The organism is Streptomyces sp. NPDC005017, assembly GCF_042873115.1.
Taxonomy (GTDB): domain Bacteria; phylum Actinomycetota; class Actinomycetes; order Streptomycetales; family Streptomycetaceae; genus Streptomyces.
Genome location: NZ_JBIALD010000028.1, coordinates 60,776 through 110,261, shown reverse-complemented (window position 1 = coordinate 110,261; position 49,486 = coordinate 60,776). Strand labels below are relative to the sequence as shown.

The 49,486-nt window shown below is 70.3% G+C and carries 50 protein-coding genes and 5 pseudogenes (1 of these 55 only partly in view); 19 read left to right on the top strand and 36 right to left on the bottom strand.

What is annotated here, in order from left to right:
• Positions 1-684 precede the first annotated feature (684 nt).
• Positions 685-2,094 carry an FAD-dependent oxidoreductase gene (locus tag ACFYR0_RS31855; protein WP_389335833.1) on the bottom strand — a complete coding sequence of 470 codons (1,410 nt, stop codon included), beginning with the start codon at positions 2,092-2,094 and terminating at the stop codon, positions 685-687.
• Complete coding sequence (locus ACFYR0_RS31850) at positions 2,091-3,287, bottom strand: polysaccharide pyruvyl transferase family protein (protein ID WP_389335830.1); 1,197 nt, start codon at positions 3,285-3,287, stop codon at positions 2,091-2,093. Before ACFYR0_RS31850 ends, ACFYR0_RS31855 begins: the two co-directional genes overlap by 4 nt.
• A gap of 469 nt (positions 3,288-3,756) precedes the next feature.
• On the opposite strand from ACFYR0_RS31850, the gene ACFYR0_RS31845 reads away from it, so the two are divergent.
• The 3 genes and pseudogenes from ACFYR0_RS31845 to ACFYR0_RS31835 form a co-directional block, all read left to right on the top strand.
• Positions 3,757-4,176, top strand: a complete 420-nt coding sequence (locus tag ACFYR0_RS31845; protein ID WP_389335854.1) for a phage holin family protein — start codon at positions 3,757-3,759, stop codon at positions 4,174-4,176.
• On the top strand, positions 4,173-4,622 hold the full coding sequence (locus ACFYR0_RS31840; RefSeq protein ID WP_389335827.1) for a DUF3618 domain-containing protein: 450 nt from the start codon (positions 4,173-4,175) through the stop codon (positions 4,620-4,622). Before ACFYR0_RS31845 ends, ACFYR0_RS31840 begins: the two co-directional genes overlap by 4 nt.
• Positions 4,623-4,626: 4 nt before the next feature.
• A pseudogene (locus ACFYR0_RS31835) lies at positions 4,627-4,885 on the top strand (DUF4235 domain-containing protein); the annotation flags it as partial.
• 192 nt (positions 4,886-5,077) lie between these two features.
• Here ACFYR0_RS31835 and ACFYR0_RS31830 read toward each other — a convergent pair.
• The 3 genes from ACFYR0_RS31830 to ACFYR0_RS31820 form a co-directional block, all read right to left on the bottom strand.
• On the bottom strand, positions 5,078-5,287 hold the full coding sequence (locus ACFYR0_RS31830) for a hypothetical protein (RefSeq protein ID WP_389335824.1): 210 nt from the start codon (positions 5,285-5,287) through the stop codon (positions 5,078-5,080).
• 203 nt (positions 5,288-5,490) lie between these two features.
• Positions 5,491-5,853, bottom strand: a complete 363-nt coding sequence (locus tag ACFYR0_RS31825; protein ID WP_389335821.1) for a hypothetical protein — start codon at positions 5,851-5,853, stop codon at positions 5,491-5,493.
• A 41-nt stretch (positions 5,854-5,894) separates the two neighbouring features.
• On the bottom strand, positions 5,895-6,320 hold the full coding sequence (locus ACFYR0_RS31820; protein WP_389335818.1) for an ATP-binding protein: 426 nt from the start codon (positions 6,318-6,320) through the stop codon (positions 5,895-5,897).
• A gap of 392 nt (positions 6,321-6,712) precedes the next feature.
• On the opposite strand from ACFYR0_RS31820, the gene ACFYR0_RS31815 reads away from it, so the two are divergent.
• Positions 6,713-6,907, top strand: coding sequence for a hypothetical protein (locus ACFYR0_RS31815; RefSeq protein WP_389335816.1), 195 nt, complete (start codon positions 6,713-6,715; stop codon positions 6,905-6,907).
• 27 nt (positions 6,908-6,934) lie between these two features.
• On the opposite strand, the gene ACFYR0_RS31810 is transcribed toward ACFYR0_RS31815, so the two are convergent.
• From ACFYR0_RS31810 to ACFYR0_RS31775, 8 genes are all read right to left on the bottom strand, one after another.
• Positions 6,935-7,096, bottom strand: a complete 162-nt coding sequence (locus tag ACFYR0_RS31810) for a hypothetical protein (RefSeq protein WP_389335813.1) — start codon at positions 7,094-7,096, stop codon at positions 6,935-6,937.
• A gap of 192 nt (positions 7,097-7,288) precedes the next feature.
• Positions 7,289-7,516, bottom strand: coding sequence for a DUF6480 family protein (locus tag ACFYR0_RS31805; RefSeq protein ID WP_389335810.1), 228 nt, complete (start codon positions 7,514-7,516; stop codon positions 7,289-7,291).
• Positions 7,517-7,720: 204 nt separating this feature from the next.
• Positions 7,721-8,512, bottom strand: coding sequence for a SigB/SigF/SigG family RNA polymerase sigma factor (locus ACFYR0_RS31800; RefSeq protein ID WP_389335807.1), 792 nt, complete (start codon positions 8,510-8,512; stop codon positions 7,721-7,723).
• Positions 8,513-9,042: 530 nt separating this feature from the next.
• The gene (gene phoU / locus ACFYR0_RS31795; RefSeq protein ID WP_389335804.1) at positions 9,043-9,714 is read right to left on the bottom strand and encodes a phosphate signaling complex protein PhoU; all 672 of its coding nucleotides are present in this window, start codon (positions 9,712-9,714) and stop codon (positions 9,043-9,045) included.
• Positions 9,715-10,247: 533 nt separating this feature from the next.
• Complete coding sequence (locus ACFYR0_RS31790) at positions 10,248-10,991, bottom strand: GvpL/GvpF family gas vesicle protein (protein ID WP_389335801.1); 744 nt, start codon at positions 10,989-10,991, stop codon at positions 10,248-10,250.
• On the bottom strand, positions 10,988-11,383 hold the full coding sequence (locus tag ACFYR0_RS31785) for a gas vesicle structural protein GvpA (RefSeq protein ID WP_389335851.1): 396 nt from the start codon (positions 11,381-11,383) through the stop codon (positions 10,988-10,990). Before ACFYR0_RS31785 ends, ACFYR0_RS31790 begins: the two co-directional genes overlap by 4 nt.
• A gap of 415 nt (positions 11,384-11,798) precedes the next feature.
• The gene (locus ACFYR0_RS31780; protein WP_389335798.1) at positions 11,799-12,182 is read right to left on the bottom strand and encodes a hypothetical protein; all 384 of its coding nucleotides are present in this window, start codon (positions 12,180-12,182) and stop codon (positions 11,799-11,801) included.
• Between the two features lie 1,063 nt (positions 12,183-13,245).
• Positions 13,246-14,307, bottom strand: a complete 1,062-nt coding sequence (locus ACFYR0_RS31775) for a YihY/virulence factor BrkB family protein (RefSeq protein ID WP_389335795.1) — start codon at positions 14,305-14,307, stop codon at positions 13,246-13,248.
• A gap of 355 nt (positions 14,308-14,662) precedes the next feature.
• On the opposite strand from ACFYR0_RS31775, the gene ACFYR0_RS31770 reads away from it, so the two are divergent.
• Complete coding sequence (locus ACFYR0_RS31770; RefSeq protein WP_389335792.1) at positions 14,663-15,079, top strand: CBS domain-containing protein; 417 nt, start codon at positions 14,663-14,665, stop codon at positions 15,077-15,079.
• A gap of 61 nt (positions 15,080-15,140) precedes the next feature.
• Positions 15,141-15,430 (top strand): annotated as a pseudogene (locus tag ACFYR0_RS31765) (DUF5133 domain-containing protein).
• A 193-nt stretch (positions 15,431-15,623) separates the two neighbouring features.
• On the opposite strand, the pseudogene ACFYR0_RS31760 reads toward ACFYR0_RS31765, so the two are convergent.
• Positions 15,624-15,778 (bottom strand): annotated as a pseudogene (locus ACFYR0_RS31760) (Ppx/GppA family phosphatase); the annotation flags it as partial.
• Between the two features lie 249 nt (positions 15,779-16,027).
• On the opposite strand from ACFYR0_RS31760, the gene ACFYR0_RS31755 reads away from it, so the two are divergent.
• The 6 genes from ACFYR0_RS31755 (at position 16,028) to ACFYR0_RS31730 (ending at position 21,051) form a co-directional block, all read left to right on the top strand.
• Entirely contained in the window at positions 16,028-16,273 is a 246-nt protein-coding gene (locus ACFYR0_RS31755; RefSeq protein ID WP_389335789.1) for a hypothetical protein, read from the top strand.
• A gap of 640 nt (positions 16,274-16,913) precedes the next feature.
• Positions 16,914-17,384, top strand: a complete 471-nt coding sequence (locus ACFYR0_RS31750; protein ID WP_389335786.1) for an SRPBCC family protein — start codon at positions 16,914-16,916, stop codon at positions 17,382-17,384.
• A complete protein-coding gene (locus ACFYR0_RS31745; protein WP_389335783.1) occupies positions 17,377-18,996 on the top strand; it encodes a phytoene desaturase family protein in 1,620 nt (539 codons plus the stop codon). The genes ACFYR0_RS31750 and ACFYR0_RS31745 overlap by 8 nt, the downstream gene beginning before the upstream one ends.
• Before the next feature lie 112 nt (positions 18,997-19,108).
• Positions 19,109-19,561: a hypothetical protein gene (locus tag ACFYR0_RS31740; protein ID WP_389335780.1), complete on the top strand. Its 453-nt coding sequence runs from the start codon at positions 19,109-19,111 to the stop codon at positions 19,559-19,561.
• Positions 19,562-19,645: 84 nt separating this feature from the next.
• On the top strand, positions 19,646-20,527 hold the full coding sequence (locus ACFYR0_RS31735) for an SDR family oxidoreductase (RefSeq protein WP_389335777.1): 882 nt from the start codon (positions 19,646-19,648) through the stop codon (positions 20,525-20,527).
• Between the two features lie 35 nt (positions 20,528-20,562).
• Positions 20,563-21,051, top strand: a complete 489-nt coding sequence (locus tag ACFYR0_RS31730) for an MSMEG_6728 family protein (protein WP_389335774.1) — start codon at positions 20,563-20,565, stop codon at positions 21,049-21,051.
• 218 nt (positions 21,052-21,269) lie between these two features.
• Here the strand turns inward: ACFYR0_RS31730 and ACFYR0_RS31725 are convergent, their stop codons facing one another.
• The 4 genes from ACFYR0_RS31725 to ACFYR0_RS31710 form a co-directional block, all read right to left on the bottom strand.
• Positions 21,270-21,497 carry a hypothetical protein gene (locus ACFYR0_RS31725; RefSeq protein ID WP_389335771.1) on the bottom strand — a complete coding sequence of 76 codons (228 nt, stop codon included), beginning with the start codon at positions 21,495-21,497 and terminating at the stop codon, positions 21,270-21,272.
• 96 nt (positions 21,498-21,593) lie between these two features.
• Entirely contained in the window at positions 21,594-21,920 is a 327-nt protein-coding gene (locus ACFYR0_RS31720; RefSeq protein WP_389335768.1) for a plasmid stabilization protein, read from the bottom strand.
• 67 nt (positions 21,921-21,987) lie between these two features.
• Entirely contained in the window at positions 21,988-22,179 is a 192-nt protein-coding gene (locus tag ACFYR0_RS31715; protein WP_389335765.1) for a hypothetical protein, read from the bottom strand.
• A 247-nt stretch (positions 22,180-22,426) separates the two neighbouring features.
• Positions 22,427-23,434: a Ppx/GppA family phosphatase gene (locus ACFYR0_RS31710; protein ID WP_389335762.1), complete on the bottom strand. Its 1,008-nt coding sequence runs from the start codon at positions 23,432-23,434 to the stop codon at positions 22,427-22,429.
• Between the two features lie 1,023 nt (positions 23,435-24,457).
• Here ACFYR0_RS31710 and ACFYR0_RS31705 point away from each other — a divergent pair.
• The gene (locus ACFYR0_RS31705; RefSeq protein ID WP_389335759.1) at positions 24,458-24,730 is read left to right on the top strand and encodes a DUF6479 family protein; all 273 of its coding nucleotides are present in this window, start codon (positions 24,458-24,460) and stop codon (positions 24,728-24,730) included.
• 33 nt (positions 24,731-24,763) lie between these two features.
• Here ACFYR0_RS31705 and ACFYR0_RS31700 read toward each other — a convergent pair.
• From ACFYR0_RS31700 to ACFYR0_RS31665, 8 genes and pseudogenes are all read right to left on the bottom strand, one after another.
• Positions 24,764-25,394: pseudogene (locus tag ACFYR0_RS31700) on the bottom strand (MFS transporter); the annotation flags it as partial.
• 481 nt (positions 25,395-25,875) lie between these two features.
• Positions 25,876-26,544 carry a DUF3618 domain-containing protein gene (locus ACFYR0_RS31695; RefSeq protein ID WP_389335756.1) on the bottom strand — a complete coding sequence of 223 codons (669 nt, stop codon included), beginning with the start codon at positions 26,542-26,544 and terminating at the stop codon, positions 25,876-25,878.
• Complete coding sequence (locus ACFYR0_RS31690) at positions 26,520-26,951, bottom strand: phage holin family protein (protein WP_389335753.1); 432 nt, start codon at positions 26,949-26,951, stop codon at positions 26,520-26,522. The genes ACFYR0_RS31695 and ACFYR0_RS31690 overlap by 25 nt, the downstream gene beginning before the upstream one ends.
• Before the next feature lies 1 nt (position 26,952).
• On the bottom strand, positions 26,953-27,582 hold the full coding sequence (locus ACFYR0_RS31685; protein WP_389335750.1) for a hypothetical protein: 630 nt from the start codon (positions 27,580-27,582) through the stop codon (positions 26,953-26,955).
• Positions 27,583-28,145: 563 nt separating this feature from the next.
• Entirely contained in the window at positions 28,146-28,421 is a 276-nt protein-coding gene (locus ACFYR0_RS31680; RefSeq protein WP_389335848.1) for a DUF6098 family protein, read from the bottom strand.
• A gap of 398 nt (positions 28,422-28,819) precedes the next feature.
• On the bottom strand, positions 28,820-29,269 hold the full coding sequence (locus ACFYR0_RS31675) for a DUF2267 domain-containing protein (protein WP_389335747.1): 450 nt from the start codon (positions 29,267-29,269) through the stop codon (positions 28,820-28,822).
• A 47-nt stretch (positions 29,270-29,316) separates the two neighbouring features.
• A complete protein-coding gene (locus ACFYR0_RS31670) occupies positions 29,317-29,712 on the bottom strand; it encodes a DUF2267 domain-containing protein (RefSeq protein ID WP_389335744.1) in 396 nt (131 codons plus the stop codon).
• A 112-nt stretch (positions 29,713-29,824) separates the two neighbouring features.
• Positions 29,825-30,259, bottom strand: a complete 435-nt coding sequence (locus ACFYR0_RS31665; protein ID WP_389335741.1) for an Hsp20/alpha crystallin family protein — start codon at positions 30,257-30,259, stop codon at positions 29,825-29,827.
• A 130-nt stretch (positions 30,260-30,389) separates the two neighbouring features.
• On the opposite strand from ACFYR0_RS31665, the gene ACFYR0_RS31660 reads away from it, so the two are divergent.
• The gene (locus ACFYR0_RS31660) at positions 30,390-31,049 is read left to right on the top strand and encodes an HSP18 transcriptional regulator (protein WP_389335738.1); all 660 of its coding nucleotides are present in this window, start codon (positions 30,390-30,392) and stop codon (positions 31,047-31,049) included.
• A gap of 522 nt (positions 31,050-31,571) precedes the next feature.
• On the opposite strand, the gene ACFYR0_RS31655 is transcribed toward ACFYR0_RS31660, so the two are convergent.
• Both ACFYR0_RS31655 and ACFYR0_RS31650 read right to left on the bottom strand, forming a co-directional pair.
• Positions 31,572-32,210, bottom strand: a complete 639-nt coding sequence (locus ACFYR0_RS31655; protein WP_389335735.1) for a carbonic anhydrase — start codon at positions 32,208-32,210, stop codon at positions 31,572-31,574.
• Positions 32,211-32,502: 292 nt separating this feature from the next.
• Positions 32,503-32,694: pseudogene (locus tag ACFYR0_RS31650) on the bottom strand (hypothetical protein); the annotation flags it as partial.
• Between the two features lie 190 nt (positions 32,695-32,884).
• Between ACFYR0_RS31650 and ACFYR0_RS31645 the strand changes: the two are divergent.
• Complete coding sequence (locus ACFYR0_RS31645; RefSeq protein ID WP_389335732.1) at positions 32,885-34,045, top strand: alkane 1-monooxygenase; 1,161 nt, start codon at positions 32,885-32,887, stop codon at positions 34,043-34,045.
• 262 nt (positions 34,046-34,307) lie between these two features.
• Here the strand turns inward: ACFYR0_RS31645 and ACFYR0_RS31640 are convergent, their stop codons facing one another.
• The 3 genes from ACFYR0_RS31640 to ACFYR0_RS31630 all read right to left on the bottom strand — a co-directional run bounded on the left by ACFYR0_RS31640 (position 34,308) and on the right by ACFYR0_RS31630 (position 37,313).
• Positions 34,308-35,177, bottom strand: a complete 870-nt coding sequence (locus ACFYR0_RS31640) for a hypothetical protein (protein ID WP_389335729.1) — start codon at positions 35,175-35,177, stop codon at positions 34,308-34,310.
• A gap of 318 nt (positions 35,178-35,495) precedes the next feature.
• Entirely contained in the window at positions 35,496-36,200 is a 705-nt protein-coding gene (locus ACFYR0_RS31635) for a hypothetical protein (RefSeq protein ID WP_389335726.1), read from the bottom strand.
• A 162-nt stretch (positions 36,201-36,362) separates the two neighbouring features.
• On the bottom strand, positions 36,363-37,313 hold the full coding sequence (locus tag ACFYR0_RS31630; protein ID WP_389335723.1) for an ABC transporter substrate-binding protein: 951 nt from the start codon (positions 37,311-37,313) through the stop codon (positions 36,363-36,365).
• Between the two features lie 329 nt (positions 37,314-37,642).
• On the opposite strand from ACFYR0_RS31630, the gene ACFYR0_RS31625 reads away from it, so the two are divergent.
• Positions 37,643-39,073: a hypothetical protein gene (locus tag ACFYR0_RS31625; protein ID WP_389335720.1), complete on the top strand. Its 1,431-nt coding sequence runs from the start codon at positions 37,643-37,645 to the stop codon at positions 39,071-39,073.
• Between the two features lie 62 nt (positions 39,074-39,135).
• On the opposite strand, the gene ACFYR0_RS31620 is transcribed toward ACFYR0_RS31625, so the two are convergent.
• The gene (locus ACFYR0_RS31620; protein ID WP_389335717.1) at positions 39,136-40,533 is read right to left on the bottom strand and encodes an aspartate ammonia-lyase; all 1,398 of its coding nucleotides are present in this window, start codon (positions 40,531-40,533) and stop codon (positions 39,136-39,138) included.
• Between the two features lie 702 nt (positions 40,534-41,235).
• Here ACFYR0_RS31620 and ACFYR0_RS31615 point away from each other — a divergent pair.
• The gene (locus ACFYR0_RS31615; protein ID WP_389335714.1) at positions 41,236-42,849 is read left to right on the top strand and encodes a hypothetical protein; all 1,614 of its coding nucleotides are present in this window, start codon (positions 41,236-41,238) and stop codon (positions 42,847-42,849) included.
• 430 nt (positions 42,850-43,279) lie between these two features.
• Here the strand turns inward: ACFYR0_RS31615 and ACFYR0_RS31610 are convergent, their stop codons facing one another.
• The gene (locus ACFYR0_RS31610; protein WP_389335711.1) at positions 43,280-43,471 is read right to left on the bottom strand and encodes a hypothetical protein; all 192 of its coding nucleotides are present in this window, start codon (positions 43,469-43,471) and stop codon (positions 43,280-43,282) included.
• Between the two features lie 657 nt (positions 43,472-44,128).
• Positions 44,129-45,502 carry a hypothetical protein gene (locus ACFYR0_RS31605; protein ID WP_389335708.1) on the bottom strand — a complete coding sequence of 458 codons (1,374 nt, stop codon included), beginning with the start codon at positions 45,500-45,502 and terminating at the stop codon, positions 44,129-44,131.
• A gap of 907 nt (positions 45,503-46,409) precedes the next feature.
• Between ACFYR0_RS31605 and ACFYR0_RS31600 the strand changes: the two genes are divergently transcribed.
• Both ACFYR0_RS31600 and ACFYR0_RS31595 read left to right on the top strand, forming a co-directional pair.
• A complete protein-coding gene (locus ACFYR0_RS31600; RefSeq protein ID WP_389335705.1) occupies positions 46,410-47,042 on the top strand; it encodes a TetR family transcriptional regulator in 633 nt (210 codons plus the stop codon).
• A 632-nt stretch (positions 47,043-47,674) separates the two neighbouring features.
• Positions 47,675-48,439 (top strand): SGNH/GDSL hydrolase family protein, encoded by a 765-nt coding sequence (locus ACFYR0_RS31595; RefSeq protein WP_389335845.1) that lies wholly within the window; start codon positions 47,675-47,677, stop codon positions 48,437-48,439.
• Positions 48,440-48,585: 146 nt separating this feature from the next.
• Here ACFYR0_RS31595 and ACFYR0_RS31590 read toward each other — a convergent pair whose 3' ends face one another.
• Complete coding sequence (locus ACFYR0_RS31590) at positions 48,586-49,125, bottom strand: hypothetical protein (protein ID WP_389335702.1); 540 nt, start codon at positions 49,123-49,125, stop codon at positions 48,586-48,588.
• A gap of 45 nt (positions 49,126-49,170) precedes the next feature.
• Positions 49,171-49,486, bottom strand: the 3' end of a protein-coding gene (locus tag ACFYR0_RS31585) for a MinD/ParA family protein (protein ID WP_389335699.1). 950 nt of this gene lie beyond the right edge of the window; only the last 316 of its 1,266 coding nucleotides appear in the window; its start codon lies beyond the right edge, outside the window; its stop codon occupies positions 49,171-49,173.

Genomic DNA, 49,486 nt, shown 5'->3' with positions numbered 1-49,486 from the left:
CCACCTTCGACCTCCGCCGTGCCGAACCGGGCATCGAGCAGGCGCGCACCCACTGCTCGTAAAGGGGCTGTCCCCATCCGCTGCCTGCACGGTTCGCCGACGCGTGAGGCCGCGGTGCCGTGGACCGGCGACACCGCAGGTGATGGTTTCAGCGTCGTGGCGCACCGCCTTGGCAACCATCAGAGAGAGTTGGCATGCTGCCCGGTGCCGTTAGCAGGGCGTGGTCGTAGCTGGTGCCCACTTCGGCGGGTCTTGGCGGGTCTTGAAGGATGTCGGCTCGGCTGGCCCTCACGGTCACGGCGATGTGGACAGGACCGGCGGTCGAGGCGGCCACGGTGCGCAGATGCCGTGCGTCCATCCTTGGTCTGTGCGCAGAACCGGGCGCCCCGGGTCAGGTAGGCGGTGTAGCCGCCGTCGTTCTCGATCTTCTCGGCACACTCGGCCTCGCTGGGAACCGGGCCTGAACCAGGAGGGGGCGCCAGTGTCAGGCCGCTGTCCGGAGTGCCGAGGGTAGGTCGTGCAGTGGTGGTGCCGATGCTGAGGTCTTGGCCCTTGTCGTCCTCGCCGACAAGGGGAGGTGTGGAGTCGAGGGCGACGTCCCGGTGGCAACGCCGAGGAGCGCCGGTTTTCCGCCGCACCGTTTCTGCTTTGCCGGCAGGCCTCGTGCGTGATCACGCACGGACCTCACCGAAGGCTGGCGCCCTGTGCGCGCAGTTCCTGCTGGACCGTGGGGGCCGGGACGTCGCGGGGCAGTGTGCCCCGGGTGGACGCGAGGGCTGCGCAGACGCCGGCGGCCTGCCCGGTGGCCATCGAGATGGGCATCACGCGGTACGAGGAGTGGGCGACATGGTCGCCGGAGATGCACCGGCCGGCGACCAGAATCCTGTCCAGGCCCCGGGGCATCAGGCACCGCAGCGGGATGTCGTACGACTCTGCGCGTGGCAGCCGCCGCAGCGTGGTGCCGCGGCCGCTCGGGTTGTGGATGTCCACCGGGTAGGCGCCCCGGGCGATGGCGTCGTCGAACTTGCGTGCGCCCAGCACGTCCTCGCCCGTGAGTTCGTACTCGCCCGCGATCCGGCGGGTCTCGCGGACCCCGATCTGCACGCCGCTCTGCACCACGTACGACTGCTCGAAACCAGGTACGCGGCTGCGTAGGAAGCGGGAGATCTGCTCCATCTGGCGGTGGGCGGTGAACTCGGCCCGGGTGAGATCCCAGACGCTGGTGCCGAGCACCTCGGTGACGCGGGTGGAGTTGACCGCGACTTCGCCGTCATTGGGGGTGGCGAAGAAGAGGATGTCCTCGCGCGGCAGGTCCAGCTCGCCGGCGTCGGTCGCCGCGCGGACGAGGTCCCACAGCCCGTGCACGCCTTTCCACTGGCCCGGATGGGCGCGGGCGTACCCGGCGAACTCCTGCTGGTCGAAACGCACCATGCGGAACATCAGCGTCATGGGCTGCGTCCAGCCGTCCTCGGGGCGGCCGATCTCGTAGGGCGCCCCGGCCGCGGCGGCGATGTCGCCGTCGCCGGTGCAGTCGACGATCACGTCGGCGTCGATGACGACCGGCCCCGACTTCGTCTCGAACACCGCACGGGCACGGTCGGGCAGCGGGACGACCCCCGAGGCGAAGGCGTGCAACAGGGTGCGCACCTCGTGCTTCTCCAGCAGGTCGTACACGACCAGCTTGAACAGCTCCGCGTCGAACGGCACCGTGTAGCCGGTGTCGACCGACGGGCGGATCGCCGCTCCGGCGTGCACCAGCTGCTCGAGCAGCATCCACAGGACACCTCCCACGACCGGTTCGCCCTCGCCGTGGTCGGGTGGCAGCAGGCGGGCGGTATCTCCCGCGACGGCCTGCTTGACCTCGTTGTGGAAGCTCATCAGCGGCATCACCAGCGCGGCGGTGGCATTGCCGCCGAGGAAGCCGTACCGCTCCACCAGGATGACCTGGGCGCCCGCGTTGGCGGCGCCGATGGCCGCCCCGATGCCTGCCGGCCCGCCGCCGACGACCAGCACCTGCGTGCTGCCCCCGTGCAGAGCCTGGCGTGCGGGCAGGTCGACGCGCCGGGGTACGCGAGGCGCTATCAGATAGGTCACAGGTCCTCCCGGGCCAGGAGCGGGCGGGGCCCGGCCGACGGGTGTTTCGCCGGCGGGCCGGACACGGGCGGTGGGGCGATGGTCTCCAGGTAGGCCAGGAAGTGCTCGGCGGTCCGGTCGGCCCGCGTCCGAAGGGCCGCGGTCCGGGCCGCGGTCTCGGCCTGCCGGGCGGAACGCTCGTCCCAGAGCCGGTCCACCTCGGCGAGCAGCAGGCCGACGTTCTCCCGCGCCACCCCGCGCAGGGCGGGCGCGCCGACCTGCTGGGCAAAATCGAACACCTTCCCCGCGTACGGCAGGGGGAGCAGGGGGACGCCGGCGAGCGCGGCGAAGATGAGGAAGTGCAGCCTCATCCCGATGGCCAGGTCCAGCTGCTTGACGATGTCGAGGACCTGTTGCGGGCGGGAGGCGCCGCGCAGCACCGTGCAGGCACTGGGGTCAGTCATGTGTGACGCCACGGCGTGCGCGTGGCGGATGTCGTCACGTTCCATGGGCACGAACACGACGTGGGCGTCCAGCCGGTTGACGAGGAAGTCGCCGACGTGGGCGAGGAGCTGGTGATAACCGTGTTCGTCGAGGTCCGTGGCGGCCCGCCCCGGCTCGCGCACGCTCATGCCCACCAGACGCACGCCGCGCGGCACGGCCTCGGCCCTCAGCAGCTCCTCCCCGCTGTCACCGGGCCGGAGCAGCAGGGCGGGGTCGGCGGTCACCGTGATGGGCCGCTCAAGACCCGCCTCCTCCAGGACGAGCTGCGACTCCTCGTCGCGGACCGTCACCACGGCCGCGTCGGTGAGGGTCGAGCGCACCCAGTCGCAGTCGACCTCGTCGGTGAGGGGGCCGGCGCCCACGGCGTACGTGAAGACGGGTACGCGGTGGCACTGGGCGGTGCGGACCAACCGCAGGTACCGGCGGGCCTCGGTGTCGTAGAGGATCCCGCCGCCTCCGAGGATCAGGACGTCGAGCCCGCGCATGTGCTCGGACGTCCGCTCCCGGCTCGCGCCCTCCCAGCCGACCACCTCGACGTCCGGTCGGACGCCCCGGCTGTAGTCCGGGTCGCGGGAGAAGACCACGATGCGGGTGTCCGGCCGCGCGCCCTGCACACGGTCCAGCATGGCGGTGAGGATCGCCTCGTCACCTACGTTCCTGCCGCCGTAAGAGCCCAGCACTCCCACCCTCACGCCGTCGCTCCCGCCCATGGTCACCTCCCGTGATCGCCAGCAGGCTCGGTCGCCTCCTACCAGTTCACCCCATAGGGGAATTTATGCACCTCAGCGCGGTGCAAGCCGATGGCCGGCGGTCAGGCGGTGACGATCGGGCGCCGGCCGTGCCACGGGTGACGCCGTCGTCAGCGCCCCGCTGGGTTCTGCGGCATGCGCCGGCCCGCTCGGAACCTGCGGAGCGGGCCGGCTCGTGTGCCCGGCGGCCCCAACTGCCCGGCACACGCGACAAGGCGCCCGGAGTGCCGCCGCGATCCACCAGGGCCGCATGCGGGCGGGTACCCGTGAGCCGCGGCCCCACCCGTCGGTTCGAGTGCCGCGCCGAAGTGATGCCCCTGAGTTGGCCCGTTCGGGGTACTCGGGTGATTCCGCGGCGGGCCACTGCACGGCCCGTCATGGATCGGGACAGATCGAGCCCATAAGACGGGAGGTGATCGCCGTGACGACCATGCAGCCGCCCCCCGGCGGCCGCAGTGCTCATGGCTCCGGCGAGCCGGTGAGCGAGCTGGTCCAGCGTGCGTCGCAGCAACTGACGGAACTCGTACGCGGCGAGATGCAGCTGGCGCAGGCGGAGATGAAGGAGAAGGGCAAACGCTACGGCAAGGGCGGCGGCCTGTTCGGCGGCGCCGGGCTGGTCGGCTTCCTGATGCTGCAGGCCTTGGTGGCCACCGCGATCGCCGCCCTGGCGGTGCCACTGCCGGTATGGGCCGCGGCGCTGATCGTCACGGCGGTGCTGGGTGTGATCGCCGCGGTGATGGCAGCGGGCGGAAGGAAGCAGATCAAGGAGGGCGCGCCGCCGACGCCCGAGCAGACGGTCCGCAGCGTGAAGGCCGACGTGGCCGAGATCAGGGAGAGTGCACAGCGATGACCCAGCCGCCCCACGACGAACCCCCCGCCTCCAGCCCCGCAGAGCTGCGCGAGCAGGTCGAGCGCACCCGCGAGGAGCTCGGGCAGACGGTCGAGGCGCTGGCGGCCAAGACCGACGTCAAGGCCCGCGCGCAGGACAAGGCAGCCGAGGTCAGGCAGCAGGCCGCCGCCAGGGCCGGGGAGCTGAAGGCCAAGGCAGCCCACACGGCAGCACAGGTGCAGGAGAAGATCCCCGGCCCGGTCAAGGACAAGGCCGCATCCGCCGCCGGGCAGGCCCGTGCCAGGGCCGCCCAGGCCGCCGGTCTGCTGCAGGACAAGGCGCCCGAACCGGTACGGCACAAGGCGGCCCAAGGGGCACAGGCAGCGCGGGACAACCGCACCCTGCTGCTGACCGCAGCCGGTGTGGGCGTCCTGGTGTGGCTGGCATACCGCCGTAGGAAGGGGTGAGCGGATGAGGGCCCGGAAGATCGCCCGCAAGCCGGTCGGTCTCGCTCCGGGAGCCGTCAGCGGCATGCTCGCCTGAGCCGTGTTCAAGCAGGCGTGGAAGACGCTCGGCCACGGCGAGGACGCCCCCGACGCCACCGGCGAGGAACGCCTCTGGGTGGAGGTGCTCCTCGCCGTCCCCTGCAGGGTGCGTTCTTCGCCGGGTCCAGGCCGCCGTCGACCGAGCCGGCGCCGCCACCACGCGCCGTCTGACCGGCACCTGGCCCGCCCATGGCCATCACCAAGCCGTCGTCGACGGCCTGTACGAGTACTCCCGTCGCGCGACCCTCCTGGACCGCGAACCCGCCTGACCGCCCCGACCAAGACACCCGCCATGATCGACTGGAGGTAAATCCTCTACGGAGCGGCCCTCTCAGCAGCCGTCGCCGGGAGTCGAACGAACCTGGCGGTGAAATGGCTCAGGAGTGGCTTGGCGTCCTCCGCCGGCGCGTACGCGTCGGCATCACCGCGCGGAGCGCGACGCCGGCCGGCCCGCCCGCGTCGGCCGCTTTGAGTCGGCCCCGGCCAGCCAGCAGCTCTTCGCGCAGGTGGGCGAAGCGGGCGCTGAGGAACCGGGAGACGTGCGTCTGGGAGGTGCCGAGCTGCCCGGCGATGGCGCTCCGGGGCATCGCCTGCGGTCCATCACCGGATGCACGCACCGGAGGGTGGTGTGGCCGGGCGGACGCAGTCGACAACGGGCCTGAGACCAGCCGGGAAACGCCGTCGGCGGGGCCTGGAGAAGGCCAGTTGCCATACGTGCGCTTCGCATGGAGCCGGCCCGGTCGTCATGGCCGTCGCGAAGACGCCCGCATCGGCGTGGGCGGGACCGGCGTCATCGCTGCGCGGAAGCGCGCCGTACCGTGCGATGGTCGTAGTACGCCCACGCGGTCGCCGCCACCCCGATCGTGAGCCCGACCGCCAGGGTCCGTACGACCCCGCTGGTAAGAGCGGCGACAAGGGCCGTGATCCCCGCTCCGCACAGCATGATCACGCGGCTGACGAAGCGCTGCTCGAGTGGCTGGGGATCCTCCCGGTCCTTGAGGTCGTGCACGGCGTCACGAGCGGGCTGTGCGGAACCGCGCCGTGCTCGAGCGCGGTATGTCAGCCCGTAGGTGACCAGCACGTACAGCGCCAGAGCGCCGATGGTCCAGAGCCAGATGCCCGGGTCGTCACTGAATCCTCGTGCCAGATACATGAGGCCGGTCCTTTGCCGTGAGCTTCACCGGTGAGCGGTGCTCAACTGCCGTTTCCCTGAGGGTTCGTGCCGGCGACGGCGGGTCGGAAGCACGCCGTCACCGTCTTGCCGTGCCGCTGGCACCTGGCTCCCCACTCGTCGGCGAGCCGGCGCACGATGGCCACTCCACGGCCGGAGGGCGCGTCCGGCTTCGGATCGCGCTGCCGGGGCAGCGCGGGGTCCTCGTCGTGGACGCTCACCTGCAGGCAGTCGCCGTCCCAGGTGAGTACGAGGTGGGCGTCGCTGTGTGCGTGGACGTGCGCGTTGGTGATCAGCTCGGACACCGCCAGCACGATGGCGTCCACCGTGTCCGGCCGGGCGGTGCTCCACGGCAGGGACTCCAGTCGTCCGCGGGTCCACTCGCGGCCGGCGCGCACTCCCTGGGACATGGGGAAGGAGTGCGCCCAGCCCATCGCCTTCACTGTCACTTTCCGGCTTCCTCTCCGTCGTCCGTGCCATGACGTGCACGCATCGTGTACCCGGCCCCCCGGCAGACAGGCATCGGACCATCTCGGGGCCGCGACCTCCTTGGATCGACCCCGTCCCGTCGTCGCCCGCGCCCTGCCCCGGCGGCCGGCGAACCCGCCCCCGAAGCCCCGCGCCGCCTTCTGCGGCAACTCATGCGCCACCAGCAGCACAAACCGCTCGACGACGCCACGATCGTGACGGCCGAGTGGCACCCCGACCCCCAGCGGCAGCCGCCGGCCTGGCGTGCGGGCCCACGTGCTCGCGTCGGTTGGTGGCCTGCGGACCCCGGCACCTGCCGTTTCCGTACGCCGGGCGCGGGGAACTCGCTCCGCCCGAGCGGAGGAGGAGCACCGTGACAGCACAGCACGGCAAGCGGGAAGAGGGCCCGGCGTGGACCGCGGACGAGGAGATCCTCGACGAGCTGGAGGGTTCCGCGAAAGGCGCCGACCCGGACAGGGACAGGAGGCGGGAGGAGCGCGACGGTGAGGCCGGCGACGGCCTCACTCCGAGCCCCTCCGCTCAGGAGGACGCCCGGGACGACACCTAATCCCGGTGCATCGCTTCCAGCGGCCGATCACGTGGTGGGGCTGAGTTCGGCGCGGCCGACAGCAGACGCCCGGCCGACCTTCTCCCGGATGGGGCAGGCGCCTTCGTGGCGGACCTTCGCCAGCATCTGCCCGTACGCCGGTCCGTACGGCTGCTGGTGCTCAAGCGGCACGTGCACGTTGGTGATCACTGCGGTGAATGGCTTTCGTGGAGAAGCGGGGGCGGCGCGGCAGCGGCACTTTGGGAGGTCGGCCGTGCGGGGGTTTGACCCCCGGTCGGCGTCCGGGGGTGCGTGGCTTCTCTGCGGGGCCACGCCGGTCATCGCCGGCGCATTGCTGATCGGGTCTGCAGGCATGCCGTGGATGTCGCAGTCGTTTCGGTGTCAGGCGATCAGTGTCACGGCCATCGCGATCAGTCCGATCGCCACCAGCGCGACCACGATCATGATGAGGACCAAGGGCATGGCTCCCCATCCCTTGCGCTGCTCGGGCGGCTCGGGATGTGAGATGCCGTGGGTGCCCCCTTCGGCAGGCGGCGTCTGACCCGGTGCGACGCCGCCGCCGGGCTGGAGTCCGGGGGTTCTCCTCGGCTCGGGGTCGGGAGTAGTCATCACGCACGCTCCTTTCTCGGCGTCCCGGGTACCCGTGGACGGCCGGTCCCCACGAAGTCCGGCGAGGAACCTGAGGCCGTGCGGTGCCGGTGGGAGGGCTCGGTGAAACACGCCCGCTCCTTCGTCGGGGAGACGACGAACCGACCACGGTCCAACCGCGTGAGGAGGGCGGAGGGCCGGGCGCCGCTCGGCGTCGGGCCGCTTTCAGTCGGCTGCGGCGAGGATTTCTTCGCGCAGGTGGGCGCAGCAGGCGCTGAGGAGGCGGGAGACGTGCATCTGGGAGATGCCGAGCTGCTTGGCGATGGCGCTCTGGGTCATGCCCTGGAAGAAGCGCAGGTAGAGGAGGGTCTGCTCGCGCTCGGGGAGTGCCTGGATGCAGGGCTTCACGGCCTCGCGGTCCACGATGAGGTCGTAGCCGGGCTCGGGGTCTCCGATGGCGTCGGCGAGGGTGTAGTTGTCGGTACCGGGCAGTTCGGCGTCCAGGGACAGGGCCGTGAAGCAGTCGAGGGCTTCCAGGCCGGTGCGGACCTCGTCCTCGGTGAGGCTGGTGTGGCTGACGATCTCCGCGACGGTCGGCACACCGCCCGGTGTGGTGGCGGTGAGTTCCCTGACGGCGCGGCGGACCTTGTTGCGCAGTTCCTGGGCGCGGCGCGGGACGTGGAGGGTCCACATGTGGTCGCGGAAGTGGCGTTTGAGTTCGCCGGTGATGGTGGGGATGGCGTAGACCGCGAAGGCGCGGCCGCGGCCGGGGTCGTAGTGGTCGACGGCCTTGACGAGGCCGACGGCCGCGACCTGGTAGAGGTCCTCGACGTTCTCGCCGCGGTTGCGGAAGCGCATGGCGATGCGTTCGGCCATCGGCAGCCAGGCGCTGACCAGTTCGTTGCGCAGTTGACGGCGTTCGGGCCCGTCGGGCAGCCGGTGCAGCCGGTCGAAGGCCGCGGCGGTGTCGGGGGCGTCGTCATGGGGGTGGTGCTTCGTGGTAGCGGTGACACGCATGGCGTGCACCTCCCGGATGGGGTGGTGCCGTAGAGGGGGCCACCGTGGGGGCAGCGTGCGTGTGTTCGCAGAGGAAGGACGGGGGCCGACGCGCGGTGTCCCACGGTCGTGCCTCCGGTCCGAAGCACCCTGTACACATACCCGGGGCGAAAAGGGTGAAACGGACTTCGTGAAAGGTTGTACGGCAGGCGACCGGTCGATCACATACCGGTACCGCTGGGCGTTACCGGCGGATGGGGAATGGCAGCCGCCGGCGTTGCGCGGTGAGCGACCGCCAGGCGGCGCCGACGGCTTCGCTGCGCCTCACTGCCGCGCGTTCTCGTCGGCTGCCGCGTCAGTGGCTGTGATCACGAGAAGGGGCGGCACTTGCCGGTACGAGGGATTCGAACTGGTCCGGTGATGCCCCGCCCGTGCTCACAGACCGAAGGCGCCGCCCTCGATGAGGATGAGCAGGCCGATGGTGATCAGAACAAGCCACCTCGGCCTCGACCGGGCGCGCTGCACTGTGCGGCGTTCTGCACACGCTCCCATCAGCCGGCCGGGGGCGTGCCGGGCGGGCCGGCGGGGTGTTCGCCGGTCGTGAGGTAGACGACCCGGCGTGCGACGGACACGGCGTGGTCGGCGAAGCGTTCGTAGTAGCGCCCGGTGAGGGTGACGTCCACGGCGGTCTCCACACCGTGCTGCCACCGCTCGTCGAGCAGGTGCTGAAAGACCATCCGGTGCAGTTCGTCCATCCGGTCGTCGTCCTTCTCCAGCTGCAGCGCGGCCTCGACGTCGTGAGTGACGATCACCTCGGCGGCCTGCGCCATCAGCCGCTGCGCGAGCTGGCCCATCTCCAGGACCGTCCGCCGCAGATCCTGTGGCACAGCGTGCCCGGGATAGCGCCGCCGGGCCACCTGCGCCACATGCTGCGCCAGAACGCCGCACCGCTCCAGGTCCGCACTCATGCGCAGCGACGTGACCACCACCCGCAGGTCGGTGGCGACCGGCTGCTGCCGCGCGAGCACCTCGATGGCCAGCTGCTCGAGGTCGCGGTGCAGATCGTCGACCTGTCCGTGCGCGGCGATGACACTCTCGGCAAGCTGGAGATCGGCATCCAGCAGAGCGCTGGTGGCACGGCCCATGGCCGAACCGGTCAGGTTCGCGATCCTCACCAGAGCCGCGCTGATCGATGCCAGCTCCGCATGATAGGCCTCACGCATTCCCGTCCTCGCATCCGCTCGAGAACTCCCTGGTGTCCGGGCTGTCAGACTCGCACACAGTCCGGTCCCGACGACGAAACGGCGCCGAGCACTGCTCATCGGTGTCGGCAGTTCGGTTCCGCGCGGCGAGGAGCCTGCTGCCGTACCGGCCACAAGCCGGGCGCCGTTCTCCGGCACACGGTGGGGGCCGAACGTGCTGCGGCCCCCCGGGGAGCCGGGCGGAACTGGGGGGCCGCTGACAGGCACGAGTCCCGGGGGTCCGTCCACCCGCACCGTGTCACCGCATCAACGCCCGGAACCCTTGGGGAGACACGCGGGCGTCGACACTGCGCCGCCTCCTCTGCGGCCAGATGCCCACGCCACAGTCCGGCCTGCCTCCTGAACCCTGTCCGCGCCCGGCCCTGCCCGAACGGGCATGCTCCCCGACCAGGACGGCGCGCCCGCACGCCCGAACGCGTCGGCGCGCCCGGCCGGGGAGTCGGCCGGGCGCGCCGGAGGTTCACCGGGTGCCCGGGCGTGCCGGGCCCGTCTGTTCAATCCTCCGGTTCGGGGTCGGAGGGGGTGCTGACGAAGCTGTAGGGCGGCATCGGGCCGCTCAGGCGCAGTTCGAGGTGGGGGTGTTTCTGTCCGAGGGTGTCGACGGCGGTTCGGAAGCGGTCCGCCGAGGAACGCTCCACGAGGAAGGAGAGGTTGGTGAGCCAGCCGGAGCTTTGGGGGCCCGGGCTCACCGCTTCGGCGGCCGGTTCCAGTGCCTGGCGGACCAGATCGGCGTCTTCCGTCTCGCGGGCCTGGACGGCGGTGGCGATCATCTCGCCGAGGCGGAGCTGGTCCTGGTGTGAGCCGCCGCCCGCCTCCCGGTTCGCCTCTGCCAGGGATTTGATCTCCGGGTTCTCGGCCGTCACGAGGCGCAGGACCGCCTCTTCGTCGTGGTTCGCCTTGAGGTTGTACTCGGTCCTGCCGTCCAGTGCGTCCAGCTGCTGCAGGAACTCCTCGGTGTGGTCGCTGAGCACCGAGGACACCGTGTCGTCGTCGGGGGAGACGTTCCCGAACCGCATGGGCAGGACGACGCCGCCCGCACCGGCGGCGTCCACGACCCGCTGGTGGGCGAGCAGATGGCGCCGCTTGGGCCGCAGCTCCGCACTGAGGTCGCTGATGATCGCTGCCACCTCCCCCTGGGGCAGGACACGGACCGGCTGAGGGGGCTCGCCGATGCCTTCCAGGCCCTCGGGCAGGGCTGGGTGGGAGGCGCGGACGATCCCGTAGACGTAGGTGCTCACCGGTCGTCCCTCCGACGGGCGGCGCCTTGCCTCCTGGCCCCTTCGTCGCGGGCCTGCTGGAAGGCATCGCTGATGGTTTCGGCGGCGCCGGCCAAGGCGCCCTTGGTCTTGCCGCGGGCGCCGGACTCCATGAGCTTGCCGGGCAGCTCGGTCAGGCCGGCCGGTTTGCGCGGGCCGGCCTCCAGGTCGAGGCGGTTGCAGGCTTCGGCGAAGCGCAGGTAGGTGTCGACGCTGGCGACCACGATCCGTACGTCGATCTTGAGGATCTCGATACCGACCAGGGAGACCCGCACGAAGGCGTCGATCACCAGGCCCCGGTCCAGAATGAGCTCAAGGACGTCGTAGAGACCACTGCTGCCTCCGCCGCCGCCTTGCTGCGTCGCCACGCTCATCATGATCAGCCCCTTGCCTTCACCGCTGCGGCCGTACACGTCCGCCTCGCGACGGCGGACCGCTCTCCCGCCGCGAGGGGCATTTCTTGGCGCGGGTAACCCCCTCCTACGCCCCCAAACGGCACCGGGACCTCCCCCGAGGTGAGCGGCCGCCGGGTGACGAACCTCCGAAAGCTCGGCATCGAGGAGAAAATGCCGGGGAGCCGGAGGAACGCGGCACCGGAGGGCATCGAAGACCGCTCCACTGGAGCTGGGACTGAACAGGGCCTACTCGGAAGCCCAGGGACAAGCCCTCAAGGGCTCTTGGTCCCACCGGAAACCCGCCTGAGATCAGCTGGACGAACCGCCGGACGCGAGGTCCGCAAGTCCGGTGGTGCGGGGGGAGGGCCGGGCGAACCGGCCCTCCTACCCGGTCTCAGCCCGGTCGGCGCCCGGAGGGCGGATCCTGTGGGTCCACGCCGGTTACCGCGGAGGCGTCCTTGGTGCCGCTGGGGCGCCGGGAGTGTCCTTTGCGCCCTGTGGAGCTGCGGCCCTTCTCGTCGCCGTCGGCGTGTTCCTCACCGCGCTTGCTGGCACTCTCCACGGTGTCGCCCGGTACCTGCCGCGTCTCTTCCCTGGACTTGGTGCGGCCTGGGCCTTTTCGGCCGCCGTACTCGTCGCTGTGGAAGGAGCGGTGGGCACTGGGGTTGTCCTGCTGTCGTGTCTCGTCCACGTCGGAGGCCCAGCCGTGCTGGCCGGTGCCCTGACGGTTGGGGTCCTGGCCGTGGGCGGACCGGGACGGGTGCGGCTTCTTCGTCATGGTTGGACCTGCCTGTTCGACGGCGTGTCTTGCGTTTGGGAGAACTGCTGTGCTGTGTGGCTTTCGTGGACGCCGCGACCATTGCGTGGGCTGGGCGTCAGGTGATCGGCGCCACGGTCCGGACCATGTGCCCAGGGGCATCGGTCCCGGTCCTGTGCGCGGCTCGGGCGCTTCCGGAGGCGAAGTACCGTGGGTGCCTCGCCGTCGGCGTCCTCTCCTGCCGAGTACCCGGGGGTGACCGCTCCCCACGAAGACTGGCGAGGAACCGGAGATCCGTGTCGGCCAGGGCAGGCCTGCCGACGCTGCGTGCCGGCTCAACCAGGATCCGTCGTGGCCTGATCACCGCGGGCCTGGGCGTCGTCGCGGTGGGGATAGAGGGAGTGCAGCCGCTGCCACTGCCGGCTCACGTGCTGCTCGGCTTCCCTCAGAACCCGGTGCGCGTCTGCATCGGGAGTCCGCGAAGGCTGTTCGGGTAAGCCGGCGGACCGGGCTGGGGGCCGGGGCAGGTTGCGGGCGCGCGGATTCCCGGGGTGGTGGAAGGGTGAACTGACGTGACGGCTGCGCCGCATGCCGGAGGTGGCCCACCAGCGCGCCGCCAGCACGGCGGCGGTGACGGCTGCCGCGATGAAGGCGAGAGGGAGTTGCGCGGTCACCGTGCTGTTCCCCCTGTGGCAGGCCCGGTCTTGTCTCGCACCGGCTGCGACAACTGCTGCAAAGGCTTTCGGGCCGGTTCACCGGCCGGCCGTTCCCGCAGCTGCTGGGTCGTGCCGCCGGTGTGAGGGCAACCTGCTGCCGCCATAGGTGCTCACCTTCCTTTGCCGGTCGGGCGGACTCGGCGGTCCGCCGAAGCCCTCGCCGGATTCCCGAGTCCCCCGATCACAAACGCCACCCGATCAAAGAGCGAGGCGCTGCATCGCCAGTGCGGGCCACGGCCGGCCGCACCAGGCCGGCGACGCCGAGGAAGGCGAACGCGGTCGGCCGGAGAGCAGCCGCGGCAGCAGGCGGGGAGCGGCTCGGACGAGGGCGGCCGAGGCCGGCCGGTGCGCCGCAATGCTCAGGCACTTCAGGATCCGAGGCGGCGGCGGTCCTCGTCGTCCCACTTGCGGGTGTCGCGCGGCTGGACGTACGGCGTCTCGTCCGCCGGATGGCCACCCGCGACGGCGCGCTGACGGTGCATCTCGGCGTCGAATTCCAGGCCGAGGAGGATCGCCAGGTTCGTGATCCACAGCCACACCAGGAAAATGATCACACCGGCGAGAGCGCCGTAGGTCTTGTTGTACGAGCCGAAGTTCGCCACGTACAGCGCGAACCCGGCCGAGGCGATCATCCAGATCACCAGGGCGAGGAAGCTGCCGGGTGTGATCCAGCGGAAGCCGCGGACCTTCGCGTTCGGGGTGGCCCAGTACAAGATCGCGATCATGGCGGTGACCAGGAGGATGAGCACGGGCCACTTGGCGATGGACCACACCGTCACGAAGGTGTCCCCGAGGCCCAGCGTGGTGCCGGCCTGGCGGGCCAGGCTGCCGGTGAACACGACGATCAGCGCACTGAGCACGGCCAGCACCATCAGCACCACGGTCACACCGACCCGGACCGGCAGTACCTTCCACACCGGGCGGCCCTCCGGGACGTCGTAGACGGCGTTCGCGCTGCGGATGAACGCGGCGACATAGCCGGAGGCCGACCACACCGCGAGCACCAGGCCCACGATCGCCATGATCGAACCGAGCCCGGCGTTGCCCTGCATCTGCCGCACCGCGTTGCTGAGGACGTCCCGCGCGGCGCCCGGGGCGAGGGTCTGGATGTTGTCCAGCACCTGCTGTGTCGCCGACCGGCCCACGATGCCCAGCAGCGACACGAGTGCCAGCAGGGCCGGGAACAGCGCCAGGATCCCGTAGTAGGTCAGCGCCGCGGCCCGGTCGGTGAGTTCGTCCTTCTTGAATTCTTTCAGCGTGCCCTTCAGCACCGCTGCCCAGGAGCGCTTGGGCAGGTCGGCCGGAGTGTCCGGCGCCCGCCGCTCCACCTGCTCGTGCGGTCCGTCCCTTCTCCCTCGAACGGTCTCGGTCTCCTGGTTGGACGCGGCGCGCCCGCTGTGCATGCCCTGTTGCTTCTCAGTTCGTGTCATGCCGAACGGGGTAGCCGGGCGAGTCCATGCCCACACATGCCTTCCGTAACTAAATCAACCGATTTACGCGTTCTGTTGATGCTGTTCGACCGCCTGCCGGAAGGGCCCGCGTGAACGCCGTACGACAGAGACCGTCTACCGGGACGGAGACGGGCCTGCAAAACGGCAGACGTTCTCCCGGCCCCCTGCCCACCGTCCGTCTCGCCGCGGCCCGCAGTCCCACGGCCCGTGCGCCTGATCCGTTAGTCCCCGTCCCGTTGGGGAACGCGGGCCTCACCCATCCGCTCCGCAGCGATCTCCCTTGATCGCCGAGGCGGATGCAGGACTGACCGCACAGCTACAGGAAGGCAAGGCGATGACGAAGGCGCGGGACATCATGACCGGCGGTGCCGAGTGTGTGGGCGCCCAGGAGACGGTGCTGGACGCGGCGCGCAAGATGACGGACCTCGGCGTCGGGGCCCTGCCGATCTGCGGCACCGACAACAAGCTGAAGGGCATGGTGACGGACCGGGACATCGTGGTGAAGGTCCTCGGCGCGGGCAAGGACCCGGCCACCTGTCAGGCCGGTGACCTGGCCCAGGGCGAGGCCGTCACGATCGGCGCGGACGACGACGTGGAGGAGATCCTGCACACCATGACGGAGCACAAGGTGCGCCGGCTGCCCGTGATCGACGGCCACGACCTGGTCGGCATGGTCGCCCAGGCGGACGTCGCGCGGTCCCTGGACGACGCGACGGTCGGCGACCTGCTCCAGGCCCTGTCCTCGGACTGAGCCGGCCCCGGCGCGCACACGCCGGGCGACCGCACCCTGGCACGACGACCGGGAGGCTTTCATCCTGCCGGCACACCCGGCAGTGCTGCAGAACCTGATCAGACAGTACGAGGCCCTGAGCCTCCTGCCCTCCGAAGAGGGCGGCGAATCCGTCCGCCGACACATGGAGGACGTCGCCTACGCGCTGTGCGTGTCGACCGGCACCCGCGACGTCGACGCCGCCCTCGTCGCGGCACGCCACCATGGACCGGAGCCCGGCCGGAGGGCGACTCCGGCCTCACCGCCCCGGCGGACCCGCCGGGCGGTGAGGCCGCTGTGCGGCATCGGACGCCGACCGGGTACCGCCGCTGAAGCGCGTGGTTCACGCGCGGGCAGACCTGCGCAGCGAACTGCCCGGCACCTTGCCGCCCATGGCGGACGCATCGCCGTCCGCCTCCGTGACCGGCGCGGTGCCGAGCGGGGTGCCGCGGCGGCGTTCAGGCTGGTGGTGTGACGATCCGCCGGGGTGCCCCTGGCGTCGTGACCGAGCCGTCCTTGCGTTCCGCGACGGCTGACCACCAGGCGGCTCCGTCCTCTATGTGGCGCAGCAGTACCCCCTCGCGCATGGCCAGGGGCAGGCGGCGACCGCTTCGGCGCCGGTCGGCTTCATGCGGTGTGGCCCACGATCGCGCTCCTGGGTGAGGCCGCCGCCCGTGCACGTGGACTGCCGGCCGCCCGGTTGCTGAAAGCATGGGGCGGGGGAGCCGTCCAGGCGGCGGAGTCCAGGGTGCGGTTCCGTACCTGACGGCCGAGGCTGGCGGCATGCCCTTCGTGCAAGCCGCGTGATCTGCCCGGTCGGCGGGGTGGGAGTTCCCGTACATGCGTTGACCGCGCGTGCCTCGGCCGACGCCCGGACCGATCGAACAGGCGCACGATGGGAGGTGGCCGGCCTGCCGGAGGGAGACCATGATGGCTGTTCGCACGTACGTCACCACGACTGTCCTCAACGACCGCCTCGAAGAGGTCCTTCACGCACTGGAGAACCTGGATCCGAGCGCGATCGTGGGCTCCGCCAACCGTTCGAACGATCCCGACCTCCCCGCCGGGGTGTCCGTGTCGCTGACCGGTGACATGCGCGAAGCGGTGAGAGAGCAGCTCAAAGCCTTCCCCGACCTGGAGTACGACACTTATGTGCGGAGCATCGAAGACCTGTGAGCGGCAGGAACACGGCGAAGGGGACGAAGCCGGCCCTTTAGCGTTCTCTGGAGGGCTCGGCGCGGCGGAGGGCTTCGTGCGGGCGTGAAATCGGCGCGCCCACGCGTCAGACCTGCGGCGATCAGGTCAGGTGGGAAGCGGGGCCGGGGATTCGCGAACGTGGACTCGAGTGGCCGGGCCGGCGAACCGGGCGGCGCGCCCATCACTCGCCCCGAGGCCGTCGCCCGGGGAACCCCAATGACGCGGACCGCGAAGGTCGGCCGGGGAGGAAGGCGGCAGCGATGCGACCGCACGCCCCACCCGAAGCGGTTTCGAGGCCTCTCGACACAGGCGCCTGCCTGGCGGACGAGCAGGGCGCGATCATAGCTGTCAAGGGGCGGCGAAGAGCTTCGTCGGACGCCTCTCCGAACTCCAACGGCTTGGAGTTCGGCCGGTGCACCACCCGGCGTGATCGGCAGGAAGCGGCATATTCGCCGCGAGTGGGGGAAACCGGGCTTCGTGAAACCGTGGAAGGTAGTCCCATGAGCCAGGGCCGGGCAGTCACCCCCCTGCTCGCCGGCTGACCGGCACATCGTGTGCGGGGGGCGGCGCTCCCGGGCACGAACGGTACGGCACGCCTTCGGACATCCAGGAGGCCCAGGTGGCAAGACGACACCGACTCATCAGGACGACTCCGGCCAGGGTGTGGGACGTCCTGGCCGACGGTAACCGCTACGCGGAATGGGTGGTGGGAACCTCCTCGTCCCACCCTGTGCGTGGCCGGTGGCCGCAGAAGGGCGCCACGATCGGCTACGAGATCCGTCTGGGCCCCTTCCGGGTCGGCAACGAGACCGTCGTCCGCAGATGCGAGGAGGGATCCGTCCTGGAGCTGGAGGCCCACGCGGGTGTCCTCGGCACCGCGCGGATCGCTCTGGAACTGCGTGAGTGGGGCGAGCACTGTCTGGTCATCGTCGACGAGCATCCTCTGCGGGGAGCAGGCGGAACCCTCCACAACGCGGGCTTCGAGGCAGTGATGCAGCTGCGTCACCGCGCCATGCTCGCGCGTCTCGCACGGGCCTGCCGCGACGGCGCTCAGGCCCAGGAGGCCGACCGAGAAGACAGCCATGCCTGACGCGGTGGTGATCGGCGCCGGACCCAACGGTCTGGTCGCCGCCAATGTGCTGGCGGACGCCGGATGGAGCGTCCAGGTTTTCGAGGAGCAACCGGAGCCGGGCGGCGCGGTGCGGCACGACCGAGGCGTGGACGGCGACTTCGTCAACGACCTGTTCAGCTCATTCTACCCGCTGGCCGCCGCCTCACCTGTGCTCTCCGCCCTCCACCTGGAGCGTCACGGTCTGCGGTGGAGCCATGCGCCGAGTGTGCTGGCCCACCCGCTGAGCGACGGCCGATGCGCGGTGCTGAACCGGGACGTCGACGCCACGGCCGCGTCGCTCGAGGCGTTCGCGCCGGGCGACGGAGCGGCCTGGCGCCGACTGGTCGACCTGTGGCACACCGTGGGTCACGACATTCTGGACGCCCTGTTCACCCCCTTCCCGCCGGTCAAGGCGACGGCGCGACTGGCCTGGCGTCTGCGGGGCTCGGGAGGTCTGCGCACCGCCCGGTCGCTGATCCTGCCGGTGCGTCGGCTGGGCGAGGAGGAGTTCCACGGCGAGGGCGGCCGGCTTCTGCTGGCCGGCAACGCGCTGCACGCCGATCTCGCCCCGGAGTCCGCGGGCAGCGGGGGCTTCGGCTGGCTGATGTCCATGCTGGGGCAGACGTACGGCTTTCCGGTGCCAGCGGGTGGCGCGGGATCCCTGACCGGGGCGCTGGTGCGGCGCCTGGAGTCGTTGGGCGGCCGCGTGCGCTGCGGGCGGCGGGTCGACCGGGTCGTCGTGCGGGGCGGACGGGCCGTGGGCGTGCGCACGTCGGACGGAGAGACGGTGGCCGCCCGGCGCGCGGTCCTGGCCGACGTCGCGGTTCCGGTGCTGTACCGCGAGCTGGTCGGTCCGGAGCACGTGCCGGGCCAGCTGCTGGCGGACCTGCGGCGGTTCCAGTGGGACTTCGCCACGTTCAAGGTGGACTGGGCGCTGGACCGGGCTGTTCCGTGGCGGGCGGAGGCCGCCCGGCGGGCCGGGACGGTCCATCTCGCCGACGGCGTCGACGAGCTCACCCGGTTCGCCGCCCAGATCGCCATGCGCCAGGTGCCGGACCGGCCCTTCGCACTCTTCGGGCAGATGACCACGGCCGACGCGGCGCGCTCACCGCTCGGCACCGAGGCCGCCTGGGCCTACACCCATGTGCCGCACGACATCCGTGCGGACGCGGGGGAGGAGGGCATCACCGGGGACTGGGGTCCGGCGGCCCAGGAGCGGATGGCGGACCGCGTCGAGCGGCAGGTCGAGCGCTTCGCGCCCGGTTTCCGCTCCCGGATCCGCGCCCGGCGCATCCTCGCGCCGCCCACCATGGAGGAACTCGACGGCAACCTCCTCGGCGGAGCCATCAACGGCGGTACGGCCGCGATCCACCAGCAGCTCTTCTTCCGACCGGTTCCCGGCACCGGGCGTCCCGAGACGCCTGTGCCGGGTCTCTACCTGGCCTCGGCCGGTGCCCATCCGGGCGGCGGGGTGCACGGCGCGCCCGGTGCGAACGCCGCGCGCGCCGCGCTGCGCGGCCGGCGGACACCCGGACTGGCGGGCGCCCAGGGAGTTCTCGCCCGCCGCGACCGCACAGGTCACCGGCGCTGACCTCACCACCGTGCCCACCGGCCGACCCGTAAAGGCCCGTCCGGCCGGCCATCCGGTGAACGCATCGCCGACCGGCGAGACGACAGGAACAACGAGTGCAGTCAGGAGCGTCATGAGTCACCAACCCGGCGGCCCCGACCGCAGCCACCGGCGTCCCGACGGCGTCGACGACAAGACCGTCGAGGCCCTCGGCGCACTGTCCAAGGCCCTGGAGACCACCGAACGCGCCCGCGGCCGTCTGTACGACTTCCACCAGCTCACCGGAGGCGCCGACCTGGAACTGGACCGCGCCGTGCGCCTGCTGCGCGAGGCAGGTCACCCGGAGTGGGCCGACAAGGTCGAGCAGGACATCCTCGGGCGCAACGTCATCCCCGGTCACTGGACCTTCCAGATCGTCGAGGCCTACGACGGCACGTACTACGAGCCGTTCCGGGCTCTGGAGAAGAGCGCCGTGCGGGAACTCGCGCACGGACGTGACCACCTGTACGAGGCCGAGATGAAGGAGGCCCGCCGGACGCACGGGCACCCGGATCACACGTCACGGCCCCCGGCCGCGGGCACGTGAGGCAACCCGCAGGACGGGCACCGTGGCCCGAAGGAAAAGGGGCCCGAGAAGCGGACCTGCGTCCGGCAGGAAGGAGAACGGCCCGTGAGAAACAGCCCACTCGAAGGCCGGGTGGTCGTGGTGACGGGCGCCGCGCGCGGAGTGGGCGCCGCCCTCGCCCGCGAGGTGGCCCGGAGGGGTGCTGTCCCGGTCCTGCTGGGCCATGAGAAGTCCCGACTGGACCAGGTGGCCGCAGGGCTGCCGGGACCGGCCCTGACGCTGGAGGTCGATGTCACCGACGCCTCGGCGCTGAGGCGGGCGGCGCTGACGACGCGCGACCGTGTGGGGCGCCCCTCCGCCGTGATCGCGAACGCCGGGGTGGCCGAGGGCGGGCCGTTCGTCTCCTCCGACCCGCAGCAGTGGCGCCGGGTGATCGACGTGAACCTGACCGGAAGCGCCCAGACGGCCCGCGCCTTCCTGCCGGACCTGATCGCCACGGGCGGCTATTACCTCCAGATCGCCTCCCTGGCGTCCTTCGGCTCGGCTCCGCTGATGAGCGCCTACTGCGCCTCCAAAGCAGGGGTGGAGGCCTTCGCTCACGCCCTCCAGGCCGAGGTGGCACATGAAGGCGTCGGCGTCGGCATCGCCTACCTCAACTGGACGGACACCGACATGGTGCGAGACGCCGACCGTCACACCGTCCTGCGCGAGCTGCGCGCTCACATGCCCCCGCCCGCGAGACGGGTCCACCGGGTGGAAGCGGTCGCCGCGCGGGTCGTGCGCGGTCTGGAGTGCCGACGCCCCTCCGTGTACGCGCCGGGCTGGCTGCGCCTCGTCCAGCCCGTCCGCGCCGCCCTGCCGCCGGTGGTCGTGCGCGTGTCGCGCCGGCACCTGCCCCGGCTCCAGGCGGAACGGGCCTTGAATCCCACCGGCCCTCTCGGGGCGGGGGGACGGGCCGACCGCGAGGCGGCCGAACGAAGCGGTTGACCCGCCCGCGAGGCCCCGATATCAGGACTGTCGTCATGCAGACGTTCTTGCCCGATCCCGACTTCCGTCGGTCGGCACTGCTGCTGGACCGCCGTCGTCTGGGCAAGCAGCGCGTGGAGGCGCTGCAGGTCCTGCGCGGTCTCACCGTCGAGGGATACGGCTGGCGCAGGCATCCTGCCGTACGGATGTGGGCCGGCTACGAGGAGGCGCTGGTGTGCTACGGCCTCGAGATCTGCCGGGTCTGGCGGGAGCAGGGTCACCAGGACACCTGCGCCGACTCACTCGTCGCCGGGTTCACCGCGGCCCGTCCCGGCGCCACCGTGCGCGACCAGCTCGTGCTCGCGGCGGCGGGCGAGCTGCCGCCCTGGATCGGCGACGATGCCTTCCACCGAAGCCACCGGTCGGCCCTCGTGCGCAAGGACCCGGAAGCCTACGGTGACCTCTTTCCCGGCACACCGGCGGACCTGCCCTACGTGTGGCCGAAGTCCGACCGGGACCCGGCGGACAGGCGTGTCGACGGGTGAGCGCTTGGACCCGTCGCGGCAGTGCCAGAACGCAGGCCGACGTGTACCACCTGCACGCGCTGACATCGGCACCGTCTGCCTCGTCCAGCGCGCCCCGGATTCAAGCCGGTCGGCGCCCCCCACACCACCACCGGCATCGAAGGCTGACCCGCAGGCACCCCGCGTGTCAGGTGAGGCGGACGTGTCCCGCAAGTAGACGCTCTCGCGCCGCGGGTCTGTCACGGCGGCGTCCTCCACGCCTTCCAGTTCTCGGGCCCGCCTTCGTGCCACTCGATCAGGTCCGAGTCCACCACATCGAGTTCGTCCCAGTCGGTCATGCCGGCGTTCCGGAGGAGCACGGTGAGGTCGTGGAGGCTGCGTGCGGTGCCAAGGACACGGTCGTCGATCTCTACCGTCCGGCCTCCGGTCCGCAGCGGCGGATGGACGATCACTCGGTGCTCGGACATGGTCCCAGCCCCACTTCGCTCGGTCGCGACGCCTTCCGGCTGCCGATCCGCCTGGCCGGGACCGCCGCCGGCTGCGATCCGTCTGCGCTCCATCGGTCAGCGGCCGAGGGCGTTCTCGAGCTGCTTCTTCGACATGGAGGAGCGGCCGTGGATGTTGCGCTTCTTCGCCTCCTGGTACAGCTGGTCCTTCGTCGGTCCCTGTGCGCCGCCGTGTGAGCGCTGTCCGCCGCGCTGGGATGCGGACTTGGGGTCCCGGGTGGAGGTCTTGCTCGCCGTCTTCGACTCACCGGACCTGGCCCGTTCCTTGTTGACGGTCCGGGCCGCGATCTCCTCGGCGCGCCTGGTGGACTCGCCGCGGTCCTTGGCGCTCTCCTTGATGTGCTCGTACTGTCGTTCCCGCTTGGGGCTTGATCCGGCGGGCATTGTGCTTCTCCTTGCTGTGCTCGGTTACGGGTGCGAGGTTGCTGTGCTCGGTTACGGGTGCGAGGGCTCAGGGGTGCTCGGACCGTTGGTCGGGGGGCACTCCGCCGCCTTCTCCGCCGCCTTTGCCGCCCTTGTCCGTGCCGTGGGCGTGGCCGCCGGTCGTGTCCTCGCTCTCTCGGGCCTTGAGCTCACCGGTGCGCTGGGGTGTGGCGCCGCCCTTGTGGCTGCGCCGCTGTTCGGGCTGCTGAGGGTTCGACATTTCCGCGATCTCTCTCTCGCATCATGGTGTGTTAGGACGACGAGTTCCCCTTCCAGGGCCTTTCTCACCCCGCTTGACGGCGCCCTGGTGCCGCAGAGGGCATGAGCGCCAGACCGTAGTCGCCGGCTCACCCTGCCTACAGGTGCGGGCGATGCCGAGCTCAGGGCCCAGCGCCCTCGTCCAGCCGGGAGCAGGACCTTGGTGGTCTGCCGGGCACCTGCGGGATGACGGTCGACGTGCGGAAAATTCAGGCGGGCGGTGTCGCGATCCGCAGGGGCATCCGTGCCGCGGTGGCCGATCCGTCGTAAGAGTCTGCGATGGCCGACCACCAGGCGGCTCCGTCCTCGATGTAGCGCAGGAGGACTCCCTCGCGGATGGCCCAGGGACAGATCGTCACGGCTTTGGCGCCGGTCAGCTTCATGACGGTGTGGCCCACGATGGCGCCGGCGAGGCTCTGCCGGGCCCGCGGCGCGGAGATCCCGGGGAGGTCGGCTCGCTCGTGGGTGGGCAGGGCGGCCAGGACGTCGATGCAGCCGCGCAGGTCGCGCCGTGCGAGCTGCCGGGGTACGAACGGTCCCCGGCGTCCGGGCGCGGCCCCACCCAGGCGGGCGAGTTGCTGGAAGGTGCGGGAGGTCGCGACGGCGGTGCGCGGGCCCTCCCAGCGGATCCGTCCGGCGACATCTCGCAGCTGGTGGCGGGCCTTGCGGCGCAGGGCCTTCACGCTACGAACAATCGGCGGATCCTGTCCGTCGAAGAACTCCCGGGTCAGACGGTTGGCGCCGAGGGGAAGCGACGCCACGAAGTCGGGCATGCGGCCACGGCCGAAGGCCACTTCGAGGGAGCCGCCGCCGATGTCGAAGAGGGCCAGGGGCCCGGCTTGCCAGCCCAGCCAGCGTCGTGCGCCCAGGAAGGTGAGTTCGGCCTCCAGTTCGCCGGGCAGCGTGCAGATCTGTATCCCGGACCCGGTGCGGACGGCGCGGAGCACGTTGAGGCGGTTCGGTGCGTGGCGCACCACCGCCGTGGCGAATGCCAGTGGACCTGCGGCTCCCCACCGCTGGGCGGTCTGGCCGGCCGCCGAGACGGCTTCGACCAGCTGTAGCACCGCTTCGTCGGGGATGCGGCCCTCGGCGTCGACCTGACCGGACAGTCGCAGCTTCCACTTCGCGGTGTGCACCGGCAACGGCACACCGTCCTCCGCGTCGGACACCACGAGCCGAACCGTGTTCGACCCCACATCCACCACGCTCAATCGCATGCACCACGAGTACCCCCTACCGGGAGAAGGCCTCCTCACCGGGCGGGCAACCGTGTCCCGGTCGGGCCTGCCGTGAGACTTCACGCGCGAGCTGCTGTTGACCAGCCCACTCGGCGTTTCGCGGCACTCCGGTCGGTCACCCGAAAAGACAGGCCTTCGGGAGGGCAAGCAGATGGAACGGCTCCTGACGGGCCGGCCCGAGCGCAGAGAGAAGTTGAGCAGCTGTGGTTGCAGAAGCCAGTGACAGGTCCGTCGTCCGCAGGCCCGAAACGGGCTGGGCGAGGGCGCGCCGCCTGCGCGGGAAGGGTGTACGCACGTACGTCCGCGCGGTTCTCGACGGAGAGGGTGGATCATCGCGCCGGGAACCCGGCTGGAACGTGGTGCGGGGCGAGGACTGACGCTCGGGCCGAACAGCTTCGGCCGACGGCGCGTCCGTTGGCATGACGTCGAAGAGCTGCCGACCACCTCGAACGGTATGCGCTTGATCAGCTCGCCCATGTGGCCGAGGGCCCACGCCGCTGCGGCTACCGCGATTGCGCGGGTGACGACAGAGCTATTGAGGTCGCGATGGGCAAGGTGGGCAGTCTTGCCTGCCGGCCCTGGCGGGCCGGGGCACGCCGGCTGTCTGCGCTCGTATATGGGCTCGCTCTCGCTGGCCGGTGTCTTGGAGGATTCCGCGAGACGCAGATCCCCGACCGGAATCGTGGCGACGGACGGACACGGGGGCGAGGCCTGCGTCCTGCCTCCCCGTCGCGCAGTTCGGCGTCGCCGTCGAGCAGGTGGTCCGCCGGCTCGGTGACCGAGTGGCGCCCGACCACGTCGCCTTCACCATCGTTGACGATGAGCTGGTCCTCCCGCTCGGGACTTTCGGGTTGCGGCAAGTGTGCTTTTCGGCGGCGGAACGTGCTGGAGTCGGGGGACGTGCCAAACCGTGGGCCGCGTGGACGCTGTTACCGTCGCCGTTCCCGCCTGCTCGACTCGGCCCTCGTTCTCAAGGTGCTGGGGCCTGCCCCGAAGGGCCGGATGAGCTACATCGCGGGTGAATCCGCCCTGGTGGGGAACGCGGTCTGCATGAACGAACTCACACCCCTGGCCGCGTCGGCGTTCCCTTCGCTGCTCCTGATCGTCGTCGGCTTCGTACTCGTCCTGGTGATCCTCGGTGCGTTCTGGTGGGGATCGCGCCGCGCGGCCCGAGGCAAGTCCCCGGGACCCGGGCCGGCAGCGCAGCCGCCGGCCGCCGCGCGCCGTGAGGACTCCTGGGACACGCCGGAGGGGGGTACTGGCCGGCGCCCTTGACCAGCCGGGATCCGTGCGGCGAAGTCGGCCGGACTACGCGGCCGTGCCGAGGGCAGCGCGGTCCGGTACGTCACCCGGTCGGGCGGGCAGGGCGGTCCGGGCCGGCGCCCGGCGCGCGGTGACCACCAGAGCGGTGCCGATCACGTCGGTGACGAGCAGCCCGCCGCTGACGAGGGCCCCTCGGGGGTCGCCAGCTCCATCAGGGCCCCAGAGCAGGGGGTGCGGCGAGGCCCCAGAGCATGGCGATGCCGTTCCACACCCCGAGGACGCGGCCGCGCAGGTGAGCGGGTGGGTCGGTCTGCAGTACGGCCGTCCCGGCGGTGTCGGACATGGACTCCGCCACCGCCATGGGCAGCACGAGTACCAAAAGCACGGCGAGCGACGGCGCCAGGCCCACCGTCACCTGGAGGAGCGCCCCTGCGGCGGCCAGCGCGCCGGCCAGACGCACCGACGGACGGTGCAGCCTCGCGCCGAGCACGGCTCCGAGGATCCCGCCCACGGCCAGCACCGTGGAGACCGTGCCGAAGGCTCCGGCGCCGGCCGTGAGCGGCCCGGTGACGAGCACGGCGAGGGTGAGGCCGTAGTCGCGGCCGAAGACCGCGCTGATGCCGTTGATCCCCGCGAGGGCGACCAGTCGGGGCCGGCGAGCGAAGGACGCCAGGCCTCGGAAACGGGTACGCCGATATCGGCTGATCACCCGGTACCTGACTGTTCTTCCGCAGCCGACGATCTTGACGGCGGCTCCTCACCGATTTGTCTCTCCGGCGAGATGCTTGGCAGCCCCCTCGGGGTATGCCCTGCCCGGCCGTCGGCTTCCGCTCACTGGCCACCGCTCGGCGACCCGTGCCTCGATCGAGCTGCGTCGCCGCCGATCCGCGCAAACCGGGCCGCCTGCGCGAATGGGTGTTGCAGGACGGCGAACGCCGCAGGAACCCCGCGTCCCCGACGAGGGCCCGGCAGACGTCACCCCGGCTTGAGGGCAGCATCGTCGTATGGTCCGGACGAGCCGATCCGGGCTCAGGTACCTCGCCTCGGGTGCGGAGTCGTGAGGTCACCGGTTCGTTCTCGTCCGGGCCGGACGCGGAACTCCTCGCAGCGTGCGGTGCCCGCCCGAGGGCGCCGCGACTGTTGGCCGGGCGGGGCCGTCAGGTCTGTCCGCGAGCTTGGTCGGCCACCTGCTGACCGGATTCGCGGGCCTGCTGTCCGACCTGGCCGGCCTGGCGGGCTGCTTCTTCCTGGGTGGTCCTGGCAGCCTCTGCGGCGGTGTCCTTGACCTCTTGGGCGGCCTGCTGGGCGACGTCGGTGGCGTCCTGCTTCAGTTGCCGCGCGGACTCGAGCGCCGCCTGCTTGGCGGGTTCGAGGGCATCGCCCGCCTGCTCCGTGACCCGGGAGGCCGCTTGTTCCTCGGCCTGGGAGGTCGGCAGGAGCGAAGCGGTCATGAGCCCGGCTCCGAACGCGATCAGCCCGGCCGCCAGCGGATTGCCCTGCGTCTGCCGCATCGCCTGCTCGGGGGCGCGGCCGACCGCGTCACCGATCTGACCGGCCGTCTGGCGTGCCGTGCCTGCGGCGTCTTGGGTGGTGTCCTGTATCGACTGCCCGGCCTGCACCGTGCGGTCCCGCGCTGTCTGTGTGGAATCGCTGACGGTGCCCATGACGCGTTCGCGCAGCCCTGAGACCGCTCCACGCATGCGCCGGGTGCGGCGACGCACCATCTGCCGGGGGCGGGCGTGTTCGGTCAGCTGGTCGACGTTCTTGGCCAGCCGGTCCCGGGTGATGTCGATGTCGGACCTCAACTGGTCGGGTGCCGTGCCCATTGGGCGTCCTCCTTCAGGCTCTGCATGGTCTGTTCGGGCTTGGGGGACACCTCACGCATCTGTGAGCGCCCCTTCATGTACAGGACTGCGGCGACCACCGCCCAGACGACGGCGACGACGAGCGCCGCCCATCCAGCGTCGATGACGTTGGCCAGGCCGAAGACGGCGGCGAACGACAGGAAGAGCGCCACCATGTATCCGCCGAAGCCGGCGCCGCCGTACATTCCGGCGGCCTTGCCCGCTTTCGTGGCCTCCTCGCGGATCTCCGTCTTCGCCAGTTCGACCTCCTGGCGGAAAAGCGTCTGCAGGTCGGACGTCACGGCGGACAGCAGCTCGCCCGTCGAGCGGTCCGGGCCCCCGTCCGGCAGTCCACCGGTTCCCTGCGGCCTCGGGTGGATCGACGACATGTCACACTCCCGGGTGGGCCGGATACCCGGCCGGTTGCGCAGGCGTCACGGGGGCCGGCGGCGTGACAGGTGGCGGGGGCAGCGTGCTGCTCTGCCCGTACTCCGGCATCTGTCCCGGCCCGCCGGAGGACTGGCCGGACGTGGCCTTGGCGGCCTTGGTCCCGGCCTTCGCCAGGCGGCCGACCACCAGGCCGGCCAGCACCGCACCGCCCAGGAACGCGGCCGGACGACGGCGCGCGAAGGTCCGCAGATCGTCCGCCATGCCCTCCAGCCCGCTCTTCTCCAGGTAGTCCGCGGCGCGGTGGCCCTGGTCGGCGGCCTGGCTCGTCAGGTTCCGGGCGGGGGAGTCGCCGGAGGCGTTCTCCGCCATGCCGGCGAGGTCGTCGGCCCACTGGCGCACCGTTCCCGCCAGCCGTTCCACCTGACCCTGGTTCTCATCCAGCAGGCGTTGCCCCAGGTCGCGGATCGCATGGCTCGCCTGGGCGCGTGCCTCACCCGCAACGGCTTTGGCCTGCTCGGATGCCGTCCCGGCCACTTCCCCGGCCGCCTGCCCGGCCTGGGCCGCCACCGCTGTCGTCTGTTCCTTGGCCGTCTGCCCTGTCTGCTGAACCCGACCGGCATCTTCAGTCATGAGTCGTTCCTCCTTCGGTGCTTGCGGGGCAGCCGACGGAACCGGTGTCTCCGGTCCCGTCTCCACGACGCGGGTACCCCCATTTCGGCTCATAACAGAAGAAAAAGGCCACTTTGGTCAGCGAGTTCGGGCTCGCTCTCTGCCGAAGAGGGAAAGGCGATCGACGGCATGCGGCGACACGGCGGCGATGCGGTCCGCATACTCGGATGCGGAGGCAACACCGGTGCGATGTCCGATCGCTCGTCGCGTCGGCACGCGGGCCAGGCGGATCTGGGCGCAGGCGGCGAGCACCACGAGGGCCGGCCGGCGGAACAACCCCCAGAACGCTGTCTGGATTTGGGGCCATGGTGAATCCGACACCAACGGGCTGCGACGCGGCGGCCGGACGCCTCCATGACGCCGCGCCACCACGTGTCCCGCCCTGCCACGAAGCGCGCCCGGAAGGATGGTGTCGGCGCGGTTCCCGTCAGAGACCTCGCCGACGAACCCCAGGCAGGCAGTGCGTAGTCCCTTGCGGAGTGGCCGTGCGATGTTCAGGGGGCTCAGTCGTGCCCGGAAGAGTGTCAGGTGCGTCCGCCCCGGTCGAGGGTGCCCCACCGGCCGGGTTGTTCAGCGATGACACGGAAAGCCTCTTGAATGGTCCGTTCCGCAATCCATCCGAGCGGTTCGACGTTCGTCACCAAGGGTTCGTTGTCCGGTCCACGAGCCACCTCACTGCCATGCAGCACCCATGACCGGGTGCGGGCGTCCTTGTGGTGGAGAAGGTGGCAGTAGTCGTACAGTCGACGCGCTACCCATACGTGCCTGGGCCGTGATCCCCACCAGTCCTCGACATCCAGAGGGGCTCGCTGACAGCCCCGGTAGTCTGACGCCGGTCAAGTCATCCGTGCTGCTGAGCTGCGGCAGATCATGTCCAGGTCCGAGGGACTACCGCACGTAGAGGCCGCGCCGGGACGAGAGCAGCCCGGCAAGTTCCTCGAGGCTGGTGTAGAGCGACAGCTCGGTGGGGGCGCACATGAGACCACCTGTGTGCCCCGCTCCCCGAACATCATTCCCGTACGGTCAACCACACCAACAACAGCAAGACCATACGTCCGCAACGCACGGGTATGAGGGGGCACGAAGTTTCCGGCCAGGGATTCAAGGGTTGTCCTGAACAGGAAACGAGGAAGAAGTGGCGCCCTGGGGGCCGGGACGGCACTGCTGTCCCGGCCCTGTCGGCGCGCGGCCGGCTCGGTCAGGCCGCGGCGGCCTGCGGTCGGCGCAGTTCCGCCTGGCCGAAGAGGAGGGCGTAGCCGTCGGGGAGCTGGTGCAGGATCCTGGTGAGGAGGCCGGGGCCTGCCAGGTGGGTGACGACGGCGAGTACGGCGCCGGTGTCCCAGCGGGTGGTGGCCGGGGTGGCGCCGGTGCGGGCGGCCAGATCTCTGACGAAGTCCCAGCCGGTGAGGTGTTCGGTGTCGGGGATCTGGGCGGTCAGGGTGAGGGCGGCTTCGACGGGCAGGCGCTGGGCGAGGTCGACGCGTTCGTCTCCGGTGAGCTGGCGGCCGAGGGCGCCCAGAACGTGGTGGACGGCTTCAGCGGCTCGCTCGCGGGTGGGATAGGCGCCTTCGTAGCGCACGCGTTCCAGCATCTGGTCGAACGTCAGGGCGGGCTCGGACTGGTTCGCTCGACGAGGCTGGTCGAACACGGCTGGTTGCCTTTCTGTGCGGGGGGACCGGCCTGCGGCCGGTGGGGTCAGAGGGGCTGGAGGCGGCCGAAGAGGAGGCCGTAACCGGGCGGCAGCTGGAGCAGGACCTCGCGGGTGAGGGCGTCGCCCGCTGCGGAGGCCACCGTGGACAGGACCGCGCCGATGTCCCACAGGGCGGTCTCCTCGGTGGCGCCCTCGATCCAGGCCGTGGTCGCGCGGACGAACCGCTGCGGCGACAGCGGCTCTGTGGCCGGCAGCGGGTTGAGGAGAATCAGCGCGTAGCTCTCGGGGAGCCGGGCGGCCAGCTCGGCCCGCACCGTGCCGACCAGGTGTGCGCCGAGGAGGGCCAGGACGACGCGGGCGACGCGGTCGGCTTCCTCGGCGGTTTCGTATTTGCCGCGTTCCTGGACACCGGCCAGGAACGACTCCCTGCGCATCGGCATGTGCATCACCTCCGGGAACAGGGGTGAGGAAGGCGGGCCGGGTGGCGGAGGGCGGGAGCCGTCAGGGGGGATGGGCTGCCCCCGCCCACCGCCGGTGCCCGGCGCGGGGCCCTCAGGCGGAGATCTGCTTGGTGCCGGCCCCGGCGCCGATGCTGATCTTGCGGGGCTTGGCGCGCTCGGCGATCGGGATCCGCAGGGTCAGGACACCCGCGTCGTAGTCGGCCTGGATGCGCTCGGTGTCGAGGGTGTCGGCCAGCACGATCTGGCGGGAGAAGACACCGAGGGGCCGCTCGGAGAGCTCCATCTTCACGGCGTCGGCCTTCGCGACCGGGCGGCGCTCCGCCTTCACGGTCAGCATGTTCCGCTCGACGTCGATGTCGATCGCGTCGGTGCTCACACCCGGCAGGTCGAAGGTGATCACGTAGGCGTCACCCTCGCGGTAGGCGTCCATCGGCATGACCGACGGCTTCGACCAGGTCCCGGACGTACCCGACAGCTGCTGGACGATCCGGTCCATCTCGCGGAAGGGGTCGGTGCGCATCAACATCGCGAAACACCTCCAGACGGTTCAGGCAGGAACTGCCAATGCGCTTCAACGTGCTCCTGTTGTAACATGTCATCGAAACGATGACAAGTAGATCCGTCATCTGGGGGACGACAACACGACGGAGCGTGCCGTGACACCAGCAGACCCGCATCCCGCCCCTGTGACCTTCCATGCCGCCGCAGCAGCACTGCAGGCCATCGACCAGTCCCTGAAGGAGGCGCAGCAACACCCCGCACCGCCGCCCGCCACCACAGCGCCGACCCCGGCCGACTCCGGTCCGCACCCGGCCCTGGCCGCACTGCTGCTCCTACGCGAGGTCCGCGAACAGCTCGCCGGCTGGGAGAGCGGCCTGATCGAGACGGCCCGCGGGCAGGGTGCGAGCTGGGCCGACCTCGCAGGCCCTCTCGGCGTGGCCAGCAGGCAAGCCGCCGAACGCCGCTACCTGCGACTGCGACCCGGAAAGGCCGGAAGCACCGGCGAGGAGCGCGTCCAGGCAACCCGTGACACCCGAGCCGCGGACCGCACCGTGGCGACCTGGGCCCGGGCCAACGCGGCCGACCTGCGCCGCCTCGCCGGACAGGTCAGCGCCCTCACCGGCCTCCCCGCCGACGCGGTCGGCGAGCTGAACCTGGCCCTCGCCGACGACGACGCCGCCCGTCTGGTGCAGCCCCTGACAACCACCCGGGCCCACCTGCGACCCCAGGACGCCGACCTCGCCGAGCGCATCGACGCCCTGACCCGGCACACCCGACAACTCCGCCAGGACACCCACGACCAGCGGAGCACTTAGCCCTTCCACCACGGCGCCCCGGTGCGCCCCGACTGTCGGAGCGGTGTTCCGGACAGGGTGTCCTCGATCATCCAGGCGCAGATGGAATCCGGGTGAGGTCCGAAAGGCACGGCCTGGATCACGGGATGCTTCGTGAGCACAGGGCCGAGCCGTATCCGGGGACCCGCTCGACGCGGCGTCCCTGTCTCGCGCGGGCCGCGGACGCCGCCGGGCCCAGCGGCGATCGAGGAACGCTCCGGCCCTTTCGCGACGCCGGTACACGGGCCGGCCGGCGGGGGACCCCGCCTGCCCCACACCGAGCCCACACCTGCTGATCGCTGCACGCCGGCGCTCGAGCAGCCATGCAACGGCGACGGCGGCCGCCGAGGGCCGTTCGCCCCGCGGGACCCGGCCAGAGCGCCTCGGCACATGTGCGCCGTCTCCCCGCCGCAAACCCCCCGGCATGTGAAGGATGTGGGGTGGGGGGCGGCCCTCGCAGGCACGGGCCGCCCGCCCGGTGAGCCGCCCGTCGGGCGAGCGGTGTCAGGACAGATGCGCCGGTGCGTCGAGGCCACGCACGGTGACGACATGGGCGGTGCCGTCGGCCAGCCGGTAGGAAAGGCCCACGAGAGCGACCCGGCCGGCTTCCGTGGCCTCGGCCAGGAGGCGGGAGCGGTCGAGCAGCAGATCGACGGTGTGCTTGATGTGCTCGGTGATGAAGTCCGCGTCCTCGGTGTGTCCGGCAGCCCGGGAAGCCAGCACGCTGGGGGTCACACGTTCGATGACGTCGCGCACGTAGCCGCCGGCCGTGGTGCCGTCCTGGACGGCGGCGCGGGTGGCCGCGACCGCGCCGCACGCGTCGTGACCGAGCACCACCACGAGAGGGCTGCCGAGCACCTTCACCGCGTACTCGATGCTGCCCAGCACCTCGGAGCCCGCCACATGGCCGGCCGTGCGCACGACGAAGAGGTCGCCCAGCCCGCGGTCGAAGATGATCTCGGCCGCCAGTCGGGAGTCGGAACAGCCGAACATCACGGCGAACGGGTTCTGGCCAGGTGCGGTCTCGGCTCGGCGGGCGGCGTCCTGGTTGGGGTGCTCGGGCGAGCCCGCGACGAACCTCTTGTTGCCGGCCAGCAGCATCTCGAAGGCCTCGTGGGGCGTCACGCTGGGGATCTCCGTCATGACCGCAGTCTACGGCTCGGTCCTTCAGACTCGGTGAGACGGCCGCGGCAGACGCTTTCGTGCCGGACGACCCGCCGGCTGCTTCCAGGACAGCTGATCGGGTGGCACGGCGGAGGAAAGGCTCGCGGCTCCTCCCCGAGGGACGGGACCCGGATGCCCGCGCCGCCGGCAAAACGGCGGCCGTTGCGGCTCGGCGCGAGCCGGGGCCACCGGCAGTCCGACCGCGTGCGTGCGTCGGCTGAGTTGCCGAAGGCCCCGCAACACCGAGGACCGCTCCCACTGTGCGGGCCACCCCTTCAGGAGCGTCGCCCAGGTTCGCCGGGGGAAGCGGCATGTGGCTCACTGTCAGTCTCACGGCGACGTCCGCCGCTTCTTCGCGCTGCTGCTCGATGGCCTGCGGCACCGCACCCGCTAGGCGTGAAGGCAAAAGGGCCCGGGCGGAGGAGGACACCGGATCGGGCCGGCTGGTCAGAAAGGGCAGCAAGGCGTCTGTTCCGCCCCGGCCCGCGGGGGTCGGCTCCTGCCGCCCCGTCCGTCGACACCACAGGGGCGTCCGCCGTCGCCGATTGATGACGTCCAATCAGAATGTTTACACTGCGCCGCGTTTGTCAGCGCCTCCTGCGGCAGGCACGCTCGTGGTTCCCCGGTGCACACCGGATGGAAAGGAGCCGACCGTGACGCCCGACCGTGCAGGAGATGTCCAGCAGTGGCGTGATCCGAAGCGCTACCTGTGGCTGCTGGCGCTCGCCGTACCCACGCTGCCCTTCCAGGCCGGCGGCCTGGCAGCCGTGACAGGCGCGGACGCGATGTGGTGGTGGGGACCCGTGTTCGCCTTCGTCCTGCTTCCCCTGCTCGACCAGGCGACCGGCAGTGACGGCGAGAACCCCCCCGAGGCAGTCATGAAGCGCCTGGAGGCCGACCGCTACTACCGCTGGTGCACCTATCTCTACCTCCCCCTCCAGTTCGCCGCGTTGATATGGGCGTGCGAGCGGTGGAGCAGCGGCACCCTGTCCGTGGTGTCGGCTCTCGGCCTCGCAGCGACGACGGGTGTGGTCGCCGGCGTGGCGATCAATACGGCCCATGAACTCGGCCACAAACGTGAGCGTCTGGAGCGGCAGCTCAGCCGGTTGGCGTTGGCGCAGACCGGTTACGGCCACTTCTATGTCGAGCACAATCACGGGCACCACGTCCGGGTCGCCACCGCGGAGGATCCGGCGAGTTCCAGGATGGGCGAGAGTTTCTGGCGCTTCCTGCCGCGGACCGTCGTCGGCAGTGTCCGCTCCGCCTGGCGCCTCGAGAGCCGTCGGCTGGAGCGCCGCGGCCGCCGCACGTGGGGGCGGCACAACGACGTACTGACGGCGTGGGCCCTGACCGTGGCACTGTTCGCCGGCCTGTCGCTGGCGTTCGGGCCGGTGGTACTGCCGTACTTGTTGCTGCAGGCCGTCATCGGCTTCTGCCTGCTGGAGACCGTGAACTATCTCGAACACTACGGACTGCTGAGGCGGCGCCGCCCCGACGGCCGCTACGAACGAGTGTCGCCGCGGCACAGCTGGAACAGCAACCATGTCGTCAGCAACCTCTTCCTCTTCCAGTTGCAGCGGCACTCCGACCACCACGCCAACCCCCTGCGGCGTTACCAGACACTGAGGCATTTCGACGAGGCACCGCAGCTGCCCTCGGGCTATGCATCGATGATCGTCGTGGCGTGGTTCCCTCCGCTGTGGCGGCGGATCATGGACCCACGGCTGATGGCTCATCTCGGCGGGGACCTGACCAAGGCGAACATCCACCCGTCCGCATCGACCGCGCCGGCGGGGGCCGTGGAAAGGGCGTGATCTCCTCGCCCCCGGAGTGCCGGGTCCGGCGGACGCAGCCATCGCCTACGAGAGAGCAGCCGACACAACATCAACCACCCTGCCCCGAGCCGCATGGCTGTGTCCAAATTTTGGGTGAAGGCCCCGCGTCGGCCTCACCCTGCGCGGGGCATCGACCAATGGGACGGTCTGGCCGGCCACCTGGGCGGTCGCGCGGATCGGCACGGGCTTCAGACCGATCGGCGCAGACTGCTCGCCCGGCGCTCGGGAGGCGCAGACGCGCTCACTGCATCACTTCGAGATGCGGGTGGTCGAACGACGTCGGGCAGATGTAGATCTGCATGCGGTAGCCCGAGCCGATCTTCACCATCGGCGCGTCGTGAGGAGTGCGCAGGCCGACGGGGCCTGACGGCTTCTCGAGGTCTGTCAGGGGGGTCCAGGTGTCGCTCCAGCCGCTGCTCTCGCCGGAGTCGATGGTGAACAAGGGCTCGTACCGGGCACTGCAGATATCGCAGTGCAGGGGCTTGGGATCGCCGTAGCCCCACGGGGCCCAACCGCCGATCTTCCAACCAGGAGCGACCGAGAGTTCGTATTCGTAGTAGGGGCCGCCGGGGCCTTCTTCCGGGTCCTCCTCTTCCTCTCCCGTGTCGTGGAGACGGTCGGCGAGCTCCTCCGGGCGATGGTGCGCTGCCGGGTGATCGGGGTTCTCCTGCTCTTCTCCCCAGTCGTAGAGACGGTCGGCGAGCTCCTCCGGGAGTTCGTGCGGAGCCGGGTACTCGGTGACGACCTCGGGGTGCAGGACACAGGGTGCCGGAACGTAACTGCCGTCGTGCTGGACGTCCGCGGGTTCCGGGGGATCGGTGAGCAGCGTGCCGACGCTCGCGGCGTTCCGCCAGACGAGGCGGGCCGCGGGAAGTCCGTTGTCGTGGTCAAGGGGGCACCACAGGACTTGCAGCAGGTCGGCTCCCTCGGGGCCCGCGAGTCCGGGGATGTCGCGGAAGTAGAGCTGGGCGACGGGTAGCAGGGCATTCGGCTCGGGGTGAGCCGGATGCCCTGCTTTGAGTGTGGCGAGACATGCGCCCTCGTCGGGGGTGAGGAGGAACTTGCGAGGGTCGCGGGGGCGACGCCGGGCGGCGTCGAACAGGGCCCGCATTTGGCGGATGTCGCCGAGGGAGACAGGCGGGTGACTGTAGTGGTGTTCCTTCGTGCAGGTCGGCCACGTTTCGTCGGCGGGCCACAGGAGTGGTCCGCCGACGGAGCTGTCGTGAACGGTCGGCCGGCCCTCGCGGGGGTGCAGGCGGACAGCCTGCCTGGCCAACGGCGCCAGTTCCGGGAATATGGACGTGATGTCAACAGGGCGGGGTGGGGTGGTTCTTGGCACGTGTGCTCCTTCAGCGGCCACCTGAGAGTTTCGGCGGACTCTACCTCCAGGCTGCGGCAGTCCTGTCGGCCTCGGCCAGGCAGTTTTCGCCTATGTCGGTGCCGATGAGCAGCGGCCGACGGGGCGTTCGCGATCGGGCCCAGCTCGGCGGCAAGTGGCGGCCTTCGAGGGGGTGTTACTCGTGCTTCGCGGCAGACGTTGGCACAGGGGTCCAGCCGAACACCGAGGCTCGCCGGGGGAGTAGAGAGCGTCGAATTCGTCTCGGATGGTGTCGTCGTGAGAGGCGACGCCGTGCTCCTCGTGATGTCGGCGGTAGAAGACGTCGGTGTTGACCGGGACGGGGGCTGTGCCGGTGGGGAGGAGTCGGTGCTTGTCTGCCGAGGGCCGGGTCTGCCAGGTGTGCGCGTCGTAGCGGTCGTGGTCGGTGAGGTAGTTGTAGCGGGCTCCGCGCAGGGTCCACCCGTTTTTCGTCTTCCCGGTGCGTGCGTGGCGCAGGTCGAGTACGGCGACCCCGTTGGGGCCCAGCACGATGAAGTGCTCGTGCCGGGTGCCGGGGTTCTCCACGACGATGGCGGTGTTCTCCTCCAGGGCGTAGACGCGGTCGTGGCCGGTGTCGGCGGCCAGGCGGTAGGCCCGGCCTTCTCGTCCGTAGGCGCCGGTGTGGGTGTCGATGAGGGCGGAGCGCAGGAAGCCGAAGCCTCCGTGGGGGAGGTAGCCCAGGCGGGTGGGGTCGTCGAAGTAGCCGGGAGCGCTGCCGTCGCGCAGGCCCTCGTAGGATTCCCCGCCGCTGACCATGTCCGGGCCGGAGGCGATCTGGGCGCCGGCGACGACGGCGCAGCAGGGAGAGTGTCGCGGCGATCCAGCGGCCGTAGTTGCGTACCGGCACGACTTCGAGTTCGGGAGCGGCCGGTGCGCTGTCAAAGCGCACGGCGGCCGGGTTCTTGAGGTCGGTCATCGTCAGTCCACCGCGGCGTTCTTGGTGGCTTCCTTCACCGCGATCGAGGCGACGCCGTACTTGTCGTAGATCTTCGTGACGGTGCCGTCGTCGATCAGGGCCTGCAAGGCCTTGTGGATCGCGTCGGTCAGCTCGGGCAGCTTCTTGCTCACCGCGATCCCGTTGGGCGAGGCGTTGTAGCCGCCGGGGGCGGCGGGGTCGTCCACCAGGTCGAAGGCGCCTCCGTCGTCGGCGGTCTTGGCGACCCAGCCCGCGGCCGGCTTGGTGAGCACCTGCGCGACGACCTTCCCCGAGCGCAGCGCGAGCTGCGCGTCGGAGTCCTTGGGGAACGTCTGGATGTCGATCTTCTTCTTGCCGGCGCCGGTGCAGGCCGCCTGGTGCGACTTGAGCAGGTCGAGCTGGTTGGTGGCGGCCTGCACGGCGACCTTCTGGCCGCACAGTGCGTCCAGGTCGGTGATCGCGGCCGGGTTCCCGTCGGCGACCAGGATGCCGGAGCCGGACTGCGAGTAGTCGACGAAGTCGAGGACCTGCTGGCGCTCCTTGTTGTCGGTGATGGCCGACATGGCGACGTCGAACTTGCCGGCCTGGATCGCGGGGACGATCCCGTCGAACTTCTGCGGGGTGAAGGCGAAGGCCACGCCGAGCTTCCCGCCCAGTGCCTGGCCCAGGTCGTAGTCGAGGCCGGTGAGTTCGCTGCCGCCCTCCTTCACGAACATCTCGAAGGGCGGGTAGGGCACGTCGGTGGCCACCCGCACCTTCCCGGCCTGCTTGATCCGGTCCGGGAGCAGGTCGTGCAGGGCCGGGTCCTTCTTGATCACCGTTCCGGCGACGGTGACCTTCGCGTCCGCCGCCGCGGGCGCGGCGTCGTCACCGTCCCCGCAGGCGGACAGGGTCGTCAGGGCCACGGCCGCCACAGCGGCGGTCGAGACACGCCGGGCGAGACGAACGTTCATCGTGAGGGAGCCTCTCGGGATCTGTGCCGACGCGCCTGTGCCGCCGGCCGCACACCAGGGAAGTTACAGAGCGAGCCGAAAATTGGCTAGATGTATCGCACGTTTCATTCAGGTAACACGCCCCGAATGGGCGGCCCCTGAGATCCATTCACACCGATTTATCAGCCGTGAGCTGCTGATACATACAGGCGGGGTGACTCTCCAGCTCCATACATCTATCGGATCTGCGTCTTGGCTTGTATCTTCCGCTACCAACCCACGTACCTCGCCGTCAGCAGCGGCAGCCGCTGACGGCAGGACGAGCCGAACTCCCACACACTGGAGACTCCGTGACGTCTCGTCATGCACGCCGACTCGTACCCGTATCCACCGCCCTGGTGGCGTTGGCGCTGCCGCTCGCCCTTCACCAGCCGGCCCACGCCGCTGCCAACCGCATCAGACTCGGCGGCACGGCCGACGTCAGCCGCACCACCTGGAACGGGCCGGCCTTCACCATGAACGGCGCGGGAGGTGTAGTGACCGCCTCGATGTCCCGAGCGGTCGACGCCATCCGCGGCGGCACCGGAAGCCTGGACGTCGTGGTCCTCGCGGGCTCGGCTCCGACCTCCGGCAGCAAGACACCGGAGTGCGACACCATCATGACCGTCACAGGCGTCAACTCCTGTACGACCTGGACCCTCACAGCCGCCAACGACGGCAACAACAGCCAGGTCAACACGGACATCCGCAACGCCGAGTTCGTCTACTTCGCCGGCGGCGACCAATGCCGGTACGCCGCGTGGAAGGGCACCGCACTGGAAGCGTCCGTGGAGTCCGTGGTGGCCAAGGGCGGAGGGTCCGGGGGCGGCAGCGCGGGGCACCACATCAACAGTCCCGTGGTGTACGACGCCTGCAACGGCAGCGTCACCAGCACCGAGGCCCTCGCCAACCCCTACGACCGTGCCATCAGCTTCACCACGGGCATGTTCCAGTGGGCCGACTACGGCGGCGTCATCAACGACTCCCACTTCGTCACCCGCGACCGTATGGGCCGCACCATGGCATTCGTCGCGCGGGCGGTGAAGGACGGCCTCACCACCGGCGGCGCCGCGTGGGGCGTCGGTGTGGAGGAAGGCGGCGGATCGCTGTTCATCGACCGCAACGGTCTCGGTACGCAGTACGGGAAGGACGCGTACGTGGTCCTGGGCGACCATCAGCCCGAACAGGCCGTCGACCGCAAGCCGCTGACGTACTCCAACTTCAAGATCTGGCGCCTGACGCCGGGAACCACGTTCGACTTCAGGAACCGCCCCACCTGCGGCTACTACCTGCGCAGCGTCACCAACGGAACGCCCGACGCCAACCTCTACAACGGCACACCCGTCACCAACTGCGGCCCCCAGAGCGGAGGAAGCACACTGGCCGAGAGCGAACCGAACGACACGCGTGACCAGGCCAACGACGCCACCGCCCTGTCCGCCCCCACCACCATCACCGGCGGCATGAAGTCCACGAGCGATCGCGACTACTTCAAGACCACCCTCGGCTCAGGACAGACCGCCTCGCTGAACTGCGCCGTGCCCGATGCCTACGACGCGGACCTGTACTGGCTCGACTCGGCCGGCAGTACACTCACCCGTTCCGTCAACGACGGTGCCGGCACCGACGAATCCCTCACCTTCACCCGGACCGCCACCGGGACGGACACGTACTACCTCGACGTCGAGGCGTACAGCGGGTCGGGGAACGCCACCTACTCCTGCACCCTGTCGAAGAGCTGAAGGAGCGCCGTCACCGCTACGGCCGGCGGCCCCGTCGGCTGAGCCCGGGGCGACGAACACCCTCATTCTTCGGGATGCGCCAGGCGCCACGGATCCAGCAGACGATCAAGCTCCTCGCTCGACACCAAGCCGCCCTCCAACGCCAACTGCCGAACACCCTGTCCAGTCTCGATGGACCGCTGCGCGAGCTCGCTCGCGCAGTGGTACCCGATCACAGGGCTCAACGCCGTGACCAGACCGACCGATCCCTCGACAAGACCGGAGAGGCGCTGCTCGTTCGCTTCGATCCCGCGCACGCAACGCTGGGCGAGGACACTGCAGGCCGCTGCCAGCCTGTTCGCCGAGTTCAGCAGATGATGTGCGATCAGCGGCTCGAAAGCGTTCAACTGCAACTGACCGGCCTGAGCGGCTGCGGCAACGGCGGCGTCAGCGCCCATCACATCGAAGCAGACCTGGTTCACCGCTTCGGGGATCACCGGATTGACCTTGCCGGGCATGATGCTCGACCCCGCCTGCACGGGAGGCAGACGTATCTCCGCCAGCCCTGCGTGGGGCCCCGAGCACAGAAGACGCAGGTCGCTGCAGATCTTCGACAACCGCACCGCGAACTGCCGCAGCGCGCCGGAGAGCTGGATGAAACCTCCGATTCCCTGCGTACTTTCCACCCTGTTCCGGGCCGGGCGCACGGCCACGGCCGAGAGTTCCGCGAGACGAGCCACCACACCACGACCGAAGCCGGGATCGGCGTTGAGGCCCGTGCCGATCGCCGTCCCGCCGAGATTGACCTCGCGCAAGGCGCCTGCCGCGCCACGTACGAGTTCAGCGTCGTCGCGCACCGTGAGGGCGTAGGTGTCGAACTCCTGCCCCAGTGTCATCGGTACGGCGTCCTGCAACTGGGTGCGGCCGAGCTTCACCGTCTTGGCGAACGCCCCGCCCCGGTCCTCGAACGCCCCCGCCAGTTCAGTCATCCTCTCCAGCAGAACGTTCGACGCGGAGTGCAGTGCGAGCTTGATGGAAGTCGGATAGACGTCGTTCGTGCTCTGGGCGCGATTCACGTGGTCATTGGGGTGGATGATGTCGTACCTGCCCCGTGCATGCCCGAGGATCTCGAGCGCGCGGTTCGCGATGACCTCGTTGGCGTTCATGTTCGCCGAGGTGCCGGCACCCCCTTGTAGCACGTCGACGACGAAATGCTCGTGGAGGAGTCCGTCCCGGATCTCACGGCAGGCTTCGGCAATGGCACGCGCCTGTGTCGGCGGCAGAGTGCCTGCGTCGAGATGCGTCAGGGCGGCGGCCTCCTTGACGCAGGCGAGCGCGACCACGAGTTCGGGGTGCGCCGACAGCGGGATGCCTGTTATCGGGAAGTTCTCCAACGCGCGCAGGGTGTGTATCCCGTAATAGGCGTCCTGTGGTACCGCCCTCTCGCCGATCAGGTCGCGCTCTCTGCGCTGCATGCTCATGAGACTCCTTCGTCAGGGCCAGGTGGAGGGTGGGCGCCACGACGTCCGAGTCAAAGTATCATGCATTACATCTATCGAGTCGATGCAATGTTTTGAAACAGATGATACGGCGGGTGCGGGCTGGCGCGGGTTGCAGCGCGGGCTGCCTCGCGTGCGGCTGCATGTGAGGCCGCGGGCATCACGGCGACCGTCACTGACGCACCGGCCCCGCGCCGGTGACGGCTGAACGCCCCATCCGCGCATGCACCTGACCATCGGCGCGCCCGGCCCCGCCCACGGCCCGGCGCGCCGGTGCCCGTTCAAGACGTCTCCCGCGACTGGACTGAATCGTTCGTCGACGGTGTCCAGCCCAGAGCCGTGCCCTGCGGGCCCTCATGACGCCCTGTCACCGACTGAAATGCGTCAAGTTTCCGGCCGCAGAGCAGGCGAAGCGCCTTCCCGTGCACTCCCAGCGGCCTCCGCATACAGGGCATATGCCTCCGCGGCCTTCAGGGGCCTCCGTCGGTCGGTTCCCTTGCGAAGACTCCTCTTCGCCTGAGGTCGAGCCCCGTGCCGAGTCGAGGCGGCAGCGACCCAACTCCACTGCCTCGAACCCGAGTTGAACTTTCGAACCTCTTTGCGTTTCGTGAGAACATCCTGGGAGCCTTCCGTCGGTCCAGCTGCAACCGCAGCGGAACAGCAGCAACGACGGAGGCCGACCGCATGTCCCTGCGCATGTCCCGAATCCGCAGACGCCGGGTGTGGCTGACAGTCACCACCGCAGTCACGCTGGCACTGGCCGGCTCGGGGGCTCCGGCCCACGCCGAGGAGGACCCTCCGCCGCTGCCCGAATCATGGCGTCAGGATCCGCGGGCGACGGAGGCCGATGCGGCGGCTGCGGGCACCAGGGCGTGGACCAGCCCGGGCGGCAAAGCCGTCCCCTCGGACTTCACCCTGCAGGCCGGCGCGATGAACGGCACGACCGCCGACCGTGTCGCCCGCCTTGACCGCGTGTTGCCCAAGTCGGGCGTGTCGAAGCTCCTCGCCAACGCCAACCGCACCGTCAACACCTCCGGGTGCACCCGCGACCCCTTCGGTACGGCTCCTCCCGCGGCCCTCAAGTGGTGCCTGGAGGCCGACGATTCGACCTCGCGCGAGTGGATTCCGCAGGCTGTGACCGGTGTCTCGGACGCCGCCCACAGCGAGCAGTACGGTGCCGGTGACGACAAGGACATCCAGCTCTACGCGTCCTACGACAACTGGGACCCGAGGCGCGACAGCAACGGCGACGGGATCGGCGACTGCACTCCCGCGGAGCTGGAGGCGAACGACGCCTGCAACCAGAAGGGGGTGCGGATCTCCTTCGTGCAGCGCCGCCCCGACGGCACGGTGAAGTACCGTCACGTGCTGCTGGGCTGGGCGTACACCAACGCGTCCGACCACATATCGTTCGACGGAGTGCACTCCTCCGAGGGCTCGACGATCTCGGACGAGGACATGCAGAACGGCCTGCACGCAGGCGGCATGGTCTGGTACGGCCACTATCTCTATGTGGCCGACACCCGCAACGGCATCCGGATCTTCGACATGGAGAAGATCATGGACATGGATCCCAACGGGGACGGCAAGGCCGGCGACGAGATGGGCGCGGACACCGACGGTGTGAAGACCACGTCCGACGTCGAGGACAAGACCAAGGTGGGCCGCCACGACAACGTCTGGTACAGCTTCGGCTACCGCTACGTGATGCCGCAGGTGGCGGCCTGGAAGTTCAAGGCCAGGCAGTCCAATCCCGCACGTGCCTACAAATGCGTCAGCACGGGAGCGCCGAAGGCGTCCTACCTGTCACTCGACCGCAGCATGAACCCCGACCGGCTGATCATGGGGGAGTACTGCCGCCCGGCAAGCGGCCACCCCTCGCCCGGCCGGATCGCCTCGTTCCCCGTCAAGGAACTGGAGAAACGGTCCGGCGAGGTTACGGCCGAAGGCTGGGCCAACTATCTGCCGATGACGAACGGCGGCGCCCAGGGTGCTCTGGCGATGGGGGAGAACCTGTATGTCAACCAGAGCGCCGGCCACAACGCCCCGGGCAACCTCTGGCGCTACAAGTGGAGCAATGGCGTCCTGGTCTCCAACGGCAGTCCCATCAAGACCGCCACGGGAGCCGAAGACCTCTACTACGAACGCGGCGCGCAGCGTCTGTGGTCCGTCTCCGAACACTACGGACCGGCGGTGAACGCCGAAGCCCTCGAAGCCGGCACAGAAGCGAAGTGCCTTGGCCTGGTCTGTGAACGCGTTCTCTACGCCCACAGCAAGGCGCAGCTGGATGCCCCGTGACCGGTGGTGCTGAGGAGCAGGGCCCGACTGTGTGACCAGCGGCTCGATCATTCCTTGATGCGGTCGAGGGCGAAGCGTCGGTCGCGGCCGTAGACCGTCCGTCGAACTGCGGTCTGACATCGACACGTCGCTGCCCTCGCCGTCTCCGCAGCGGATGGAGGGACGGCCGCGGGAACCCGACCGGCAGGCTCTGTACGGGCTCCTGCTCCTCCTGCACACCGGAATTCAGCCGGAGGGCTGCCCAGGAACTCTCCGGCACCCCATCCTCCCGCAGGCACCGTCGCCTCGGGGCACCGCCGAGTTCCCGACACAGCCGATTTCTTCCGCAGATCGCGGCTGTGGTCGGCCCGAGGCGCACGCCTGCCAGGTGCGGGTTCCTGACCTTCCTGCGGGCCGGGCGGGCGCGTGGGTACGGTGGTCCGGGAGATCTTCAGCAGTTCGGGTCTGTGTGTGGGGGCAGGCCGGTGGAGCGGCGGTGTGCCGTGCACACCGCCGACCAGCCGCCACCCCCTGCGGTGCGGGTAGCCGGTGACCGGCGTGGTGCGCCGGTGCCCACCCGCTCGCGCGCGACGGTCTCGGCGAAGTCGTGGAACTGCTTCGGCGTCTCAGTTCGTGCCGGCATGCGGGCCACTCCTTCAGGCGAGCTCGCGGCCTGCGGCGGCCGCACGCCGGTAGTACTCGTAGAAGCCGTCGAAGACGGGGTTGGCGATGGCCATGGTGTGGTGGCGGGTTCGACCCGTTGCTGCCCCTGGGCATCACAGCGGGCGTCCTGATCGTCGGGACAGGCCTGCTGGTGCTCGCCCGGCGTCGGCGTTCCTGACGCATCCGCGCAGTCCCGGGGCGTCTGAAACGGCCCGCGGCGAGGGAGAAGTGGGCGCGGACCTCGGTGAGGTCCGCGCCCCTGCCGCAGGCGCCGACCAGTAGTCGCGACGCGCGTGAGCGGAGGGCTGCTGCCCCTGCCGCCGCTTGTGCCAACCGACGCGGAATGAGTTCGCAGTGCCCGCTGGGTGCTCTGCGGCAGTCCGAGAGGGGCAGGAAGTCGGGATCATCCGGTCCGTGGCGGTGTTCGCGGTGATGCCATGGACGCGGAGCAGACGTCGGTACTTGTCGCCGGTGCAGCCGGGGTCGGCGAACAGTGGTGGCTCATCAGCCGCCTTCGCGCCGTCGCCGTACCCGAATCCGAACCTCGGGAAGACTTCTCGCCGAGCCCGGGTTCGACGCGGCTGATCACGCTGCCCCGGAACCTCGGGCTGACTGATCTCCGGCGGTCGAACCGGGTTCAGTCCCCGCTGCCGCTCGAAGTGCATCGGACCACGATGCTGGAGCTGTGACCGCCCTCGCTCGTGGACTGCTGCTGCGAGGAAACCGACACACTCCCGTTCGCCTCCTGGATCACGACGAGGCTTGAGCCTGCGTCGGTGCTGGAGGCGGAATGAGTCACGCAGCCGGCGCCGGGTTCCAGCCGTTCGTCGCCGCTGGCAGGGAGGCCAGGCGTGGCCGCACGGGTGGTACCGGCGCCGGCAGGGGCGCTGCTCTCGTGCCCGTTGGACGCAGTCACAGGCGGGACCGGCAGGCGGGACGGCTGGGACGCATCACGTACGGCAGGGGAAGAGGGCGGACGACTCTCGGCAGCGGCAGACGCCGTTGCCCCTTCGGGTGCGGGTGCCGTGGCAGCCGTCGTCGACCCTCCTCCGCTTTGGGCTGGAGTGTGGGCGGAGGTGCGCAGGCTCGCGATGGCGCCTGCGGCCAGGGCCAACACCAGAACGGTCAGAGCCAGCGGCAACGCGATGCTGGGGCGCTGGTGTGTTCGGCATCCAGCGGTGCGTGCCGCAGGGTCGCTCGCGTTCCGGCCGGAGGAGGATGCCGCGTACGCCGGACCGGCATAGCCGATCAGCCCTGTCGTCAAGGCCAGTTGGGGTGCGGTGTAGAGGGTCGTGAGGTCGTGCAGTGCCTCCTCGCACCGTAGGCAGTCCACCCGGTGGGCATCGAAGTCGGGGCTGATGCCCGGCACGGGACTCTGTGCCGCGGCCTGCAGGATCCGGACATAGCCCCGGCAGTCTTTGTCGGAGCACTTCGTGCCGTGTACCCCAAGGTAGGCGTGGCGCAAAGCCGTCAGCGCGTGCTCTCGGTGATAGCCGAAGTCGCCCTGGCCGGTTCCGGCGTACCGGGAGGCGAGTTCGCGGTCGCTCCCCTCGATCTCCGCGTACCACAGCAATTCCTGTTCGAACTGGGGCAGCTGCCAGAAGGCACGGAGCAGGTTGTTGTGGTCGGCCCAATGGCGCAGAGGGTTGGCCGGGTCGCCGCCGACTTCCGCGACCCAGCGGGTGAAGGCGGGCCGGAGGCGATGGTGGCGTTCGTCGGTGGCCCACTGGGCCGCCAGGCGTTGCACGTGCAGCAAGAGATTGTGCCGGACAGCGCGGCTGCGGACACGGCCGGCGGCCGCTGTCTGCGCGGCGCTGGACATGACCTGCCGCGTGAGCTGGTCGGCGATCCGCTCGTCCTGCACGCACAACCGGGCGTAGTCCCGCAACGCCGGGAAGTGTCGGGAACGCAGGACCTGCAACGCTTGCGGCCCGTGCGACGCTCCGCGAGCCAGGTTCGCCACGAGCTCGGCGTCGGAGGACTCATTCGGGTGGGCAGGTTGTTCGGGCACAGCACTCCCCCTAGCGAGGACGGAAGCACAACGAAGAGGCCACCTCGGCCGCTTGTATGCGTTCCGGCCGTCGATGTTCGGCCACTATGACAGGCACCTGCTCACCGATCGGGACGGTTGACCGCTGAGGTCGAGCTCGACGATCAGGCAGGCGGGGGAGCGCTACCTGCCGCAAACACCTGACATGTGCCTCCATACGGGCATGCGGTCGTCTTTCGAGCGCCCGGCGTCTGACCGCGCGTTGGCGCCCTCCGCTGGTCAAGTGTTCGTGAGGAAAGGGAAGGCCGCACACGCCGTTTCTCCGGGGGCGGCCGCACAAGCCCGTGACACCTTGCGACTTCGCAGTTACAAACCGTCCCGCCCAGTCGTTTTCCTCTTATGGCGGAATCGATTACGTAACCGGGAGTCGCACCTTGACAGACCGGGGCGTGCGGCGCGTTCCGCCATCTCGCAGCCGGAACCGCCTGCGCTGTGGCCGCCACGTGCCGTCCCCTCGCCGCACCGTCGTCGCCGCTTCATGACCCCCCTCCCGGACCCGGCCAGGGCGATCCGCGAAGACCGGCCCGCAATCGTCCAGGGCATCACCACCCCGTTCGACCCCCGCGTCGACGAAGACCGCATCACGGACCTGAAACTCCAGAAACGCATCACGGCCGGACGCGCGGGAGTCCCGCCGCTCCGCCACCGCGTCACCCTCATGGCCCTGCTCCGACGCCGCTACCCCGGGGGTTCTGGACCGAGTTCCTGCGCTCGTCGCGGTTCCCCTCCGGCCTTGCTCGCCAGGCCACTGTGTCGGTTCACCGTGCCGTCGCCGTGTCCTGGAGGCGAAGTACCTCTGCCGGGACCCGATCGCCTGCGGCCCCACACTCCCTTGGTCTGGCCCTGGTGGCGATGACACACTTCCCCGATGAACGTGGTCACTTCTCCAGACCCTCGTCCGGACCCTCCGCGCGTCGCCTGGCGGCGTCAGATGCGGGAGCGCGTACTCGAGGAAGCCTGGGCTCTGGCTGCGCAAGGAGGTTGGGACCAGGTCAGGGTCGCCGACCTGGCGGAGCGGGCCGAAGTGTCACGGCCCACGATCTACAAGGAGTTCGGACACCGGGCGGGGATCGGGCAGGCGCTGGTGGAACGGGAGACCGAACGCTTCCTCCTCGGTCTGGCGGCCGTACTCGACACCTACCGCCACGATGTCGCCGAGGCCCTGCGCAAAGGCGTGGCCCATGTCCTCGACGAAGCGGTGCACAACCCGTTCATCGGAGCCGTGATCACGGCTGCCCGAGGTGGGACGGACGCACTGCTCCCCTTCCTGACGAGCCGGCCCGATCCGGTGTTCTCCTCGGCCCGCACGCTGATGAGCGCCTGGCTGGCGGAAGCGGTGCCGCAAGTTACGCAGTTGCGACGGGAGGAAGCGGCGGACGTCGTCGTGCGGCTGACGCTCAGCCACATGCTGCTGCCCCCGTCTGATCCGGACGAGGCACCTGCGCGAGTGACGCGCACGGTGTGCGCGGTTCTCGGTGTCCCGGGGCCGCTCGCAACGTGACCGACGCGGACTTCGGGTCGGCCGGGCCATGCCGCCGAACGTGGTCCTGCTCGACGGCGGGGATCTGAACCGTCTGCAGCTCCTCGCCTGCCCGGCGACCGGCATCCCGCTGTTCGATGAGGGGACCTGGCACGCGGTGCTCTGCCGCGGCGTCCACGTCCCTGAACAGCCCGAACTCAACTCCGTTCCGACCGAGTTGCGGCCATTGATCACTATGGCTCGTCAAGGATCCTCACGACCGGCCATCGGTCGGCCAGGTGCCGGCCATGAGCGCCGCAGTGCGGGGCGAGACCTCCCGGTGCCAAGCCGTGGACCGGCTGTCCGCGGTCATGGCCGCCGAACTCACCCGCCGTGAGCCCGCGCCGTCCCCCGTCGGCCATGTCTCCCGGAGGCGCCCCCAGCGTGCACGCCTCGCCGATCAGTTCGTTCGAGTGGTGCGAGGGAATCTACGCGCGATGCACGCAAACTCACATTTTCCCACTCAATGCCGTTACAGCATTCAACAATTTTACGTTCACGCATCTATCCGCGAACGGCTTCGCGCGGCTACAACCTGACATGCACGCGACATCCGTGTTGCATCGTCATTTCGTGGAGGTTTCGTGAGACCCGCACGCTTCCTGTACGCGATCATGTCCGCGCTCCTGCTCACCCTCGGCGCTGTGCTCGGAGCAACCCCCGCCGCGGCCGCCACCGGTCCCTACGTCGCACTCGGCGACTCGTACTCATCGGGCGAAGGAGCCGGCAACTACACCAGCTCCAGCGGTTCATGCCATCGCAGCCCGAACGCCTACCCCCAGCTCTGGGCCTCCGCCAACTCCCCGTCCTCCTTCGCCTTCGTCGCCTGCTCCGGCGCCACGACCCAGGACGTGATCAACAATCAGCTCGGCTCCCTCAACGGATCCACCTCGCTGGTGACCGTCAGCGCCGGCGGCAACGACGCAGGCTTCGCGGGCGCCATGCAGACCTGCGTCCTGCAGGGCACCGACGCCTGCCTGACGGCGGTCAACAACGCCAAGAGCTTCGCCACGAACCAGCTGCCCGCACGCCTCAACTCTCTCTACACCCAGATCCGCAACAGGGCCCCCAACGCCCGCGTCGTCGTCCTCGGCTACCCGCACCTGTACAAGATCGGCGGCAGCTGCTCGTTCGGGATCAGCGACACCAGCCGCAACGCGATCAACGGCGCCGCCGACACGATCGACTCCGTCACCTCCGCGCGGGCGTCGGCATACGGATTCGCCTTCGGCGACGTACGCGGCATCTTCACCAACCACGAGATCTGCTCCGACGACTGGTGGCTGAACAGCACGCGCCTGGCCGTGCACGAGAGCTACCACCCGAACGCCAAGGGCCACTCCCAGGGATACCTGCCCACCTTGTTCGCGAAGGACTGATCAGACACTCCCTGACGCGGGCCGTCCGCTGACCCACTCGAATCACTTCTTCGCATCGGCTCGCCCCTGCGGGGTTCTGTTCCGAAGTCCGCGGAACCGGACTCGTCGTCCCGCACCGCTGCGAGTGCGGCCGGGGCGGGCAGGTCCTACCAGGGACTGCTGCTGCTCGTCGTCGTCGCGCCGCCCTCGGAGGTCGAGGGCGGGGCGCCGAGGCCTGTGCCGCCCGAGGAGGAGCGGGTGGCGACGGAGGCGGGGCCGGCGCCCGCACGGCGGGCGGGGGTGTCCGCCGTCGACTGAGTGACCGCCCGGGCCGGCGCCTCCCGGACCGTCTCGCGCGGACGCTCGGCCTCTTCGCCGACCCGCTCCAGGCGCAGCACCAGGTTGCGCTCGTGCTGGTTGCCTCCGGGCCAGTCCACGTCCTTGCTGGTGACCGTCTGCGTACGGACGCCGCCCACCGTCTCCCAGCGGCTTCTGACCGCGCGGACGTTGGGCCGCCACCGGCCCTCGTACAGATGCTCCACCTCCAGGTGCCAGCTCGGCGCGTCCACGTGCCGGACCGTCCCCACCTCTCCGGGGACCTCGATGCGTGCCCCGCGCGCGCCGGACACGGTGATCACCGCGCGCTGCGGCCAGTCGGCGTCGAGACCGATGACGGTGATCCGGCAGGGGCCCTCGTACCAGGCCATAGGTGCTCTCCAGAGTTCTCGGGGAAGGGGAAGGGTGGGGCGGCGTCAGCCGCGGGGGAAGTTCTGGGCGACGAGCGCCGCCAGTTCGTAGTACGCGGCCCGGGTCCGGCCCCGCAGCCTGTCAGGGTCGATCTCGGCGCCCCGGGCCAGGTGCGGGTCGTACGGGACGGTCACCACGGCCCGGCAGCGCAGGCGGAAGTGGTCCGCGGCGTCATCCATCAGGAGCAGCCGTCCCGAGGACGACCGCACTCCCGAGAAGACCGTCACCGCCTGGCGCGCCTTCTCCTCGTGGCCGAGGGCGGCGAGCCGGTCGAGGACGAGACCGGCGCCGCTCATGCCGTCCGCGCCCGGCGTGGCCATG

What these genes read in the sequence shown, in the direction of transcription:
- phoU (WP_389335804.1), bottom strand. Translation starts at nt 9,714, where the DNA reads ATGCGTGAGGCCTATCATGCGGAGCTGGCATCGATCAGCGCGGCTCTG.
- ACFYR0_RS31695 (WP_389335756.1), bottom strand. Translation starts at nt 26,544, where the DNA reads ATGGGCACGGCACCCGACCAGTTGAGGTCCGACATCGACATCACCCGG.
- ACFYR0_RS31655 (WP_389335735.1), bottom strand. Translation starts at nt 32,210, where the DNA reads ATGACGGAGATCCCCAGCGTGACGCCCCACGAGGCCTTCGAGATGCTG.
- ACFYR0_RS31825 (WP_389335821.1), bottom strand. Translation starts at nt 5,853, where the DNA reads ATGTATCTGGCACGAGGATTCAGTGACGACCCGGGCATCTGGCTCTGG.
- ACFYR0_RS31715 (WP_389335765.1), bottom strand. Translation starts at nt 22,179, where the DNA reads ATGTCGAACCCTCAGCAGCCCGAACAGCGGCGCAGCCACAAGGGCGGC.
- ACFYR0_RS31610 (WP_389335711.1), bottom strand. Translation starts at nt 43,471, where the DNA reads ATGCCGGCACGAACTGAGACGCCGAAGCAGTTCCACGACTTCGCCGAG.
- ACFYR0_RS31770 (WP_389335792.1), top strand. Translation starts at nt 14,663, where the DNA reads ATGACGAAGGCGCGGGACATCATGACCGGCGGTGCCGAGTGTGTGGGC.
- ACFYR0_RS31850 (WP_389335830.1), bottom strand. Translation starts at nt 3,287, where the DNA reads ATGGGCGGGAGCGACGGCGTGAGGGTGGGAGTGCTGGGCTCTTACGGC.
- ACFYR0_RS31745 (WP_389335783.1), top strand. Translation starts at nt 17,377, where the DNA reads ATGCCTGACGCGGTGGTGATCGGCGCCGGACCCAACGGTCTGGTCGCC.
- ACFYR0_RS31590 (WP_389335702.1), bottom strand. Translation starts at nt 49,125, where the DNA reads ATGGCCTGGTACGAGGGCCCCTGCCGGATCACCGTCATCGGTCTCGAC.
- ACFYR0_RS31785 (WP_389335851.1), bottom strand. Translation starts at nt 11,383, where the DNA reads ATGAGCGTGGCGACGCAGCAAGGCGGCGGCGGAGGCAGCAGTGGTCTC.
- ACFYR0_RS31800 (WP_389335807.1), bottom strand. Translation starts at nt 8,512, where the DNA reads ATGCGTGTCACCGCTACCACGAAGCACCACCCCCATGACGACGCCCCC.
- ACFYR0_RS31840 (WP_389335827.1), top strand. Translation starts at nt 4,173, where the DNA reads ATGACCCAGCCGCCCCACGACGAACCCCCCGCCTCCAGCCCCGCAGAG.
- ACFYR0_RS31620 (WP_389335717.1), bottom strand. Translation starts at nt 40,533, where the DNA reads ATGAGCATGCAGCGCAGAGAGCGCGACCTGATCGGCGAGAGGGCGGTA.
- ACFYR0_RS31720 (WP_389335768.1), bottom strand. Translation starts at nt 21,920, where the DNA reads ATGCCCGCCGGATCAAGCCCCAAGCGGGAACGACAGTACGAGCACATC.
- ACFYR0_RS31635 (WP_389335726.1), bottom strand. Translation starts at nt 36,200, where the DNA reads ATGGTCAGCGGCGGGGAATCCTACGAGGGCCTGCGCGACGGCAGCGCT.
- ACFYR0_RS31670 (WP_389335744.1), bottom strand. Translation starts at nt 29,712, where the DNA reads ATGCCGATGCGCAGGGAGTCGTTCCTGGCCGGTGTCCAGGAACGCGGC.
- ACFYR0_RS31710 (WP_389335762.1), bottom strand. Translation starts at nt 23,434, where the DNA reads ATGCGATTGAGCGTGGTGGATGTGGGGTCGAACACGGTTCGGCTCGTG.
- ACFYR0_RS31725 (WP_389335771.1), bottom strand. Translation starts at nt 21,497, where the DNA reads ATGTCCGAGCACCGAGTGATCGTCCATCCGCCGCTGCGGACCGGAGGC.
- ACFYR0_RS31740 (WP_389335780.1), top strand. Translation starts at nt 19,109, where the DNA reads ATGAGTCACCAACCCGGCGGCCCCGACCGCAGCCACCGGCGTCCCGAC.
- ACFYR0_RS31685 (WP_389335750.1), bottom strand. Translation starts at nt 27,582, where the DNA reads ATGACTGAAGATGCCGGTCGGGTTCAGCAGACAGGGCAGACGGCCAAG.
- ACFYR0_RS31630 (WP_389335723.1), bottom strand. Translation starts at nt 37,313, where the DNA reads ATGAACGTTCGTCTCGCCCGGCGTGTCTCGACCGCCGCTGTGGCGGCC.
- ACFYR0_RS31615 (WP_389335714.1), top strand. Translation starts at nt 41,236, where the DNA reads ATGTCCCTGCGCATGTCCCGAATCCGCAGACGCCGGGTGTGGCTGACA.
- ACFYR0_RS31640 (WP_389335729.1), bottom strand. Translation starts at nt 35,177, where the DNA reads ATGCGGGCCCTGTTCGACGCCGCCCGGCGTCGCCCCCGCGACCCTCGC.
- ACFYR0_RS31595 (WP_389335845.1), top strand. Translation starts at nt 47,675, where the DNA reads ATGTCCGCGCTCCTGCTCACCCTCGGCGCTGTGCTCGGAGCAACCCCC.
- ACFYR0_RS31665 (WP_389335741.1), bottom strand. Translation starts at nt 30,259, where the DNA reads ATGTTGATGCGCACCGACCCCTTCCGCGAGATGGACCGGATCGTCCAG.
- ACFYR0_RS31705 (WP_389335759.1), top strand. Translation starts at nt 24,458, where the DNA reads ATGAGCTACATCGCGGGTGAATCCGCCCTGGTGGGGAACGCGGTCTGC.
- ACFYR0_RS31730 (WP_389335774.1), top strand. Translation starts at nt 20,563, where the DNA reads ATGCAGACGTTCTTGCCCGATCCCGACTTCCGTCGGTCGGCACTGCTG.
- ACFYR0_RS31755 (WP_389335789.1), top strand. Translation starts at nt 16,028, where the DNA reads ATGGCTGTTCGCACGTACGTCACCACGACTGTCCTCAACGACCGCCTC.
- ACFYR0_RS31690 (WP_389335753.1), bottom strand. Translation starts at nt 26,951, where the DNA reads ATGTCGTCGATCCACCCGAGGCCGCAGGGAACCGGTGGACTGCCGGAC.
- ACFYR0_RS31805 (WP_389335810.1), bottom strand. Translation starts at nt 7,516, where the DNA reads ATGACTACTCCCGACCCCGAGCCGAGGAGAACCCCCGGACTCCAGCCC.
- ACFYR0_RS31780 (WP_389335798.1), bottom strand. Translation starts at nt 12,182, where the DNA reads ATGACGAAGAAGCCGCACCCGTCCCGGTCCGCCCACGGCCAGGACCCC.
- ACFYR0_RS31830 (WP_389335824.1), bottom strand. Translation starts at nt 5,287, where the DNA reads ATGCCCCGGAGCGCCATCGCCGGGCAGCTCGGCACCTCCCAGACGCAC.
- ACFYR0_RS31600 (WP_389335705.1), top strand. Translation starts at nt 46,410, where the DNA reads ATGAACGTGGTCACTTCTCCAGACCCTCGTCCGGACCCTCCGCGCGTC.
- ACFYR0_RS31845 (WP_389335854.1), top strand. Translation starts at nt 3,757, where the DNA reads ATGCAGCCGCCCCCCGGCGGCCGCAGTGCTCATGGCTCCGGCGAGCCG.
- ACFYR0_RS31775 (WP_389335795.1), bottom strand. Translation starts at nt 14,307, where the DNA reads ATGACACGAACTGAGAAGCAACAGGGCATGCACAGCGGGCGCGCCGCG.